This is a genomic window from Romboutsia sp. LXY-2 (genome assembly GCF_056171995.1).
The window spans coordinates 1-57,671 of the sequence record NZ_JBKFGI010000012.1 but is presented as its reverse complement, the minus strand read 5'-3'; the positions used below and the strand labels follow the sequence as shown (position 1 = coordinate 57,671).

Here is a 57,671-nt window from a genome sequence, read left to right as displayed (position 1 = left end):
TTAGGTAGTATGGCTAAAATATATACAAAGTTAATTGTAAGAGAAGATGATATGAGTCTTTGTGGCTTTTCAACTAGAGAAGAATTACAAATGTTTGAGCTACTTACATCAGTATCAAAAATAGGACCAAAGGTAGGTCTAGGTATATTATCTTTTGCATCACCAGGACAATTAGGAGCTTATATCTTAAGTGAAGATGTAGTTAAACTTTCTAAAGCACCTGGAGTAGGAAAAAAGACTGCAGAGAGAATAGTTCTTGAGCTAAAAGATAAGGTTGATAAAAATAATGTAGAGTTTGAGCCAACATTACTGTCACACGCTCCTATAGCAGTTTCTAAAGATGAGGCTGTAGATGCCTTAGTTGCACTTGGATATTCAAGTACAGAAGCCAAAGAAGCTGTAGAAGCATGTAAAAAAGATGGACTAAATACTGAAGATATAATAAAGAAATCATTAACTTATATAATGAGTAGATCATTAAGATAAATTTAATACAGTGAGCAAATTGTTAAAAAGATTTAATATAAGGGGGGAACATAAATGTTTGACTTTGAAGATGAAAACAGGATAATAACATCTACAATGCAAAATGAAGATGTTGATATAGAAAATAGTCTAAGACCTAAATCATTAGATGACTATTTAGGACAAGAAAAAGCAAAAGAACAGCTAAGTATATTTATAGAAGCGGCAAAAAGTAGAAATGAGCAGTTAGACCATGTATTATTATATGGACCACCAGGTTTAGGTAAAACTACTTTATCAAGTATAATTGCCAATGAAATGGGTGTTAACTTAAGAATAACTTCAGGTCCTGCGATAGAGAGAGCTGGAGATTTAGCTGCAATACTTACTAACTTAAATGAAAATGATGTTTTATTTATAGATGAAATACACAGAATAAATAGAAGTGTAGAAGAAGTTTTATATCCAGCTATGGAAGATTTTTGTTTGGATATAATAATAGGTAAAGGACCTTCTGCTAGAAGTATAAGACTTGATTTACCTAAATTTACTTTAATAGGAGCAACAACTAGAGCTGGAATGCTGACTAACCCTCTTAGAGATAGATTTGGTGTTATATGTAAGCTTGATTATTATACAGAAGAAGAACTTGCACAAATAGTAATGAGATCTGCTGTTATATTAGGAACTGAAATACAAGCAGGTGGAGCATTACAAATAGCTAAGCGTTCAAGAGGAACACCAAGAATAGCAAATAGACTATTAAAAAGAGTAAGAGACTATGCTCAAGTTAGAGCAGATGGAAATATTACTGATCAGGTAGCAAGTGATGCACTAGAACTTTTAGGTGTAGATAGCTTGGGACTAGATGATGTAGATGAAAAATTATTACGTACTATAATTGAGAAGTTTAGAGGTGGCCCTGTAGGATTAGATACTATAGCTGCATCTACTGGTGAAGATAGAAATACAATAGAAGATGTTTATGAGCCATACTTACTTCAATTAGGTTTTATCAATAGAGGTCCTAGAGGAAGAAGTGCAATGCCTCGTGCATATGAACATTTAAACATACCTTATCCACAAAAATAGACAAATATACACGAAATATGCAACAAGAAATATACTTTTTATAGAAAAGTTGTGTGTTTTTTGCTATTATGGTAGTTGTATAATTTTTGCAGAAAGGAAGTTCCAACATTGAAGACAAGCGACTTTTACTTTGATTTACCAGAAGAATTAATCGCTCAAGTTCCCGTATTAGATAGATCTAGCTCTAAGCTAATGGTTCTTGATAGAGAAACAGGAAATATTGAGCACAAAATATTTAAAAATGTAATTGATTACTTAAATCCAGGAGACTGTTTAGTCCTAAATAATACTAGAGTAATACCTGCTAGATTAATAGGAGAAAAGGTTGATACTGGAGGTAAAATAGAGTTCTTATTACTTAAAAGAACAGAAGAAGATACTTGGCAAGCTTTAGTTAAGCCAGGAAAGAGAGCAAAAATAGGAACCAAATTCTCTTTTGGAAATGGAAAACTTATAGGAGAAGTAGTAGGGTTAGCAGAAGAAGGTTCTAGACTGATCAAATTCCACTATGAAGGAATATTTGAAGAAGTATTAGATGAACTAGGAAATATGCCACTACCTCCATATATAACAGAAAGATTAGAGGAAAGAGAAAGATATCAAACTGTTTACTCTAAACATAGTGGTTCTGCGGCTGCACCTACAGCAGGATTACACTTTACTGAAGAATTACTGAAAGCTATAAAAGATAAAGGTGTAGACATTGCCTTTGTAACTTTACATGTAGGTCTTGGAACATTTAGACCAGTTAAAGTAGATGATGTATTAGAACATGAGATGCATTCAGAATATTATATGGTTAGTAAAGAAGCAGCTGAGAAGATAAACAAAGCTAAGGAAAATGGAAATAGAGTAATATGTGTTGGAACTACAAGTTGTAGAACTGTAGAATCTGCTAGTGATGAAGATGGAAAAATAAAAGAAACTAGTGGATGGACAAATATATTTATATATCCAGGATATAAGTTTAAAATAGTAGATAGACTTATAACTAACTTCCATTTACCAGAATCAACATTAATAATGTTAGTAAGTGCTCTTTCATCAAAAGAAAGTGTACTAAACGCATATAATACAGCGGTAAAAGAGAAATATAGATTCTTCAGTTTTGGAGATGCGATGATAATTAAATAGGGGGGCGTATGAAAAATATAGATAAAAATAACCTATCATTGAGAATTGCTTATGTATTTGAATATATATTAGCGATGGTTGTTTTACTTGCAGTTTTTTTAGGAACAATAGATGTTTTAAGGATGATATGGAGTGCATATATAGTAGACTTCCAAAATCCAGTTCAATATAGTCAATTAAATGATATGTTAGGTCAAATACTACTTTTAGTTATAGGAGTAGAGCTTGTAGTAATGCTTTCGCTTCATATACCAGGAGCATTATTAGAGGTATTACTTTATGCTATAGCTAGAAAAATGTTATTATTACCTAAGAGTGAAGGTATGGGAGATGTGTTACTAGGTGTAATTGCAATAGCAGGATTATTTGCAATAAGAAAATATCTATTAACTAATGATAATAGTAATTTAAATGTAACAAGTATACATTATGATGATTCGGAAGAAATCGAAGAAACATCTAAGATAGAAGAAGAAACAAGTGCGACTAAACATTAAAACTAAGGAGAAATAAAAATGCATGCAGTTAGATATGAACTTATAAAAACTTGTAAGCAAAGTGGTGCTAGATTAGGTAGACTTCATACTCCACATGGAGTTATAGAAACACCTATATTCATGCCTGTTGGAACTCAAGCAACAGTTAAATCTATGACACCAGAAGAGTTAAAAGAAATAGGATCTCAAATAATATTAAGTAATACTTATCACTTATATATGAGACCAGGACATGACCTTGTAAAAGAAGCTGGTGGATTACACAAGTTCATGAATTGGGATAAGCCAATACTTACAGATAGTGGTGGATTCCAAGTGTTCAGTCTTGGACCACTTAGAAAGATAACAGAAGAAGGAGTTCATTTTAGATCTCATATAGATGGTTCTAAGCATTTTATAAGCCCGGAAAAAGCTATGGAAATACAAAATGCTCTAGGTTCAGATATAATGATGGCATTTGATGAATGTGCTCCATACCCAGCAGATAGAGAATACGTTAAAAATTCTTTAGAAAGAACTACAAGATGGTTAAAGAGATGTAAAGAAGCTCACAAAAATACAGAAAACCAAGCATTATTCGGAATAATACAAGGTGGAATGTACAAAGACTTAAGAGAGCAATCTGCTAAAGAAATCCTAGAATTAGATTTACCAGGATATGCAGTAGGTGGACTTAGCGTTGGTGAACCAAAAGACTTAATGTATGAAGTATTAGATTATACAGTACCTTTAATGCCTGAAGATAAGCCAAGATACTTAATGGGTGTTGGTAGCCCTGATGATTTATTAGAAGGTGTTATAAGAGGAATAGATATGTTTGACTGTGTTCTTCCAACTCGTATAGCTAGAAATGGTACAGCTATGACAAGTGTTGGTAAGGTAGTTGTTAGAAATGCAAAATATGCAAGAGATTTTACACCACTTGATCCTGAGTGTGATTGCTACTGCTGTAAGAACTACACAAGAGCATATATAAGACATTTAGTTAAAGCTAATGAAATATTAGCATCAAGACTTATAACTACACATAACTTACATTTCTTATTAAAATTAATGGAACAAGTAAGGGAAGCTATAATGGAAGATAGATTATTAGACTTCAAAGATGAATTCTTTACAAAGTATGGATATAAATTATAGGATTGTACTATTAATTACATTTATTTTAATATATAATAATTGGTGTAAAGAAATTTATTATTAAATTTAACAAAGGAGTGAATAAAATGCCAGGAGGAACATCATTAATAACAGTAATAATAATGTATGCTGCTATATTTGCTGTATTCTATTTCTTATTCATAAGACCACAAAAGAAGAAAGAGCAAAAGCTAAAAGATATGAGAGAATCATTAACAGTTGGTGATAAAGTAACTACTGTTGGTGGAATAATAGCAAATGTTGCTAAAATAGAAGAAGACTTCGTAGTATTAGAGTTAGGTCCTAACAGAACTAAAGTGCCATTTGAAAAGTGGGCTATAGCTACAGTTGAATCTAAAACTGAAGATGTTGAATAATTAGGAATTTTAATACCCCCTTCGGAATATAATTATTTTGAGAGGGGGTATTTTTATGGAAAAAACAAATCATGTTTTAAAAGGTTTAGGATATGCTTACATAATCACATTGGCTATTTTGCTAATCTACAATTTACTACTTACTTTTACGAGTGTTTCGGGACAATCAATCGCAATGGCTACTGCATTTATAACTACACTATCGTCTGCTTTTGGAGGTTTTTATGCAGCGAAGCACATAAAAGAAAAAGGTCTTTTATATGGTCTTTTAGTTGGATTTATTTACATAGTATGCCTTATATTAGTAGTATTTTTAGCAAAGGACACATTCAATTTCGAAGTTGGTGTACTATATAAGGTACTGTTAACATGCCTATCTGGTGGTATCGGTGGAGTGCTAGGTGTGAACTTTAAATAAAGTTCCAAATATGGTAAATATGTGATATAATCAATAGGTATTAATTAGAAATAGGAGGTAGTCAAAATGGAAAAAAAGCATGTAAAAACTTTATCTAAAGCTACTTTAAAAGAGAGTGCTGCTAAAGGTGGATGTGGAGAATGTCAAACATCTTGCCAATCAGCTTGTAAAACTTCTTGCACAGTTGCAAACCAAGAGTGCGAAAGATAGTAAGATACAATTAAGCTTTAACGGCGGCTTCGCTGGGGGTGTGGCTCCGGGAATATATTAAATTGCATATAGACCCATGCAAGCCAAGTTCGGGCTTGCGAATGGGTTCTATATTGCAATTTATTTCGTTCCCTCCGCCTACACCCTGGGCTAAGCCTATCCGTTAGGCTTTAATTTGGACTTACTTTAGAAATGATATATGGGAGATGACACTTTGTGTCATCTCTTTTTGTTTTAGAAATATTTTGATAAGAAAAGATTTATATAATAATGATTAAAGGATTATATAAACAAGATACAGAAGTATATATCTTTGGATTTAGAAATATGTTATATGTGTAGGAGTATAGCTTTGATAAATTCTAGGTATTTTAGTAAGTGAATTTATCAAAGCTATATTTAATAAGAATATAAGAATTGGGGGATTGTATTGGATAGTGTAGGTGTTGATAAGAAAAATAAGCTTTGGAATAAGAATTTTTTCTTGTTATGGCAAGGTCAGTTAGTTTCTTGCTTGGGGGATGCTTTTTATTCTATTGCATTAGGGTTTTGGGTTTTAGATAAGACTGGATCATCTACTGTAATGGGGATATTGATGGCTGCAGTTAGCATTCCGAGGCTTGTTATTGGTCCTTTTGCAGGTGTTATTGTAGATAGGTTTGATAGGAAAAAGCTTATACTTTTAGGGGATTTTATTAGAGGTATAGGGATGTTGTTTGTTGGATATGCCGCATTCAATAATTTCTTAAAAGTGTGGATGGTAATAGTAGTTGGTATTATTTGTGGAGTGTGTTCTGCTTTTTTTAACCCTGCGATGAGTTCGGTTATACCCGATTTGGTTTCTAGTGATAATATTGTAAGGGCTAATTCAGCACAGCAAATATCAACTTCAACAACTAGTATGATAGGAACTATGGGTGGCGGTTTTATTTATTCTGCTATTGGTGCAGGGGCTATGTTTTTATTTAATGGAATAAGTTATATATTATCTACTATAAGTGAGGTATTTATTGATGTACCTAAGGTAGAGAGAAAAAATACAGAGATAACTTTAAGAGAAGATTTTAAAGAAGGGCTAAAATTTACTTTTAGATTTAGAGGATTGGTAATATTATTAGGTATTGCCCTTGGTTTAAACTTTTTCTTTGCTATATTTTCTATTTTGATGAAACCTTGGTTTAATATGGATCCAAACTTAGGTGTAGCTAAGTTTGGTGTTATAACAGCTTTTGAAAGTGTTGGAATAATATTAGCGAGTATTATTCTTACAAATATAAAGATAAAACCAGAAAATAGAGCAAAAACAATGTTATCAGCTCTACTTTTACAAAGTATATTTTTCTTTTTAGGAGTAGTTATTAATAGATTTTATATTATGTGTATATGCTTCTTCATAGCATGCTTCTTTAATACTGTATCTAATACTGTGAGTACATCAGCTATTATGCTTACTGTACCTCAGGATATGAGAGGAAAGGTTATGTCGATAACCATGACATGTTGTATGGCAATACACCCTATAGGAACTTTAATTGGTGGAGTTTTAGGTGATGTATTTTATCCAAGAACTGTCATGATTATATGTTTCGTTATTTGTATTTTAGGTACGATACCTATATTCTTTAGTAGTAGTACCAAAAAGGTTTTAAATTACAATCCCAAAACCCAAAATCTAGAGGATATAATGAGATAATTAAATCGCTGTTAGTATGTTTGATGAGGTTAAGGCATAAAAATCTAGTTATTTAGAGGATTGTATAGCATATATGTATAAATTAGTATGATGTGCATTTGTGAGTTATACTAAGCAAACAAGGGGGATAAAAAGCTTATGATTCATGGAAAGAATATTGTAATTAGGCAGCTTGAGTTAGGTGATGAGGAATATTTATATAAATGGTGGAATAATGAAATTTTGATGGAACATGCTACTCATGTTTTTGGAGTTCTTCAGAGTCAAGATGCTATAAAGATTAATATACTGAAGGATGTTGAAGATACTACCATGTTTCCATCTAGTAAAAGATTTATTATCTGTAAAAAAGATGGATTAAGGCCAGTTGGTGAGATAAATTATAGTGATTGGGATAAGAGGAACCAAAAGGCTGAGTTAGGAATAAAGATATGTGAGCTTGATGATCAAGGGAAGGGATACGGGTTAGATTCACTGTATCATTTTATAGATTTTATGTTTAGATTTTTAAATTTAAATAAAATCGAATTAACTACAATGATTGATAATAAAAGAGCTAAAGAATTGTATAAAAAACTTGGGTTTAAAGAAATAGGTAAAATAAGAGATGCTTATTATGACAGTAGGTATGGTGAATTTTCTGATGCTGTTTATATGGATTTATTAAGAAGAGAATGGGAAGCAGAAAAGCTGAAAATTAACCTGTAAAACTAAATATAAGTATTAAAAATATAAAAGGATATCCTAACATTTTTGTTAAGATATCCTTTTATATTTTTTAGATTGTTATAAGTGTTAAAGAAATCACTATGATATAATTGTTAATTGAGGCATTAAAGGTTTATAATATAAAATTGAGTAATAAAATTAGGAGGGATATTATTGAATAGACAGAGTAATATAGTAATTGCTCTTTGTATTATATTATTTTTTAGTTTTTTAAGAATAGAAAGTCTTTCAAGTGAAATAAGTGATTTAAAAAATGATTTGAATGAAATAAAATCTAATGTAGAGGGAATATATAGCAAAATATCGGAGGAAGAAGAATCTAACAAATTAGTAAGTGCAAGTAGCTTTAGCATAGGAAATATTGATAATTTAAAATTTACAACTACGCTTGATATAAAAATAGAGTTAAACAGATTAGATAAAAATAGCTACCCTGTGCTTGCTTATAAAGATACTAATGCAAAAGAGTGGATAGAGGTAGAACTAGAAGCCAAAGATGGATTGTCATATGAAGGTAGTATGGTACTAGAACAAGCTAAGAGCTATGAGTATAAAATACTAACTAAGGGAGACGTTCAAGAAAGTTCTAATATACAGGTTATAGATGAATTTGAATACACTGGTGCACTTGATAATTGGAGCTGTGAATTTTCTAATGGAGAAGGTTATGCTGTTAGTGTATATGATCCTTATACAAATAATTTTGTTAAAAGTGATGACTTTTTAATAAAAAACTTGTACGTAGAAGTACAATATGAAAATAGTACTAAGAAATATGAGCTAGAAAAAGACTCAAGATTAAATTCTTACAATTTGGAATTGAAGAAAAAAGATTTAATCTTTGATAAATATAAAATACATTTAGTTGCAGAATATAATAATGGATTAGTAAAAAAATACACTATTGATGAAAAAATGTAAATCAGGTGTAGGAAGATAGGTACATTATTATGAGTTTAGAAATTGTGGAATATGTTAATAAATCTATAGATAATAAAAAAGATTTTACAGTTAGGGAAAATAGTGATGGAAAGTTATTTGTACCTACAAGTGGTTATGTGGTAAGTATAACACCATTAATAAATATAGGTATGGATGAAACCCAGATGCTTAAATTTATACTAGAGACTAAGTACATTAAAATCGAAGGGAAAGACTATTATCTATATTTAGGTGGATGGTTTGAAAAAGATAAAGATAAGCTAAATTATGATATATCAGTAGTAATAGAAAGCAAAAAAGAAGCTATAGAAGTAGGGAGATACTGCAATCAAATAGCTATTTATGATTTATTACATAAACAAACTATATTTATATAAAAATTAAGGGGGAAATCATGAGAGTAGATGTATGTCCACTATGTGGAAGTAATGAAATAGGAGAAGGAAAGCAAATGGGTCATGGAAGAGTATATCCAGCAGACAATTTATTAATGACATTTGGTTCAAATGTTATTCACTATATTTGTACAGATTGTGGATATATTATTGCATCAAGAGTAGAAAAACCTGAGAAGTTTAAGTAAATATGTTGATAACTTATAGAGGTATTTTAAGGATAAAATCTTAAAATATCTCTTTTTGTATGTAATGAAATTTTGACGACATGAATTGATATGCAGACATAGTTGCTCAGGCGAATCGAATTTTTAATTTTGTAATTGTAAGAAAATCGTAAGAATTAGATTAATATTTTGTAATAATTGTATTTTATTATATGAGTAAATAAGTAATTAGCTAGATGACAAGTGGTAGATTATGAAAAATCGAGGAGGTATTGTATAATGATTTAGTGCTAAATGATAGGGGAGAGAGGGAACGTAAAAAATGTATAATATATTAGTAGTTGATGATGACAAAGAGATAGTAGAATCTATAGATATATTTCTTAGAAATGAAGGACTTAAGGTTTACAAGGCTTACAATGGTATGGAAGCTTTGGAGGTATTAGTTAAAAATGAAATACACTTAATCTTAATGGACATTATGATGCCAAAACTAGATGGAATAAAAGCAACTATAAAAATTAGGGAAGAAAAAAATATACCGATTATTTTGGTTTCAGCTAAAAGTGAGGACACAGACAAAATAATAGGTTTAAATGTTGGGGCGGATGATTATATTACAAAGCCATTTAATTTATTAGAGCTTATTGCAAGGGTAAAGTCAAACCTTAGAAGATATGTAGATTTAGGTAATTATAAAAATCATGATAATGAAAGTAATAATATTTTAAAAAGTGGGGGACTATCCCTTAACTTATCAACAAAAGAAGTATATGTCGATGGAGAGATTGTGAAAGTAACGCCTATAGAATTTAAAATTCTTAATTTGTTATTAGCAAATAGGGGAAGAGTTTTCTCAATAGATGAAATTTATGAAAAAGTTTGGAAAGAAGATAGCTTTAATGCTGAAAATACAGTGGCAGTACATATAAGAAGAAGAAGAGAGAAAATTGAAATAAATCCAAAGGAACCTAGATACTTGAAGGTGGTATGGGGAATTGGATATAAGATTGAAAAATTATAGGTAGCAAAAGATTATATAAGAGGTGAATATATTTGAAAAATAATAAGGGAATTAAGTTTGTATTTTTAATACTAGCAATAATGAGTTTATCAATAATAATAGCAAGTATCCCAGCCACATTTGGGATGGCAAACCAAAGTAATGGTGTAGTAAGTAGTTATATGCATGAAGATAAAAAGATAATAGAAGATGATTTTTATAAAAGTAAGGCATTTGATGAAGCAACTATAAGACCATTGGTATTTCAATTAACTAAATCAGTTCAAAGTACTGAAGGCTTAGATGAAGAAACTAAAAAAGGTTTTGAAGAAGAAATTGAGACTGTAAAAAGAGATCTTAGCGATTATAAGAATATGAAGTTTATGGTAATAAATAATGAAACTGGAGTATATTACACAAACACTGAAAATAAAGATAAAAATGAGTTCATTAAAAAGGATAAAGGATATTATTTTTTACAAATAAAATCAAAAGATTATTATACTGAGTATACAAAAACAATAAATGATAAGGTTTATGAAAACACTAATGTAAATTCTAATATAGGGGATTTAGTGCAAGTTGGAGATTGTGAAATATACATATCAATACCTTACAAGTTAGTTGGTGGTGATAATATTTATTGGAATAGCAATCAATTTAATAGAGATGTGCAAAAGTTTAAGGCAATAGCTTTATTAGATATTGTTTCTCTAATTGTTTTTGTGATTTCTGTGGTTATATTTAAAAAAATTAATGTTAATTTACTAGATAAAGACAGTAAAATTATGAATCTGTATAACAAAATACCTATAGAAATAGTTTTAGGTTTATTGCTACCAGTAATATATATATATATAATAAGTTTTAGTATTTATTGGTTTGATTTCGAATTGTTAGCTGTAAACTCTATGGCAACATTTATACTAATTTTTATGGCTTATATAATTATAAAACAAATAAAAAACATGGATAAAGGATCAGGCTTAGTAAAAATAATAATAGGATTATGGATAATATGCTTATTATTAAATGTTTTGGTGTTACTATTAGGTATAAATATAATGGCAATATTCATATTAACTATATTTACATTAATTATAATTGCATACCTGATTATAAAACATATGGAAAGCATGGATAAAGCTTCAGATTTAATAAAGTTAAGCATAACTGTAAGATTAATAAAGTTACTTAGTAATGGGATTTTCAAATTAAGAAAATCAACTAAAAAAATTCCTTTAATTAAAAGAATAATATATTTATTAATAATTTGCGTAGGGATAAATTTTGTAGCTTTATTTGGATTGTATATGTATGCTAGAGATTATTGGGGATGGTATTTTAGCCCTGGCTGGGTAATATTTATAGGTGCTGTTTTTACAATTATTTTAACATTATTTGCATATTACATAATAAAAAAATTAGTATACCTAAATGAGATAATGGAAGGTACAAAGCGTATTAAAGATGGAGAACTAGACTATAAAATAGGGATTAAGGGCAATGATAATTTTACAATCTTAGCTGAAGATATCAACAATATAGGTGAAGGTCTTGATAACTCTATAGAAAATCAGTTAAGAAGTGAGAGAATGAAGTCAGAGCTTATTACAAATGTTTCTCACGATTTAAAGACGCCTCTAACTTCTATAATAAATTATGTAGAGCTAATAAAAAAAGAAGACAATATAGAGCCAGAACATGTAAAAGACTATGTAAATGTTCTTGATGCTAAGTCAAAAAGGTTGAAAGTCTTAATAGAAGATTTATTTGAGGCAAGTAAAGTAAGTAGTGGTACTATGGAGTTAAATATGGAAAAAATAGATTTGGGCCAATTAATTAGACAAAGTATTGGAGAGATAGAAGAGAAAATATCAGCATCAAAATTAGACATTAGGCTAAGTTTACCAGAAGAAAAAGTATTCATTAAAGCAGATGGTAAAAGACTATATAGGGTATTAGAAAATGTAATTTCTAATGTTGTTAAGTACTCTTTGGAAAATACAAGGGTATATATTGATTTAATAGTTGAAAATGACAAGGTTAAGCTAACTACTAAAAATATATCATCATATGAGCTAAACTTTAATCCTGAGGAGATTATGGAGAGGTTTAAAAGAGGGGATGAAGCTAGAAATACGGAAGGCAGTGGATTAGGATTAGCTATAGCTAGAGATTTAGTTAGAATTCAAGGCGGTGACTTTAATATTGAAATTGATGGAGATTTATTCAAGTCAATTGTAGAATTTAATATAGAAAAGTAGCCATTACTAAAAATTAAAAAAAACAGGTTATATCGTAACAGCGAATATAGCCTGTTTTTTTACGTGTAAGGAAACTACTATAGCTTAGATAATTATATTTTACACATGTATAAAATTAAAAATATATATTAATTTATTTATACTATGACACTTTTGGAGGAATGTGGATACTATATAGATATACGATATATCGATAGACGATAGATTGTTATTCGATAGATTGTATGGCGATAGAACGCAAGGTGATATAAATAGTATTTAATATAAAAATATTGAAGGAGATTAAAAATGAGTGAAAAGATGATACAAAAATATATACCACTGACAGAGGCAACCTACTATATCCTACTATCTATGATTGAGCCAATTCATGGATATAAGATAATGCAAAATGTAGATGAAATGACGTCGGGAAAGGTTAAGTTAGGACCAGGAACTTTATATGGTGCAACTAGCAAGTTAGTGAAAGATGGGCTAATAGAACAGGTAGTGACAGAAGATGAAAGAAGAAAGAGTTATAAGTTAACGCAATTAGGAAAAGAAATATTGAAGCTAGAATACGAAAGATTAAAGCTGCAAGTTAGAGATGGAAAGTCAATTCTAGAAAATTTGGAGGATTAATATATGAGTGGATATAAGAAGATATTTAAATTTTTCTTAGCAGGTCAAGAAGAGAATGAAACTAATTGGTTATCACAAATGTCTAAGGATGGATATCATTTAGTTAATGTTAAATTTTGTATGTATTATATATTTAAAAAAGGTGATCCGAAAAACTACACTTATTGTATTGATATGAAAGAAGATAGCAATATAGATGAAGAATATAAGTTAATGTACTCGGATGTTGGATTAGAGTATGTAGATACCTCTAATGGATATTATTATTTTAGAGGAGAAGAAGGAGTAGATACCTTAGCTATAATAAGTAATGAACAAGGTAGAACAATGGGAAGATTAGGTGTTCAAAAGCGATTACTAACTATTGTTGGTATTATGAACTTGATAATATTTGGCATAAATTACGCACAGTTTTTACGAATGCATTATCCGTATGCTTGGACCTCATATGTAAACTTAGCTTGTAGTTTATTAACCTTAGGATTAGCTGTTAAGATTCAATTAAAAATTAAAGATATGAGGAAGTCGGGCGTAAAAGAACATTATAAAAGTAAAATTAAAGACTATAGTAGATTTTATACATTGTCAGCAATGTGCGTTATATTAATAGTTTTATACAGTATAATAAGCTTTTTTGATATATTTATGCACTAAAAATATAAATGAAGGAGGCATTGGTTATGAAAAAATTAAAAAATAATAAGTTATTTATGTTGGGGTTAGGTAGTTTTGTAGTAGGTAATGCTTTTAAACATATGAACAGCGCTGTATTAGATCATGTGTCTTGCTTTATGGTAGGTTTTTCTTTTTCTATAATAATTGTAGCAATAATTAAGGAGTATACACTAAAAGAATCAATGTAAAATTTTAGTAGCAAGGACTAGAGTATTAAAAGTAAAGATTATAAATTTAAAAAGTATAAATGAAATACTTGGAAATAATATTGAATATAAATTCATAAATATCAAACAATAAGATAAGTGTATAAAAATAATATTGACCTAGGTGTAGCACACAGGTTTATCATTATTATAAGAATAAAAATATTAATTTAAGAGACTTTCAGATAAATAATTGAATATATAACAATTGTTAAATTTTAAAACAACAGAAGAATAAGAAAGAGAGGCTGCTCAATATGGGTAGAAGAAGACCATTAAAAATGAAAAATGTTGGGTTGGAGCATCTTGAGCAATATAACCAACTATTAAGATATGTTTTTCAAGTGACTGACCAAGAATTACAAGAGGTTGGTTGGGAAGAGAAAGAAATAATTAGGGCGAAACTACCAACCTTAGAACAAGCAGATGTTTGGGGATGGTTTGATGGTGATAAATTAATATCTCAAGTCGCTGTATATCCTATGAAAGTTCGTATATTCAATAAAACATATGATATGGGTGGACTTACTGGAGTGGGTACTTATCCAGAGTATGCAAACCAAGGACTTATGCATAAGCTATTATATCAATCCTTAAAGAATATGAAAGAAAAAGAACAAACTATATCTTATTTATATCCATACTCTATTCCTTATTATCGTAGAAAAGGTTGGGAAATTGTATCTGACAAAATTACATTTGAAATTAATGACTATCAATTGCCTAAGAATAAACGAGTATCTGGAGAAGTAGAGAGAGTAGATGTAGAAAGTGAAGAAGTAAAAAAAGCTTATGAGCGCTTTGCTATTAAAACTCATGGAGCCTTATTACGTGATGAATTAGCCTGGAATGAATATTTACTTTGGGATTCAGATGATTTAATGGCTGCTGTTTACTATAGTGAAGATAATGAGCCGGATGGTTATGTACTTTATGGTATAAAAGATGAGGTTTTTCATATTAAAGACATGATTTTTGTTAATGAAGAAGCTCGTAGTGGTCTATGGAATTTTATAAGTGCTCATTTTTCAATGATAACAAAGGTTATAGGTAATACTTATACTGATGAACCTCTTGCATTTTTATTAGAGGATGCAGACATTAAAGAAACAATTTCTCCTTACTTTATGGCTAGAATTGTTGATTTGGAGAAATTTATAGAGCAATATCCTTTTAAGCCAGATACTATAGATAGAGAATGGACTTTTATAATGGATGATCCTATTCTTTCTTGGAACCAAGGAACTTTTACACTACGCATTTCAAATGAAGGAAAGGGAGAAATTATTCGTGCATCAAGTAAAACTGATGATAAAGTAGATATTCAGACGATGACTACAATGTTGTTAGGGTACAAGCGCCCTGATTATCTTCATAAAATAGGACGTCTTACTTGTAGCCATCAAACTTTAGATATGTTAGAAGATGCAATAGAGCAACAAACTCCGTATTTTTCGGATTATTTTTAGAATTGACCACAGAAAAGAATTCTATCATACTTAATAAGTATAAAAGTTAAATAAAATCCTCACAAATAGATACGACTATTTCTATTTGTGAGGATTTTTTATGCTGAAGGATATTATACATGAGCGAAGCAAATTTTTTATGAAATTTATAAATTTATGATAGGAAATGGTAATTATAATTGTATTTATTAGTGTGAAGGCTTCACAATGAGGAGGAAAAAAATTGAGGGATAAGTTACTTATAAAATATATACGAAAGAAAAAAGAAAAGGGAATTGAGATGCTAGTAGATGATTATGGTGAGTTTATAGCAGCTATCACTAGAAAATATTTAGGAGAGCTTAGAAGTTATGAAGGAGAGTGTATCAATGACGTTTTGTTAGCTATATGGGATAATATTGACAAATTTGATGAAAGTAAAGGTACACTAAGAAACTGGATTGGATGTATATCAAAGTATAAAGCTATAAACTACAAGAAAAAGTACATAAGAGAAAAACAAAACTGTGAAATAGATGAAAATACTGTCGTGTATTTAGATAATAATTTAGTACTTAGAGAGCTAGAAGAAGAAGTTGAGGATTTATTAAGCAATTTAGGGGAACGTGATAAAAAAATCTTTAAACAATATTATATAGATGATATTAGCTTAGAAAATATAGCAAAAGAAGAAAATACAAGCGTAAATAATTTATATAATCGTATATCTCGAGGTAGGAAAAAATTGAGAAATTTATACAAGTCATAAGGAGGTTGGAAGATGAAAGATAAATTTGATATGTTCAATGATATGAGAATAGATGAAGATAAATTTGATGAAGTAATACTAACAAAAGAAGAAAAAGATAATATAAAGTCTAGGATGAGAAAATCAGTTAGTAAGAAAAAAGTAGCTAATAAGAAGCTTGTAGCAATAGCAAGTGTTGGTATTATAGTACTTGGTGGTATAGTATTTAGTAGTGAGACTACTTGGGCATATATAGAGAATATTGGTAGGCAAATCGAAATGTTTTTAAGAAAGGATACTGAAGAATTTAAAGGTTTCAAGGTGTCGGTGAACCAAGACGTAATGAATGGAGGTATGAAACTTACCTTAAAAGAATTAATGCTTGATGATGGACAGATGATTTTAAGTTTAAACCTAGATACAAAGGACTTTGATTATAGCAAATTAGGGAAAGGATTTAATAATAAGAATACAAGTATTGACTTGAATACACCTACAATAATTATAAATAATATGGTGTATCCAGGTACAACAAGTTCATTTGATTATATAAATAATAAAGATGGAAGCCAAGATATATTAATAAAGTCAGCTTTAGACATGATAGATACAAATAATGATGGTCATCCAGATAAAGAACATCCTATTTTAGATAATATAAATACAGAATTAGACTATGACGTGAGAATAATATTTAATGATTTCACATATAGAAAAGTAGGAATTGGGGATAAGGAATTAGTAGGTGATACAAACATAACAAGTCAAGGTATTCAGCTTGAAGAAGATTCTAAGGTATTAGAAGAAAATTTAAATGAAAATAGTAGCAATAAAGACTCCATAATGTGGGAGTTTAGAGCGAATATAAATGGTGCTAAAATAATGGAAAATATAGATGTATATACTCTAAATAAAGAAATCATAGTTGATTATAAAGGCTACGATGGTACTTTAATTATTGAAAGTGTTAGAGTTTCTCCTGTATCTGCAAAAATAAAGTACAGATACAACTCTAATGTGAATATGTATGAAAAAGGACATCAGTCACCTCCAACATTAGAGGTATTTGATGAGAATGGTAACTTTATTGGTGGATCAGGAAGTGGAAGTGGTGATGGCTATAGTATGCAATTTATAAAGGAAGCAGACTTACAGGGAAATGAAAAAGCTATAGTAATGAAGATATCCGTAGATGATAAAGATAAAACAAAGTATATAGAACATAGTGATGTGAGAATAGAATTAAATAGATAAAATATTTTAGTTAAATATATAAAAAGACCTAAGAGTGGTTAGAAATTAATCGTCTCTTAGGTTTTTTAATATATTATAATTTCGGGTTAAAAGTGGTGATGTAATTTAAAAGCAAAGATTAATATTTTATAAGTTTCAATTTCATAATTTATGGTATATAGAACCTAGATAGTAGATATGTTATTAAGCTCTATACAAAAATAATAGCTAAAGATAAAGAAGGCAAAGTATTAGATAAGTCTAAAGATATTGCCTATATTTAGCATAGGAGATATAATGAAGGGTAGAGTTTTAATAAAAATCGGTCAATTGTTCATATAGAAATAATACAAAAACACTAGGAGGTCGGAAAAATATGGGTATGATACATAAGTTTTCAATGAATGGTTATAATATAGCTTTAGACGTTAACGGAGGCGCTGTTCACGTTGTTGATGAAGTTGCATACAGAGTATTAGACTTTTATAAAGAAAATACTAAAGAAGAAATAATAGAAATATTAAAAGATCAATATAGCAAAGAACAAGTAGAAGAAGCATATGAAGAGATGGCATCTTTAGAAAAAGAAGGGTTATTATACTCGCCTGATACTTATCAATTCCATCCAAGCTTTGTAGATAGAAAGCCAGTTGTAAAAGCTTTATGTTTACATGTTGCTCATGACTGTAACTTAAAGTGTAAGTACTGTTTTGCAGCTCAAGGAGATTTTGGTGGAGCTAAAGAAATGATGAGTTATGAAGTAGGTAAGGCAGGGATAGATTACTTAATAGCTAACTCTGGAAGCAGAAGAAACTTAGAAATAGATTTCTTCGGTGGAGAGCCACTAATGAACTTTGATGTAGTTAAGCAATTAGTAGAATACGGAAGAAGTGTAGAAAAAGAAAACAATAAGGTTATAAGATTTACTATAACTACAAATGGAGTTCTATTAGATGATGAAACTATAGAATACATAAATGAAAATATGCACAATGTAGTATTAAGTTTAGATGGTAGAAAAGAAGTAAATGATAATATGAGACCAACTTTAAACGATAAAGGAAGTCATGACATAATATTACCTAAGTTTAAAAAGCTTATAGAAAGCAGACCTAAAGACAAGTACTATTATATAAGAGGTACTTTCACTAGAGATAACTTAGATTTCTCTAAAGACGTTATGCATTTTGCAAATGAAGGATTCAAACTTACTTCTGTTGAGCCAGTTGTAGGAGATGAAAGCAATCCATACGCACTTAGAGAAGAAGATATGGAGCAAGTATTTGCAGAGTACGAAAAGTTAGCTGTAGAATACGCTGATATGAAGGTTAAAGGAGATGACTTTAAGTTCTTCCACTTCATGATAGATTTAAACCAAGGTCCATGTGTAATAAAGAGAATCACAGGATGTGGAGCAGGAAATGAATACCTTGCAATAACGCCAACTGGAGATATTTATCCATGTCACCAATTCGTTGGAAATGAAGAATTCAAAATGGCTAACATATTAGATGAAGAAATAGTACTTCCAGCTGAATTAAGAGCAAGCTTCAAAAATGCTCATGTTTATAGCAAAGAAGATTGTAAAAAATGTTGGAATAAATTCTACTGTTCAGGTGGATGTCATGCAAATGCAATGAACTTTAATAATGATGTAAGCAAGCCATATGAGCTTGGATGCGAAATGCAAAAGAAACGTACTGAATGTTCAATAATGATACAAGCAAAAACAATGTTAGAAGGAGAGTAAAGTCATGATAAAGGGTCATAATGGTATTGAACCTAAAATAGACGATACAGCTTTTATAGCAGAAAGTGCAGATGTTATAGGGAACATAACTATAGGAAGAAATTCAAGTGTATGGTATAGATCAGTACTTAGAGGAGACGATCAACCTATAACTGTTGGTGAAAACACAAACATACAAGATGGTAGTGTTGTACATACAGGATGGGATATACCTACAATAATAGGGAATAATGTTACTATAGGGCACAAAGCGCTGATACATGGATGTAAAATAGCAGATAATACTTTAATAGGTATGGGATCCATAATACTAGATGGCGCAGAAGTAGGCGAATTTACAATAATAGGTGCAGGTAGTTTAGTACCTCCAGGTAAGAAGATACCATCTGGAGTATTAGCACTAGGCTCACCAGCAAAAGTAATAAGAGAGCTTACACAAGAAGAAAAAGACAGCATACAAAAATCAGCAGTGGATTACGTTGAAACTGCTAATCATCATAAATACTAATCTTTAAGAAGCTGTATCAAGTTATTTGATACAGCCTCTTTTCACACTATTGGAGAGTGTATTAATATGAGAATTAGTTACAAAAACCTAAAAAGATACAGACAAATAGCTCAAGTACTAATCAAGTACGGATTTAGTTATGTAGTAGAAAAGCTAAACATAGAAGGTGTAGCCTATAAAATACAGATAACTAATCCTCCTGAAGAAATTAAAAACATGTCAACAGGAGAGCGTATTAGAAAGGCCTTTGAAGAGCTAGGACCTACATATGTAAAGTTAGGTCAAATACTTAGTACGAGAAAAGATTTATTTGACCAAGATATTATTGATGAACTTACAAAACTTAGAGATAATGTGGAAGTTTTTGATACAACAGTAGCAAAAGAAATATTCTTATCAGAAGTAGGATTATCAGTAGATAAAGTATTTAGAGACTTTAATGACAAACCAATGGCAGCAGCATCAATAGGGCAAGTCTATGAGGCTACTTTAAAAAGTGGCGAAGATGTAATAGTGAAGATACAAAGACCTAATATTGAAAATACTATAAAGTCAGATATAGAAATATTACAAAGTATAGCTTCCGTAATAAAAGATTTCAAAAAGGATATAGATGTAGACTTATCCCCAATAATTGAAGAATTCCAAACTCAATTAATTAGAGAGTTAGACTATAATTTTGAAGCTATAAATGCTGCAAAGTTTAAAAGAATGTTTGAAGACAGTGAAAATGTTTATATTCCACAGGTATACTCTGAGTACACTACGACAAAAGTCCTAGTTATGGAAAAGATTATTGGAGTAAAACTTAGTGATACAGAGTATATAAAAGAGCTTGGTTGGGATGTTGAGAGAATAAGTGAAATAGGTGTTCAATCTTTATTTAAGCAAATTTTTGAACATGGATTTTTCCATGCAGACCCACATCCAGGTAATATATTTGTTGTAAGTAGTAATTGTATATCATATATAGATTTTGGAATGGTAGGAATTATAGATAAAAAAACATTAACTTTATTAAATGAAATTGCACTAGCAGCAGTAGAAAAAAATGTAGATAGAATAATATATTTACTAATAGAAATTGATGCAATAGACAGTGATGTTGATACAAGTGGTCTTAGACAAGATTTATTATATTTAATTCACTATTATTATGATGTGCCTGTAGATAAATTAAGTATAGGAGATATACTTAATGAGGTGTTTAGATTCTTTAGAAAGTACAAAGTAACTATGCCATCTCAACTTACTACACTGGCAAAAACAGTAATAACTCTAGAGGGTACAGGTAGAGGTTTAAGTCCTAATTTCTCGGTAAGCTCTATTGGGTCTGAGTTTTTAAAGCATTATTATTTAAGTAAATTTAGTCCGGAAAGAATACTTATAAACTCAAAGCAAAGTCTTGATGAAATCCTTGTAGATGTTAGAACTATTCCAAAACAATTAAAAGTAATATTAAGAAATTTAGAAAAAAACAATATAAAAGTTCAGATAGAAGATGTAAAAATATCTAGATTAGAAGCTTGTATATCAGATTTAGCTACTCAACTTTCTCTGAGTTTAGTGCTAGCATCAATAGTAGTAGGATCTTCTTTAATAATTGCATCGCCTAATATAGAAAATAATATATGGATAAAGCTTATGGCATTTGCTGGCTTTTTCGTATCATTTATAATAGGACTTCTATTAGTGATAAAGATTATTAGATCTAGATACAAGAAGGGGTGATGAGTTTGATATTAAGCAAAAAATGGACATTAAAATACACTGGAAATATAGAAGAGACAGAATTAAGCAAGAATCTTAATATTTCCCCGGAAATAAGTCAGATTTTGAAAAATAGAGGAATAAACAGCGAAAAAGAGTCTGAGATATTTATGAATCCTTCATTAGAATATCTTAGGGACCCATTTTTAATGAAAGATATGGGGAAGGCTGTAGAAAGAATAAAAAAAGCTATAGATAATAATCAAAGAATATGGATTTATGGAGATTATGATGTAGATGGAGTTTCATCTACATCTGTATTGTGTTTATACTTTAAATCTATAGGATATCCTGCTAAATTTTATATACCTAACAGATTAGAAGAAGGATATGGAATAAATGAGGATGCAATAAAAATAATACATGATCAAGGTTGTGACTTACTTATTAGTGTTGACTGTGGTATTACTTCAGTAAAAGAAGTGGGCTTAGCTAATGAGTTAGGTATAGATGTAATAGTAACTGACCATCATGAATGCCAAAGTGAAATACCAAATGCATATGCAGTTATTAATACGAAGCAAGAAGATTGTACATATCCATTTGAAGAACTTTGTGGATGTGGAATTGCATTTAAATTGGTACAAGCCCTAACTCCGCCAGAAGTTTTTAAGACTTCTATGTATGATTATTTAGAAATAGTAACCGTAGCTACTATATGTGATATTGTTCCTTTAGTAGATGAAAATAGAATAATCGTAAAGAATGGTTTAAAATTAATGAAAGAAGGAAAAAATCTAGGATTAAGAGAGCTAATAAAAGTATGTGGTGTGGAAACAGATAAAATTGGTTCTTCACATATTGGATTTTCAATAGGCCCTAGAATAAATGCTTCTGGAAGACTTGGATATTCATATCTTGGTGTAGAGCTATTTACTACTGATTCAAAGGAAGAAGCTATAGAAATAGCAAATATTTTAGAAGAAAAAAACAATGAAAGACAAATGATAGAAGCTAAAATGTATCATGAAGCAGAAGAAATAATTAAGGCTAATGATAGATACATAGATGACAAGGTAATGGTAATAGCTAAAGAAGGTTGGCAACATGGAATAATAGGTATAGTAGCATCTAAGCTTACTGAAAAATATTATAAGCCAACTATACTATTGACAATAGAAGATGGAGAAGCTACAGGCTCAGCGAGATCTATAAAGGGTCTTAGCATATTTGAAGCTCTTGTTAATAGTAAGCATCTTTTAAATAAGTTTGGTGGACATGATCAGGCAGCAGGGCTTGCATTAGATGCTGATAATGTAGAATCACTAGCTAATGAAGTGAATGAATTTGCTAAAGATAATTTAAATGAAGATGATATGATAGAAAATGTTAATGTAGAGTTTGAATTAGAAGAAAACATGATAACTCTAGATTTAGTAGAAGAGCTTCATAAGTTAGAACCTTATGGAATGAAAAACCCAAATCCAAGATTTATTGTTAGGGATGGATTACTTACAGACATACGTAAGATGGGTAAAAATCAAAATCATTTAAAGTTTACTATAGAAAAAGAGAGACCTTACGAGTGTGTAGGATTTAATATGGCATATTTAAAAGATGGCTACACAGTAGGGGATAAAATAGATGTATTATTCCAATTAGATGAAAATAATTATATGGGAAATAGAAAGGTACAGTTTTTACTTAAGGATATGAGATTAGCTCATCCTAAAAATGCAGGTAATGATAAAACATCGCTAGAACTATTTTCACATATAATACCTAAGGATAAAGATAGTTTATATGAAATAAACACTATTAATGAAGAACAAGCATCTAAATACAAAAGTCTTATGGATGGTAACTCAGATATAAATATATTTGATTATTTTGATAATAACACTTTAGTAATAGCAAATACTATAAATGGATTTTATAGAGCAATGAGTGATATTTCACTTATAGATGGAGAGTTTGATGTGAATTATAATATTGTAGAGAAAAATATTGACAAATTACAACTTATATTTTCACCTAATATTGATAAAATAGACTTAAAAAGATATAATAATATTATTCTTTATGATTATTTATATAATACGGGTCAATATTCGTATCTATATGAAAATAAAAATAGCAATGCTAGCGTAATTAACTATTATAGTGAACTAGACTTGTTATATTTAAAAAATACTGTAAACAACTTGGTTCCGGAAAGAGAAGAATTTATTACAGTTTATAAAATGGCACTAACAAAAAAAGAAATTGAAATAGATATGAAGGAAATTAGAAAGGTATTTAATATAATACCTATAAAGCTGTTTACAATATTAAATGTATTTAAGGAATTATCATTACTTGATTTTAACTTAAATAATGAAAAAAATTCGATTTTTATAAGTTTACTACCAAAGCCAGACAAAAAATTAGACTTAAACGAGAGCTTGATATTAAACAACCTAAAAAGGTTAGCTCAAGAATACTCAAATAGCTATTAGGAGGAGTCCAAATGGATTTAAAAAAAGTAATAAGAGAAGTAAAAGATTTCCCACAACCAGGTATAGGATTTAAAGATATCACAACTTTAATGCAAGATGGAGAAGCATTTAAGTACACAATAGACCAATTTATAAAAGATTTAAAAGATAAAGAGGTTGATGTTATAGTAGGACCAGAGGCAAGAGGATTCTTAATGGGTACACCAGTTGCTTATGGACTAGGAATAGGATTTGTTCCAGTTAGAAAACCAGGAAAGTTACCTCATGAAACTGAGAGATATGAGTATGGATTAGAGTACGGAACTGATGTATTAGAAATACATAAAGATGCTATAAAACCAGGTCAAAGAGTAGCAATAGTTGATGATTTACTAGCTACTGGAGGTACTATGGAAGCAGCAGCCAAGCTTATAGAAAAATTAGGCGGAGAAGTAGTTTCTATGCAATTTTTAATAGAGCTAGAGTTCTTAAAGGGAAGAGAAAAATTATCACAATATGATATAAATTCTCTTATAAAATACTAGTCATTTTTCAATAGTTGGTATATTGCCAACTATTTTAATATATATAACCGCTTTTAACTTGAGCAACGGGATGCGAGCTTGCCGAGCAGACGTTGGCGACATGAAGTGACTCGCAGACATAGTCGCTCAAGCGAAGCGAATTTCATACTTAAAAATAGGTGGTATTATGCATGATAAGGAATTACAAGAACTAATAGATAAAATAAAAGGTTATGCTCAAAATGCAGATTTGAGCACAATAGAGAAAGCTTATTACTTTGGGAAAAAAGCACATGAGGGTCAGTATAGAAAGTCTGGTGAGCCATACTTTATTCATCCAATAGCAGTTGCTAATCTTTTAGCTGAAATGGAGCTAGATATAGAAACCATAGCAGCAGGGTTACTTCATGACGTGGTTGAAGATACTGAATATACTTATGAAGATATTCAAAAAGAATTTGGAACAGAAATAGCTGATTTGGTAGATGGAGTAACAAAATTAGGACAAATAAAGTATCAATCAAAGGAAGAAACACAAGCAGAGAACTTAAGAAAAATGTTTCTTGCAATGGCCAAGGATATAAGAGTAATACTTATAAAGCTTGCAGATAGATTACATAATATGAGAACACTGAAGTATATGTCTCCTGAAAAGGCAAAATCTAAGGCTAAGGAAACACTAGAAATATATGGTGGAATAGCTCATAGACTAGGAATTTCCATGATTAAATGGGAACTTGAAGACTTAGCTTTAAGATATATAGATCCAGATGGATACTATGACTTAGTAGACAAGGTATCTATGAAAAGAAGTCAGAGAGAAGCATATATTGAGAAAATAGTGCAATTATTAAATGAAAAGTTTGAAGAAGTAAAGATACCTTGTGAGGTATATGGTAGACCAAAACACTTCTATAGTATATATAGTAAGATGCAAAATAAGCATAAAGGCTTTGATGAAATATTCGATTTAACAGCTGTAAGAATACTTGTAGATAATGTTAAAGATTGTTATGCAGTTCTTGGTATGGTACATACATTATGGACACCAATACCAGGTCGTTTTAAAGACTATATAGCAATGCCAAAGCCAAACTTATATCAATCTCTTCATACGACAGTTATAGGTCCTGATGGAGAGCCTGTAGAAATACAAATAAGAACAAAAGAGATGCATAATATTGCAGAATACGGAATTGCAGCTCACTGGAAATATAAAGAAGGTAAGAGCAGTGTTAAAGGTAATATTGAAGAAAAACTTCAATGGCTAAGACAAATGATGGAGTGGGAAAAAGATTTAAAAGACCCACAAGAATTTATGGATGCTCTTAAGGATGATGTATTTAACAGTCAGGTTTATGTATTTACGCCAAAAGGAGATGTAGTTGAACTTCCAGCAGGTTCTACACCTATAGACTTTGCATATAGAGTACACACGAATGTAGGGAATAAATGTGTAGGTGCAAAAATAGATGGGAGAATAGTACCTATTGATTACAAACTTCAAAATGGAACTATAGTAGAAATCTTAACTTCAACAAATTCACAAGGTCCAAGTAGAGACTGGTTAAACATTGTTAAAACTCCAAACGCAAAGAGTAGAATTAGACAGTGGTTTAGAAAAGAAAGAAGAGAAGAAAATCTAGATAGAGGTAATGAATTATTAGAAAAAGAATTTAAAAAATATAATTTGCCTCAAAAAGATCCAGCGATAGATAAATACATGGTACAAATGGCTAAGAAATTTAACCAACCTTCAGTTGAAGATTTAGTTGCAACTATTGGTTATGGTGGAATAATGGTATCGCAGGTTGTTCCTAAGGTAAGAGATTACTATGAAAAAGAAGTTAAAAAGGTTCAAAAAGATAAACATGAATTAGAAGAGCTTAGCAAGCATAATGTTAGTGATACTGAATACAGTAAAAAGAGAAAGAAAAATGCACCACAAGGTATTATTGTAAAAGGTCTAGATAATATACTAGTCAGATTCGCAAAATGTTGTAATCCACTACCTGGAGATGAGATAGTAGGATATATAACTAAGGGAAGAGGAGTTGCTGTTCATAGAACGGATTGCCCAAATGCAAATGTTGATGGGGACTTTTTCCAAAATAGATTAGTAGAAGTATCATGGGCGGCAACATCAAAATCAAAATTTGAAGCTGAAGTTCAAGTAAAGTGCAATGATAGAAAAGGCATAATAAATGATATAACACATATTGTAGCTATGGAGAAGGTCAGTTTAAATGGTATAAATGCTAGAAAAGGTAAAGAAAGCGTAGTAACGGTAAATTTACTTTTAGAAGTTGATGATATACAAGAGCTAAACTTAGTTATGAAAAAAATTAGAGCAATACCGGGTGTTGAAGATATTTATAGAGTTGTAAACTAGGAGGAATTATGAGAGCAGTAGTACAAAGAGTATCTTCTTCTAAAGTTACTGTAGATGAGGCTGTGACAGGTCAAATTAACAAGGGATTACTTGTTTTATTAGGGGTAACTCATGAAGACAACAGTAGTGATGTTGATTATATGATAGATAAAGTATTAAATCTAAGAATCTTCGAAGATGAAAATGATAAGATGAACTTATCTTTAAAAGATGTAGGAGGAGAACTTTTAGTAGTTTCTCAATTTACACTATATGGAGATTGTAGAAAAGGAAGAAGACCAAGTTTCTCAAATGCAGCTAAACCTGATATGGCAAATCAATTATACGAAGAATTTGTTAGAAGGGTAAAAGCAGAAGGTATAACTGTAGGAACTGGACAATTTGGAGCACATATGATGGTAGACTTAACTAATGACGGTCCTGTAACTATGTTATTAGATTCTAGCAAGATATTATAAGGGGGATAAATTTATGATATTAGAAAAAGTAGTTGAACCATACTTCGGAGTGAATACTTATATAGTTGGTGATGAAAAAACTAAAAAGTGTGCAGTTATAGATCCAGGTGGAGACTATAAAGATATTTTAAGAGTTTTAGAAAAAAACTCATTAGAAATAGAGTATATATTATTAACTCATGGTCATGGAGACCATATTGGTGGAGTTAAAGAGCTTAAAGCTAAGACTGGTGCAAAGGTAGTTGCTCATACTGACGAAGCTGAATTACTAATGGATCATAAGAAAAATTTAAGTTCAAGTATGCGTTGCGGAGCACAACAGTTTGAAGCCGATATGTACGTTAATGATAAAGATAGATTAGAAGTTGGAGATTTAAAGGTTAGATTTATCCACACACCAGGACATACTAAAGGTGGTATGTGTATAAGAATTGGTGATGATATGTTTACTGGAGATACTTTATTTAAAGGAAGTATGGGTAGAACAGATCTTTATGGAGGAGACTATAAGCAGATAGATAAATCTCTTAAAAAACTAGCCAAATTTGAAGATAATGTGAGGGTATACCCAGGTCATGGTCCTAGTACTACACTAGGGATAGAAAAGGCTACTAACCCTTATATGTAGGTTTACCCTAACGGGGGCTTCGTGGCACTCGAGATAAATCAAAGTTCGACCTCAATCATAGCTGAAAAGCGCTCTGAAAATGAGGCTTAACTTTGATTTATCTCTTCGTGCCACTTCGCCGTTAGGCTATGCTACATGAAGGGCGTAGCTTTTATACCTTGTGTACTTGGGACATGATGGGTATTCTTCTTACTAGATAGAAGGAGTAGTGTAGATGATAAGTGTAGTTTTAAATGGACATGATTTTAAGTACGAGGTTGCTGAGTTATTAAAATTATTTACTACTCAATTTGAGTTTGTTACTGAGAAAAATTTTGCAAGATGTTTGGAGAATACTGTTATTTCGCATAAAAATATTATAATTTCAAAGACTCAGTGCTTTGAGAATTTTAATGTGAGATATGAGCATAAAGAACATGTAGATATTAGTAATTTATCGGAACAAGAAGTTAAGAAGGTTACTAAGGAAGTTATTAAAAGAAGTATGTACCATGTGCTTATGAAGCTTTATAATTCATATGTGCCATGGGGAATTCTTACTGGAATAAGACCTGTTAAGATTGTTCATACTTTACTTGATAAGGGTATGGATGAAGAGTCTATAAGAGAAAATTTAAAGTCAAATTATTTAATTAGAGATGAGAAGATAGATTTAGCTCTTGATATAGCGAAAAGAGAAAGGCTGTTTATTTATCCAATAGATAAAAATAAAATTTCTTTATATGTAAGTATACCGTTTTGTCCAACAAGATGCTATTACTGTTCATTCCCTGCAAATCCACTAAAGCAATTTGGACATTTAAGAAGAGAATATGTTTATAAGTTAATTGAAGAAATTAAAGGTCTAGCTAAATTACTTGAGGAAACTAATAAAGAGATAGAAACACTTTATATAGGTGGAGGTACTCCGACTGCTCTAGAAGCGGAAGAATTAGATATTCTTATAACAGCTTTATATAAAGAGTTAGACTTAAGTAAGATTAAAGAATTTACAGTGGAAGCTGGTAGACCAGATTCTATTACTAGAGAAAAGTTAGAGACTTTAAAGAAACATGACGTAAGCAGAATTAGTATAAATCCTCAAACTATGAATGATGAAACTTTAGTAAAGATTGGTAGAGATCACAAGGTATCTGATATTATAGACTGCTTTAATATGGCAAGAGAATTAGGCTTTGATAATATTAATATGGATTTAATACTAGGCCTAGAAGGTGAAGATTTAGACATGGTTAGAAATACTCTTGAAGAAATCAAGAAGCTTTCTCCAGAAAGTTTAACTGTTCATACTTTAGCTATAAAAAGAGCTTCTAAGCTAAAGGAAAATCTTGATAAGTATGAGCTTACAAGATATGAAGAAATGATAAAGATGATAGATTTATCAATGGAATATGCAAAGGATATGGGACTTAATCCATATTATATGTATCGTCAAAAGCACATGTTAGGTAACTTAGAAAACATAGGATATGCTAAAGAAGGATACGAGTGTATATACAATATACAAATCATGGAAGAAAAGCAAAGTAACTATGCATTAGGTGCTGGAGCTATTTCTAAATTTGTATATGTTGATGAAGATAGAATCGAAAGAGTAGAAAATGTAAAAAACGTCGAGCAATATATAGATAGAGTAGACGAAATGATAGATAGAAAGAAAGAGGAGGTATACAAAAATGTTAACTAAAGCTCCTAGAGGAACAAAAGACATAACTCCAAAAGATGCATACAAATGGAATTATGTAGAGAACAAATTTAGAGAAATATGTTCATTATTTGGATACGAAGAAATGAGAACTCCAGTATTTGAACATACGGAACTTTTCAAAAGAAGTGTTGGAGATACAACAGATATAGTTCAAAAGGAAATGTATTCATTTACAGATAAAGGTGATAGAGATATAACTTTAAAGCCTGAAGGAACTGCTGGCGTAGTTAGAGCATTTATAGAAAATAAATTATATGCAGACACTCAACCAACAAAGTTATTTTACATAACACCATGCTTTAGATACGAAAGACCTCAAGCTGGTAGACAAAGACAATTCCATCAATTTGGTATAGAAGCATTAGGAAGTGATAATCCATCACTAGATGCTGAAGTAATAGCATTAGCTTACCAATTCTTTAATGAAGTTGGATTAAAAGATTTAGCAGTAAGTATAAACTCTGTTGGATGTCCAACTTGTAGAGCTGAGTACAACGCTAAATTAAAAGAATATCTTGATGCAAAAGTAGATGTTTTATGTGAGACATGCTTAGACAGAAAAGATAAAAATCCAATGAGAGTTATAGATTGTAAAAACCCTAAGTGTCAAGAAAACTTAACAGATATACCTTTCATGATAGATCATATATGTGAAGATTGTAAAACTCACTTTGATAAATTACAAGAATATCTAAGAGAAATGGATATAAACTTCGTAGTTGATAAAACTATAGTTAGAGGACTGGACTACTACAAGAAAACTGCATTTGAAATAATATCTAACGATATAGGATCTCAAAGTACAGTTTGTGGTGGAGGAAGATACGACGGACTAGTAGAACAACTAGGAGGACCTAAAGGCGTAAGCGGAATAGGATTTGGACTTGGAGCAGAAAGACTATTACTAACGTTAGAAAATAACAACATAGAAATAGAAAATCCAAAGTCAACAGATATATTCATAGCAACATTAGGAGACGCAGCAAAAATAAAGAGTTTTAAATTACTTAAAGATTTAAGATATAATCATATAAGTGCAGACAACGACCACTTAGACAGAAGTATGAAAGCGCAATTTAAATACTCAGACAAAATAAACGCTAAATTTACAGTAGTAATAGGTGATACAGAGTTAGAAAATGACAGTGTAACTTTAAAGAACATGTCAACTTCAGAACAAACTACAGTAAAATTAAGCGAGCTTGTTGAAGAGTTAAAGCAAAGATTATAAAGGACCGTAGGAGGGAGAATATAGATGGAAACTCTAAATGGATTAAAGAGAACTCACTATTGTGGAGATCTTAGAGCAAACAACATAGATGAAGAAGTTGTACTTATGGGATGGGTGCAAAAGAAAAGAAACTTAGGTGGACTAGTATTCGTTGACTTAAGAGATAGAAGTGGATTATGCCAAATAATATTCGATACTGAAGTAAATGCAGAAGCTTTTGCTAAAGCAGAAAAATTAGGATCAGAATTTGTAATAGCTGTAAAAGGAAAGGTAGCTGAGAGATCTTCTAAAAACCCTAACATGCCAACAGGGGATATAGAAATATTCGCTACAGAATTAAGATTATTAAATTCATCAGAAACACCACCAATATACATAAAAGATAATGACAATGTTTCTGAAGAATTAAGATTAAAGTATAGATACTTAGACTTAAGAAAGCCTTCTATGCAAAAGACATTAATGTTAAGAAGTAGAGTAGCAAACATAGTTAGAAACTACTTATCTGAAAACAACTTCTTTGAAATAGAAACACCTTTCTTAATAAAACCTACTCCAGAAGGAGCTAGAGACTACTTAGTACCAAGTAGAGTTAATGAAGGTAAATTCTATGCTTTACCACAATCACCACAATTATTTAAGCAATTATTAATGGTAAGTGGTATGGATAGATACTTCCAAATAGTTAAGTGTTTCAGAGATGAAGACTTAAGAGCTGACAGACAACCAGAGTTTACTCAAATAGACTGTGAGATGTCATTTGTTGAGCAACAAGATGTTATGAACATAATGGAAAAAATGGTTCAAAGAGTATTCAAAGAAACTTTAAACGTTGAGGTTCAATTACCACTGCCAGTTATGACTTATGCTGAAGCTATGGAAAGATACGGATCAGATAAGCCTGATACTAGATTTGGATTTGAGTTAACTAACATATCTGATTTAGTTAAAGACTGTGGATTCGGAGTATTTGCTAATGCTACTGTAGATGGTATGAGTGTTAGAGGTATAAACGTTAAAGGTCAATCTGAAGCAATAAGCAAAAAGCAATTAAGTAAGATAGAAGATCATGCTAAGACTTACAAGGCTAAAGGTCTTGCTTGGATGAGAATAGGTGAAAACAGAGAAGTTACTTCTCCTATAGCTAAGTTCTTCAGTGAAGAAGAAATGACTGCTATATTAGATAGAATGAACGCTGAAGCTGGCGACTTATTATTATTCGTTGCTGATAAGAATACTGTAGTATTTGATGCCTTAGGACAAGTTAGACTTGAGGTTGCTAGAAGACTTGATATGTTAGATAACAGTGTTTATAACATGTTATGGGTAACTGAATTCCCTGTATTTGAAGAAGATGAAGAAACAGGAAGAAAGGTTGCTAAACATCACCCATTCACATCACCACTTGATGAAGACATAGACAAGCTTGAAGGAGATGACAAAGCATCTTTAAGAGCTAAGGCTTATGATATAGTAATAAACGGATATGAAGTTGGTGGAGGAAGTGTTAGAATATTTAACGCAGACGTACAACAAAAAATGTTCAAGGCTCTAGGATTCTCTGAAGAAGAAGCTAGGGAGAAATTTGGATTCTTATTAGATGCATTTAAATATGGAACACCACCACATGCAGGTATAGCATTTGGTCTTGATAGACTTGTAATGATACTTGCTGGAACTACGAACATCAAAGATGTTATAGCATTCCCTAAAAACCAAAGTGCTGTTTGTCCTATGACAAATGCACCAGCTGTAGCTGAAGAAGGTCAATTAGACGAGTTAAGTATAAAAGTAAACATAGCTGATAAAGAGTAGATAAAGAGGCTGTATCAAAGTATTTTGATACAGCCCTTTTTTATATTTTAATGAATTATATATTTGAAGTATATTAATAAAAATATAAAAAGTGAGTAGTATTTGGTATTTATGAAATACTAGTTGGTATAAATAAAATAGCGGAACAATTAGGATTATTTAATATATATCTAGTTTAGAAGAAATACGTTAAAATATTATTGTGGATAGGAGTGTTAAATATAAATGGAAAATTTAATAAAAAATCAAAAAACATTAATAATAAGCTCACTAAATAAAAATAAATTCCCAGAATCAAGCTATGCACCTTTTGTTATTGTTGAAAATTATATATATGTATACTTAAGTAAAGCAGCGAATCACTATTATAATTTAAGTGAAAATAAAGATTGCTCAGTAATGATTATAGAAGATGAAAAAGATGCAAAAACTATATTTGCAAGGGAAAGAGTAACTTTTGAAGGCGAAGCTTTTAAATTAGAAAATGTAGAAGAAAAAATATTTGATAAATTTAATGAAGTACATGACCCTTCTATGGTATCAGTATTAAGAACTATGGACTTTAATATGTTTAAGATAGTGCCTAAAAAGGGAAGATATGTAAAAGGTTTTGGGCAAGCCTTTGATGTAAGAATAGAAAATGGTAAATATGAGCTATCACATGTAAGTGATGTAGGACATAAATCTAAATAACATTAAAATAGCTATTGAAAACTAAGTTAGTTATCGATAGCTATTTTAGTATATAAAAACAATATAATGTATTAAACAATTAAATAATACCTTAAATAATTGATTAATATAAATAAATCTCTTGGATTTATTTATAAAGTATAGATTAAGAGCGATTTATTAAATTATTTTTAGCATATAGCTCTATAAGGGCTTCTTCACCTCTAGAAACAAGGTTTTTAGTCATTTGACCTCCAACTTGCTCACCTGCAAGTACATTTTTAGCAGCGCCTTCAAGAGTGCCTTGAGGAGCATTACTTTCGATTTTATCGCTTACAGGGTTATAATTATATCCAAGCTCATTTGCTATTTCCATCTTAAGCATATTTAATGCTGCTTTTGCATTTGGGTTTACTACTTGATTAGTCATATATAACATCCTTTTCTATTTAAGATTTTAGTATTATAATTTACCTAATGTAAAAAAATATAACAAATAGTCTTATTAAAATTAACATACATATATATGAAGGAGGTGTATTATGTATTTATTATTAAGTGGGATTTGTGTTTTATATTACATATATTTAAAGGTTGTGTATGGAGGACTAGCTTTTAGCGGTTCATTTTTAGTAATTGCAGCTGTTTTAGCAGTATTTCAGTTTACAAAAAATAATATTAAAGAAAATAAAAATATATATAAGGCTTTAAAAATAGTTATGATTATAGTGGGTATAATTTTTATTATTATTGAAAGTTTGATAGTTTTATATCCAAAACATAATTATAAGGAACAAAGTGAGTATATGATAATATTAGGAGCATCGGTCAAACAAAATACACCAAGTTTGACTCTAAGGGGTAGATTGGATACAGCTATTGAATATATAGATAGAACTAATGATGATTTATACATAGTAGTATCAGGAGGAAAGGGAAGCGGAGAAAATATATCAGAAGCTTTGGCTATGAAAAATTATTTAATAGAAGATGGTGTAAGTGAAGATAAAATAATAATGGAAGATAAATCTACAAATACATATGAAAACTTTAAATACTCTAGAGAAAAAATAGAAGAGCATAGTGGTAAAAGTATAGAAGATCTAAATATAAAAGTTGTGACTACTGATTTTCATGCTTATAGAAGTAGTATTCTTGCCAAAAGAAATGGATTTGAGGAGGTAACATTCTATACAAGCAATTCATTAACTCAATTTAAGCCAGTTTATTATTTGAGAGAATGTTTTGCCTTAACTAAGTCAATAATATTAGATAGATAGCAGATATTTTAAATATTTTAGATACATATATAGTTACTAAGTTAGATTACTATTATTACAAAATCTAAAATTATAAAAGTATATAGAGATAAATAATTATATATAATCTGAATATTTAGAAAAATATCTTGATAATATTATGATATATTGTTACAATGATATTATTAAATTATGAGAGGAGTGGATCAATATGATGAAAATGAATATAACAAAGAAAACTCAAACTTTATATTGTGCTACTCCAAAATACGGATTTTAAATGTAATTCAATATTTACTATGTAAATTATTTCCTTGGAGTAGTTAGCTGTAATCTATTCTAGGGCTATTTTTATGCCCAAAATTAAAAATGTGGAGGCATAACTTGATGAGAGAAGAAAAACAAGAACTAAAAGAATTAATAAAAAAAGCAAGAATAATTGAAAGTAAAGAATTAAGAAGAGAAGTAAAAGTAAGAAAAGGTGAAGAAGTAATAAAATATGAAAAAGATGATAAGGAATTAGAATATAAAAAAGAAAATGAAAAATTAATAGAAGATAAATATATTATAGAAAATAAAAATATAAATGTTGATATTCTCTATAGGTTAGGGCTAAGTAAAGAACAGGAAGAGTATTGGAAAGAAAATTACAGTAAATGCGATTTGGGAAGAATTAGTTCTCAGCATAGGGATTTGTATAAAATAATAACAATTAAAGGTGAATTATTAGGAAACATTAGCGGAAGTTTAAGACATAGTCTAGAAGAAAAAAATGAGTATCCAGCTGTTGGTGATTGGGTTGCGATAGAAAGTATTGATGTTGATAGGGTAATAATTAAAGGTATATTACCAAGAAAGACTACAATTGCAAGAAAAGTGGCAGGATTTAAGATGGAAGACCAAATTATTGCTACCAATATAGATAAAATATTTATAACAATGTCCTTAAATAATGATTTTAATTTGAGAAGAATTGAAAGATATATAAATATAGCTTGGGATAGTGGTGCAACTCCAATAATAATATTAACTAAAATTGATGTATGTAAGGATATAAAGGCTAGGTTAAAAGAGTTAGAAGAAGTTTCAATTGGAATTAATATTTTACTAGTTAGTTCACTAACTGGAGAGGGAATAGAAAATGTAAAAAATAATATAAGTAACAATGATAGTGTGGTATTCATTGGTTCATCAGGTGTTGGAAAATCAACATTGATTAATAAGTTAATGGGTATGGAAATACAGGATACTAGTGAAATAGGAAATAATGATAAAGGAAGACACACTACTACTTATAGAGAACTTATGATATTACCTGAAGGAGGAGTAATAATAGATACTCCAGGTATGAGAGAAATTCAATTAAGCCAAGGTGATATAGAGAGTACTTTTTCGGATATAGAAGAGATAGCAAAAGAATGTTATTTTTCAGATTGTAAACATAACACAGAGCCCAAGTGTGCAATAAAAGATGCTATAAAAAAAGGAATTATATCTATAGAAAGGCTTAAAAGCTATGAAAAACAAAAAAGAGAATTGTATTATGCAAATGAAAGAAGAAAGAGTAAAGAAAGAAGTAGGTTAAAGAAAATTTATGGGAAAAATAATTAGGAGGAAATGATAATTAAAGGTCTTAGATATGTTAATAAAGATAACTTTTAGAAGGTGTTTAATTATAAAAGGATGTATTATGGAATTTATTTATAAAAAGAATGTATTATGATATTTGATTATTAAAGATAGTTTATTAACGATAGTTTAAGAAATATACAAAATAGGTTATAATGGACATATAGAACTTAGTATGAGGTGCGATATGGAAGAAAAAAAGCTAGCAGAAACTAATAATAAAGATGCTCTTCAAAAAAGATTAAAGCGTATAGAAGGGCAAGTTAAAGGAATACAAAAGATGGTAGATGAAGATCGTTACTGTGTAGATATATTAGTTCAAATATCTGCTATAAGATCTGCCATAAATAAAGTAGGTACTATTATTTTAGAAAATCATGTAAAAGGTTGTGTATCAAATAGTATAAGAAATGATGATGAAGATGTAGAAAGTACTATCAATGAGATGATGGACATTATAAATAAATTTACTAAATAAGGGGGAGCTTTTGTGAATCAACAGGGATATATTATTGAGATAGTTGATGAAAAAACAGCAAAATTAAAAATGCAACGCCACTCGGCTTGTGCATCGTGTGGTAAGTGTGTGACTAGTTCTGAAAAGAAAGATATTATAGTGGAAGTAGATAACTCTATTGGGGCAAAAATTGGAGATCATGTAGAAGTAAATATGGAAACTGTAAATGTACTAAAGGCTACAGCAATAGCATATCTTGTACCTTTAGTGGCACTTCTTGTAGGAACAATAGGAACATATTATGCATTAGATGCTATGGGGATAGGTGCAAACATTGAAGCAATAAGTGGTGCAGTTGGTATATCATTAACATTAATAACATTCTTTATGTTAAAGAAAAATGATAAAAAGTTTAGAGACAGTAAGGAGTATATACCAATAGTAACAAAAGTAATAGGGAAAGAAATAATTTTATAAATGGTATAGATTAAAAATAGTCAGTTATACAATTGGTATATGCCTGTTAAATAAAGACATACAGATCAATAAGTATACCAATATAAAAGGTTATTATATTAAGAACATAATATATAAAAGAATAGAGTTATAAAGACATGAATTTACTATTAGATTCATGTCTTTTTTGTTGGAAAAACATATATTTAAGGGTTATATGATAAATAATACCCATGTAACCTATAAGAATTGTATAGAAATCTATAAAGTATATAGAAATATAGAAATCTACAAATAATAATAATAAATTTATAAAACTGAAAAATAATAGTAACAAAATACTTGAAATTGGTATATACCTATATTATAATTGGTATATACCAAAAAATAATAAAGGTATGGTGAATAAATGGAAAAAGTAAATAAGGATAGTAGCATACCTTTACACACTCAACTTAGCTCAATACTTAGGAAAATGATTGAAAGTGGAGAGTTAAAAGAAGGAGATTCAATAATACCAGAAAGAGAGCTTTGTTCTCAGCAAGATGTAAGTCGTATGACTGTTAATAAAGCCATAATGGGATTAGTATCAGAAGGACTTCTTTATAGAGTACAAGGAAAAGGAACTTTTGTAGCTAAGAATAAACAAAAATACCAATTTTCTAGTGTAAAAGGATTTACTGATGTTATGAAGGCAAAAGGTTTCAACATAAGAACAGATATACTTTCTTTCGAAATGGAGATACCTAGTGAGTTAATAAAAAGAAAATTGCATATTAATAATGATGAAACAAATGTTTATAAAGTAATAAGAATTAGATATATAGATGGTGAACCCTTTGGTATAGAGACTGTGTATCTTTCAGAAGATATGTGCAAAGGTTTTACCAAAAGAATGTTAGATAATAACTCTTTGTATAGAATGCTAAGAGAAAATTATAATTACACTATAGAAAAGGCAGAGCAAAGTTTTGAGCCAATAATGTTATCTGAAGATGATTGTAAAATCTTAGATGCAGAGGAAGGTACTTTAGCTCTTAAACTTCAGAGAAATTCATACGACACTGAAGGTCAACCTATAGAGTTTACTATATCCATATTTAGATGCGACAAGTATCAATATGAGTTAATACTAAAGCAATAGGAGGGGATAAATATGAAATGCATAATAAATGGAAAGATACTACTAGAAAATCAAATAATTGAAAATAAAATATTAGTATTTGATAAGAAAATAGTAGATATTACTGATACACTACCTACGGATTGTGAAGTAATAGATGCAGAAGGTAGATTTGTTTGTCCTGGCTTAATAGATATACACATACATGGTAACATGGGAAAAGATACTATGGATGGTACAGAAGAAGCTGTAACAACAATAGCTGAGTCTATTAAAAGACATGGAGTAACATCTTTCTTACCTACTACTATGACAATGGGAGAAGAAGAGATATACAAGGCTTTAGATGTAATAGAAAGCTTAATGAATAAAGAGTTAGATGGAGCAGAAGTTCTAGGAGCTCATTTAGAAGGACCTTTTATAAACGAAAGCTACAAAGGTGCTCAAAATGGAAAGTTCATAATAGAACCAAGCTATGATTTTATAGAAAAATATAAGGACGTAATAAAAGTAATAACTTACGCTCCAGAAAAAGATAAAAACTTAGAGTTTACTAAAAAAGTAAAAGCTAATACTGATATAGCTCTTTCAATAGGTCATAGTAAGGCTAAATTTGAAGAAGCAATAGATGCTATAAACATGGGAGCTCAAAATATAACTCATACTTTTAATGGTATGACAGGATTAAATCATAGAGATCCAGGTGTTGTAGGAGCAGCTTTAACAAGTAATGCATTTTGTGAGATAATAGCTGACGAAATACATATTACAAAAGGCTTATTCCAATTTATCTTAGACAACAAAGGCGAAGATAAAATAATTCTAGTTACAGATTCTATAGAAGCTGGAGGATTAGAAGATGGTGAATACTCACTTGGAGGACAAAAGGTTATAGTTAAGGATAACCAAGCAAGACTTGAAAGTGGCAACTTAGCAGGAAGTGTAATGCCAATGAACAAGATGGTATTTAACTTTATGAACAGCACAAACTTAGATATAAATAAAGCTATTAAACTTGCATCTTTAAATCCTGCAAAATCATTAAAAATTGATGATAAAAAGGGAAGTATAGAAATAGGAAAAGATGCTGACATAGCTATATTTGATGAAAGCTTAAACTGCTACATGACAATAAATAATGGAAATATAATTTATAAAAAGTAATTAAGTAATTAAATAAAATAAGCAATTACTTAAATAAAAAAAGAGTAAAAGAGTTTAATAGGAAGAATAGAAACTAATTGTTTTTAAAAATATTACAAAAAATAATGACGGGGGTCGTAAAAATGAGAATAATAATATGCAAAAACTACGAAGAAATGAGCCAAAAAGCTGCTCAAATGATAGCTGGACAAATAAACTTAAAGCCTAATTCAATATTAGGATTAGCTACTGGAAGTACTCCAGAAGGAATGTACAAAGAATTAAGAGATATGTATGATAGAAACTTAGTTGATTTCTCTCAAGTATCAAGCTTTAACTTAGATGAATACTATCAATTACCAAAAGAAAATGATCAAAGTTATGATTACTTCATGAGACAACACTTATTTGATCATGTAAATATAAAAAGAGAAAATGTAAACTTACCAAACGGAATGGCTACAAATGTAGAAGAAGAATGTGCTAACTACGATAAGAGAATAGCTCAAGCTGGAGGTATAGATATACAAGTATTAGGTATAGGACACAATGCTCATATAGGATTTAATGAGCCATCTTCAAACTTCGAAGCAGGAACTAACTTAGTAGACTTAAAGGAAAGTACAATAGAAGCAAACTCTAGATACTTTGCAAGTGCAGAAGAAGTACCTAAAAAAGCTTTAACAATGGGAATAGGATCAATAATGAAATCTAAGAAAATATTATTATTAGCTTCTGGGGAAGGTAAAGCAGATGCTATATACAAAACAGTTTGTGGAGAAGTTACACCAGAAGTACCAGGTTCAATATTACAATTCCACAGCGATGTAGTATTAATAATAGATGAAGCTGCAGCTAGCAAGCTAAAAAATGGAGAATGTAAAGCAGTTTAAGAATGTACAAAATCAGTAAAATAAAATAGATAACCAACCTATAAAGAAATAACACCTTAATTTAAGGTGTTATTTTTTTATATAGAAGATAAGCACTTATATATAAGTGGATCTGATATATGCATAATAAGAGACTATATAGTGTGATGATTTATAGATAAAAGAAGATTAGAGATTGGAAAAGTGAAATTAAATTGAAATTTTGTATTTTTGGAAAATGAAGTTATAAAAGATAAAAATTAAAATAAAAGACAAAATGAAAATTTATATCATAAAAATGAAATAAAGTTTCCTTATGTGTGGATTTTGAACTGATAAAACCTAATTTAAAGGTTGAAAATGAAATTAAATAAAAAAATAAAAAAAAATTTTGAAAATATATTGCAAGGAAATTGATTTCATGATAATATACAAATATAGCAAAAAGAAAACAAATTTCAAAAATGAAATGACAAAAGTAATAAATATAATATTTAAGAAATAATAAAGAAGAAAAGTAAAAGGCGGGGGAAATACATGCTAGATATAGTAAAAGGAAAACTAATAGTATCTTGCCAAGCACTTGAGGATGAACCGCTACACAGCTCTTTCATAATGGGCAGAATGGCAAAAGCTGCTAAAGAAGGTGGGGCTACAGCTATTAGAGCTCAAGGGGTAGATGATATTATTGAAATTAAAAAGGTTACAAACTTACCAGTAATAGGAATAATCAAAAGAAATTATGATGATTCAGATATATATATTACACCAACTAAAAAAGAAGTAGATGAACTTTTAACTACTGGTTGTGAAATGATAGCACTAGATGCTACAAAGAGAACAAGACCAAATGGTGAGAGCTTAGAAGAAATAATAAAGTATATAAAAGAAAATAATGTACTAGTTATGGCAGATATATCGAACTATGAAGAGGCTGTAGTCGCTTGTGAATATGGCGCAGATTGTATCTCAACAACATTAGCAGGATATACTCCGTATACTGAATGTTATGATGGTCCAGATTTTGAATTAACTGAAAGGCTAGTAAAAAATCTTGAAATACCAGTAATAGCAGAAGGAAAGATTAATACACCTCAGGATTTAGAAGATGTGTTAAAATTAGGTGTACACTCAGCAGTAGTTGGGTCAGCGATAACAAGACCACAACTTATAACAGAAAAATTTGCAAAAGTAGCAAATATGTAAATCATTCGCTTAAATAAAAATATTTTTTTTACTATCGGGCAAGCGTTAGCAATGATAAAGATTGATAACATAAATTGCTTAAAACAAGCGAATTTTAATAAATATTTAATCAAAAAATTACTTATGTAGGGGGACGCGAAAATGAAAGGAATTTACTCAGCATTATTAGTATCATTTGATAAGGAAGGTAACATAAACGAAAAAGGATTAAGACAAATAGTAAGACATAATATAGATGTAAATAAAGTAGATGGATTATACGTTGGTGGAAGTACAGGAGAAAACTTCATGCTATCAACTGACGAAAAGAAAAGAATTTTTGAAATAGCTAAAGATGAAGCTAAAGATGAAATAAAGTTAATAGCTCAAGTTGGATCAGTTAATTTAAAAGAAGCTTGCGAGTTAGCTAAGTTTGCAACAGATTTAGGATACGATGCATTAAGTGCAGTAACACCATTCTACTACAAGTTTGATTTCGCTGAAATAAAGCATTACTATGAAACAATAATAAATGCAGCAGATAACAAGATGATAATATACTCTATACCATTCTTAACAGGTGTAAATATGAGTTTAGATCAATTTGCTGAGTTATTCGAAAATGAAAAGATAATAGGTGTTAAGTTTACAGCTGCAGACTTCTACTTATTAGAAAGAATGAGAAAGAGATTCCCAGATAAGTTAATATACGCAGGATTTGATGAAATGATGTTACCAGCTACTGTTTTAGGAGTAGATGGAGCTATAGGTTCAACATTCAACGTAAACGGTGTAAGAGCTAAGCAAATATTTGAATTAGCAAAAGCAAATAAAATAGAAGAAGCTAGAGAAGTACAACATATAACAAATGATTTAATAACTGATATATTAAACAACGGATTATATCAATCAATCAAGTTAATACTTGAAGAGCAAGGTGTAGAAGCAGGATACTGCAGAAAACCAATGAAAGAAGCTACAGAAGAAATGAGAGTTAAAGCTAAAGAAATGAATGAAAAATACTTTAAGTAAGTAGAAACAGTATTAGCATAGTTTATACTAAGAACTAATAATACTTATGCAATCTCTTAAAAATAGAGATTGCATAAGTGAATTTTAAGGAAATAATATTTGGGGTTTTAAATTAAAAAAATTAGCATCTTAGAGAAATGTTTTGACAAACGTTTTTTTAGGCATTTTAGGAGGAGCATAAATGGGATTTACGATGATTGACTTTGCAGTCTTAGTAGTTTATTTATTAGCAGTATTAGTTGCAGGATTAATGTTCTCTAAAAAAGAAATGAAAGGTAAAGAGTTCTTCAAAGGTGATGGAACTATACCATGGTGGGTTACTTCAGTTTCAATATTTGCTACACTTTTAAGTCCGATATCATTCTTATCATTAGCTGGTAACTCATATGGTGGAACTTGGGTTTTATGGTTTGCACAACTTGGTATGTTTATAGCAATACCTTTAACAATAAGATTCTTCTTACCTTTATATAGTAGATTAAAATTAGATACAGCATATGAATATTTACAAATAAGATATGATAGTAAGGGCCTTAGAATACTTGGAGCTTTAATGTTTATCGTATATCAAATAGGACGTATGTCTATAATAATGTACTTACCGTCAGTAGTATTAGCAAATTTAACAGGAATATCAGTAAATGTATTAATAGTAGTAATGGGTGTAATAGCAATAATTTACTCTTATACAGGTGGTTTAAAATCAGTATTATGGACAGATTTTATACAAGGGGTAGTATTAATAGTAGGAGTTACTGGAACATTATTCTTCTTATTAACTAAGATAAATGGTGGATTTGGAGAAGTAATGAGTAGCCTTACAGAAGGTGGAAAGTTCTTAGCTTCAAATGAGGTAATATTTGATTCAAATATATTAAAGTCAAGCGTATTTATAATAGTAGTTGGGGCTGGACTTAATACATTCTCATCTTATGTATCAAGTCAAGATATAGTACAAAGATTTACTACTACAACAGACATGAAACAATTAAAGAAGATGACTTACGGAAACGGAGTTTTATCAATAGGATTAGCAACAGTATTCTACTTAATAGGAACTTGTTTATTCGTATTCTACGGACAAAATCCAGAGCTTGCTCAAACTGTACAACAAGACCAAATATTTGCTTCATATATAGCATATGAATTACCAGTAGGTATATCAGGATTATTACTAGCAGCAATATATGCAGCATCTCAATCAACTTTATCAACTGGACTTAACTCAGTTGCAACAAGCTGGACATTAGATATACAAAACTTTATAACTAAGGATTTAAGTTTTGAAAAGCAAACAAAAATAGCTCAATATATATCATTAGGTGTTGGTATAGTTGCTATAGGAGTTTCTATAGTATTAGCTAACGGAGAAATAAAATCAGCTTACGAATGGTTTAACAGCTTCATGGGATTAGTTTTAGGAGTTCTTGCAGGTATATTCGTACTTGGAGCATTCAGTAAGAGAGCTACTAAGTTAGGAGCTTACTGTGGATTCTTTGTATCAGCTGCACTAGTTGTATTCTTAAAATATAAAATGCCACAAGTTACATCTTGGGCTTACTCACTAATAACAATAGTTACTTCAGTAACAGTTGGACAAATAGTAAGTACAATAGAGTTAAAAGTAGCTGGTAAGAAAAATAACATAAATCCAGAATCAACAGTTCACTTTGAAACAACTAACGTATAGGGGGAGTTTTAGAATGATATTTGGAAATATAAAGCATGAAAAAACATATTCTAACCTTGATAAAGATATATTAAAATGCTTAGAATATGCTAAAGAAAATTCTTTAATGGATCTTGAAAAAGGAAGTTATGAAATAGATGGACAAGATATATTTGTAAATATAGTTGGATATGAGACTTGTGAAAAAGAAGATAGATTCTGGGAAGCTCATAGAAAATATATAGATGTTCATCTTATGTTAGATGGGTGTGAAAGAATAGATGTTAACTTTATAGAAAATTTAGAGCAAAAAGAATATGAAGAAGAAGGTGATTTCCTTCCTCTTGATGGAGAAGCTAATGGATATGTTGAGTTAAGAAAAGGTGATTTCTTAGTTTGTTATCCTGAGGATGCTCATATGACTGCTATAAAAGTTAATGATAAAGAGGAAATAAAGAAAGCAATTTTCAAAGTAATAGTAAGATAATAAAAGCTGTCTCGATATGGTATTTTAGTGGTAACCGCTCGGTCAGAATATATAAGTTTTCTTCCATGCAGGCTAAAGAGCGTGCCTGCAAATGTCAGGGAAACTTATATATTCTGTCCATCGCTTAGGTGAACCGCAAAATACTATATATTGAGACAGCTATTTGCGTATCCAGGAGTGGAAAACAAAAGAACAAAAAATAAGAAATTAATAAATTTAGGTGTTTAGTATACGGAAATAATTGACTATATGTGAGGGTGATTAGTATGGATAAGATGGATGTGTTTTTATTAATTGGTCAGAGTAATGCTAGAGGTGTTGGAAATGTGGCTGAGAGTGTTATTCCTAATGAGAATTGTTTTGAGTATTTAAGTAGTGGAGAGATTATTAATATGAGGACTGTCCTTGAGACTTCTGAGGGTGATGGTACTATTGCTCCTAGTTTTGCTAATGGGTGGAATGAGCTTAGTGGTAATAAGGTTTGTTTTATTCATGAGGCTAAGGATGGTTCTAGAATAAAAAATTGGAATCATGATGCTAATAAGTTTTTAGATGATGCTATAGATAAATTTAATAATGGATGTCTGGAGATAGAAAAGAAGTACGAAATAGGAAATAAGTATGTGATTTGGATTCAAGGTGAAAGTGATGCAAAGTACGGAAGCGATGTTATATATTATAAGGAAAATTTAAAATCTATTGCTTATAGACTTAAAGAAGAATGTAATATAGATAAGATGTTTGTAAGTATGACAGGATACTGGTTAGGTGAAGATGAGTATTTTGTTAGAACTAGGAGAATAGCTTCAGCTCAAGAGATTGCTTGTAATGAGTGTGAAGTTTTATCCTTAGGAAGTAAGAGGGCTATGACTTTCCATGATGAAAAACTTACTATAGATGATGTTCATTATTCTCAAGAAGGTCTTAATATATTAGGTAAGGATTTATGTAATAATATATATAAATATCATACTACAGGAAAAGACTTACAATTAGAAGATACTGTAAATTTAGATAAAGAAAGAAATTATGTTAATGAATTAATTAAAATGCAAGAAATATATGCATAGGGGGAGAGGATAAATAATATGAGAAATTTTATTTGTATAGATGTAGGCGGAACTTCAATAAAATATTCTGTTGCTAAGGAAAATGGAGAGATAATAGAAAAATCTAGTATGGATACTGAAGCTCTAGAAAAAGGTGGCTCTGGGATATTAGAAAAGATAAAACTAATTACAAGAAATTATTTAGAAAAATATAAGGCAAGTGGTGTTTGTATATCTACTGCTGGTATGGTTGACCCTGTAGAAGGGAAGATTATATTTTCACTAGAACATTTAATACCTGGATACATAGGTATGGAAATAAAAAAGGAAGTAGAAAAAGAATTTAACATAAGATGTGAAGTAGAGAATGATGTAAACTGTGCTGGTTTAGGTGAAATGTGGCTGGGAGCAGGTAAAGGAGCTAGTTCATCTGTGTGTATGACTATAGGTACTGGAATTGGTGGATGTGTAATAATTGATAATAAGTTATTGCCAGGTTTTGGTAACAGTGCGGGAGAAATAGGTTACTTACATGTAAATGGAGAAAGCTTCCAAGACTTAGCTTCTACTACTAGTTTAGTTAAGAGAGTTGCAAAAAGAAAAGGCAAGTCTGAAAATGAGATTAATGGTAAAATTATATTTGATTTAGCTAAAAACAATGATATAGATTGTTTAACAGAAATTGATAATATGATAAAATCATTATCAATAGGTATTGCAAATGTTTGTTATGTTGTAAATCCAGAGGTTGTTATTCTTGGTGGAGGAATAATGGCGCAAGAGGAATTTTTAAAACCTAGAATAGAAGAAGAACTTAAAAATACATTAATAGAAAGTGTATATAAAAATACGAGGGTAGAATTTGCGAAAAGACAAAATGATGCAGGTATGTTAGGTGCTTTATTTAATTATCTGCAAAAAAATAATTAAGTAAGAAGGTTATATTATGAGTATTTTAGGAAAATTAGAAATACCTGATTTTAAGGCTACAAAATCAGATAAAGTGCTTATTGAATATATAAAGAAAAATCTAAAGGATATTGCTTATAAGCCTATTTCTCAAATAGCAAAGGAAAGTAATATTGGAGAAGCTACTATTACTAGATTTGCTAGAAAAATGGGATTCTCAAGTCTTCAAGATTTTAAGGTTACATTGGCACAAGAGGTTTCATTAAGCAACACAAACAATATTATAAATAGTAATATTGAAAATAACGAGTCAGCTACAGAAACAGCAAGAAAGCTTTTAAATAGTAATATTAATATATTAAAAAATACTGTGGACTTAATAAATGATGAAGATGTTAGAAGATGTGCAGATATGATAATGAATGCAAGAAGAATATACTTTATTGGTATAGGTTATTCAGGAATAATTGCACAAGACTCTAATTATAAGTTTATGCGTATAGGGCTTAATACTACAAGTTTTGATAGCAGTCATAACATGATAATGATGGCTTCTATAATGGAAAAAGATGATTTGATTGTGGCTATTTCTCATACTGGAGAGACTAAGGAAATTATAAAGACTGTTCAGGTGGCTAAGGAGAATGATGTTAAGGTTATTACTATAACTGAAAATGTGGAATCTAGTTTAGCTGAGATGGCTGATGTTAGTTTGGGATATGTATCTGGTGAGACTATTTTAGAATCTGGATCTATTTCTTCTAAGGTTGCTCAGTTCTTTATTATTGATTTGGTTTATACTCAGGTGGTTAAAGAGAAGTTTAATGAATCTATTGAAAGAAAAGTAAAAACAACCAACGCGATAAAGTTGTTTGAGACAAAGTAGTTGTTGGCGGGTAAAATTTAGGACTAGACGTCGCTCCGGGAATGAAGCTATGTTCTCCTCCATGCAGACCAAGGGCGGGTCTGCAAATGTCGGGGGAACATAGCATTCATTCACTTCGCTAGCCCAGTCCTAAATTTTTTTACCCGCTAGCAACTTTTTTTATTTCAAGGGGATAAAGAAGAGTATAGCTAAATGAGCTGATATGATGATTAATTTTTTTGATTCGTAGAATTTTTGTTTTAGGGTAAGGGAATGCGGAGGATAAAATAAATTGTTATGGTGATATATAAAATATGAATGATAAAGTTATTGGTATTTAAGGTAAAATTAAGGTATTAGGATAAACTATTTTATATACTAAGGGATTATAACTTATCTGGTTTGTGGATAAGTTATAATCCCCACCGCTTTTCAACTTGAGCAACGGGATGTGAGCTTGCCGAGCAGACGTTGGCGATATGAGCGAAGCGAATTTTTTATAAGGAGGTGTTTTTATGAGGGTTCTTGTTGTTGAGGATAATGTGGTTTTGGCTAAGACTATTGAGGAGGGGCTTTCTGAGCATTTTCAGGTTAGTGTTTGTGGAAATGGTGAGGAGGCTATTTTTAATATAGAGAAAAGTATTTATGATGTTATTATACTTGATATTATGTTGCCGGATATTAGTGGTGTTGAGGTTTTAAAAAATATTAGAGGGCGTCATATTAAGACTCCTGTTATTATGCTTACTGCTAAGGAAGCTTTAGACGATAAGGTTGGAGCATTTTCTTTGGGGGCTAATGATTATATTACTAAACCTTTTTATATGGAGGAACTTGTAGCTAGGATTTATGCTATTCTTAGGACTAATGGATCTATTTCAGAGGAAAATTTGATTACGTTCAAGGATTTGAAATTAAACCTTGATACTAGAGAGGTATTTATTAACGATGAAAAGATTGAGCTTGTTAATAAGGAGTTTAATATTTTAGAGTATTTTTTAATCAATAAGGATTTGGTCTTAATGAAGGAACAAATTTATGATAGGATTTGGGGAATTGATTCTGATATTCCTCTTGAGATAGTGGAGGTACACATTAGTAATCTTAGGAAGAAGCTTTCAGGTTATGGTTATAATAAGTACATAAAAACTAAAAGAGGGATAGGGTATACTTTTGATGATAAATAAAAATATATTATCTAAAACAAAAAATAAACTAATTGTATTTAATACTGTAGTAGTAGGCGTTCTTTTTTTAGTATTTTCAGTGTTTATTTATATGTACTTTAGCGATTTGACATATAAAAATATTGATGATAGTTTATCTTATCAGTACGAACATTTAAGAAGTGGAAATAGTGGAAATAGTAATGGTATGGGTGGACTTGGTGGTAAAAACAGACATAAGTCTATGGATAAAGGGTTCATAATGTATGTATGGCAGAATGGTGAAGTAATAAAATCCTATCGTAATGATATGTTAGATTATATAAGACCTTATGATTATATGCCTAAAGTTGAAGAAGGAATATCTTCTTATAGCTATGATGGATATAATTTTAGAGAATACAAAATAACAGAAGAAGAATACGTTGTAGAAATAATTAAAGTGATAGATACAGAATTAGTAATGTTAAGCCAGTTAAAAGAGGTACTTATTATATCTGTGTTAATGGCTTTGATAACAACATATTTTGTAAGTCAATTTATTACTAAAAAGTCCATGGAGCCTGTTGAAGCATCTTGGAAAAATCAAATACAATTTGTACAAGATGCATCTCATGAACTTAGAACTCCTTTAACTATAATCTCATCAAAACTGGAAGGCATTATGAAAAAGCCTAGCCATAGTGTAGAAGAAGAGATGACAAATATAACTATAGCAATGAAGGAAGTAAGAAGACTTAGAAAGCTGGTATCTGATTTGTTGAGACTTACAAAGGAAGATGCAATAGTTCAAATTAATAATGAACAGTTCAATCTGGGGGTTCTTTTAGAAGAGATTTTGATTTCCTATAAGGATATTTGTGAGTTACAAGGTAAGGAACTTATTTATAATAATAAGCTTAAAAATAATGCTATTTATAATGACAAAGAAAAAATAAAGCAAGTAATTATAATACTTTTAGATAATGCAATAAAATACACCAAAGAAAAAGATATTATAGAAATAGATATAAAAGAAGAAAACCAAAATATTAATATAGAAATAAAAGACAGTGGAATAGGTATAAAAGAAGAGGACTTAGCATTTATATTCAATAGGTTTTATAGAAGTGGTAATGTAAGAGAACAAAATATTGATGGATCAGGTGTAGGATTAGCTATAGCAAAGACTATATTATCTAACATAAATGGAGAAATATACGTTAGCTCTAAATTTAAAGAAGGCTCAAAATTTAATATAATAATTCCTAAAAAATAATTATAAGCATTTAAGGTTTATTTAAGGTAAAAATACGATTATATGTTTAACAGGAGAAATCCTTGTTAAAAAATCAAGGGATTATAATTATTAGGAGGTAAATTATGAAATTAAAAGGAAAGTTAATGAGTACAATAGCTTTAGTAGCAGCAATAGGAATGGGAAGTTTAGGAGTAGTAAGCGCAGATGATTCATCTACAGTAGTAACAGACACAAAAGAAACAACAGCAATAGAATGTCCACAAGATGGAACAGGTCCTAAAGATGGTACTGGAATAGGTGCTCAAAATAAACAAGGACAAAAAAATGGTCAAGGTAAAGGTCAAGGACAACATAAAGGTGAAGGAAGACAAGGTAGAGGTGGAATCTTCATGAAAAGTGTAGAAGAACTACAACAAAATGGAGTTCTAAGTGAAGATGACGTGAAAAACATACAAGATTACCATGTAAAGAATAGAGAAGAAAGACAAAAAAGAATGTACAATGAAACATGTACTAAAATAGATGAAATGGTAGAACAAAAAATAATAACTGCAGAGCAAGGTCAAAAACTTAAAGAAGCAGTAGAAAAGAACATGAATAACATCAAGGAGCAACAATAGATATATAAAGTCTGTGATAAATTATAAAAAAAATTAACTAAAAGTGCTAAAAGCTCTTAATCGCTTTACACCAACCAAAAAAAGATGGGTCACACTTAAAATAAACATTAGAGATTAAACTAGCGTAGGGGTTGATATATGATTTCACTCGACATTTGCAGGCACGCTCTTGGACTGCATGGAGACGAAATCATATATCAATCCCGGAACGGATCTAATCCCTAATAAATTTTAAGGAAACCCATCTTATTTTAATAATACATCTTATTTTGCTGCATTTCTTATTTTTATTAAACTAAAAGTTCTTGATAGAGATGTCATTACAAGTACCCCTAATGAAATGGCAACTCCAACAAACATTGTATCTACACCAGTAGATATTCCAAGCTCAAAATCCTTTTGAACCATATATAACATAGTATTATACATACCAAGCCCTGGAACTAAAGGTATAATGCCAGGAATTACAAATAATATAGCAGGATGCTTCAATCTTCTAGCTAAAATCTCACTAATCATTGAAACTACAGCTGCGGCAACAAAGTTAGCAACAATAGAGTTAGCAGAAAATGAGAATATATATACATAAATAGCCCAACCGATTCCACCTGTTAAACCTGAAGGAATTAATGCATTAACTGGTACATTTAAAAATACAGAAAACCCTACAGTAGTTATCGTAGCAAGTATAAAGTGCATAAAAATAGGCATATCACTCATTAGAAAACACCTCCCACTCTAAACCAAACATCAAGTACAAATCCAACACCAGCAGCAATTGTAATAGCAGTAAGACCGGCATCAAAGGCACGTGCAACACCAGACAACAAGTCTCCGGAAATTAAATCTCTTATACCTTTGATAAAGGATACCCCTGGAAGTAGCGGCATAATAGAACCTACAATTAGCATCTTAGGTGTTTGAAGTATTCCTATTTCAGTAAGTAAAACTCCAGCAATTGCAATAAAGAATGATGCAACCAATGTTGAAAAAGCAGGGGTTGAACTAAGTTTCATTATTTTATCAAAGACTATTACAGCACATATAGTTGTGAAGAAAGTAAAAATAAAGTTAATTATTTGAGTTCCACCAAGTAAGCATGCAAATGTGGCAGAACCAAGTGCAGTACTTAAGTATACAACTTTTTTAGTATAAGGCTTAACATTTGACAATTCTTTAAGCTCTATCATAGCCTCTTTTATAGACATTTCTTCATTATTAACAAATTCTCTAGAGAAATTATTAAGTAAAGAAATTTTATTTAAGTTTATTGACCTACATTTGATGGTCTTCATAAAAGATAAACCGTCAAATCTTTCGTCTGAAATTATTATTACAGTTGGTGACGTAAAAACATTTATATGCTTAAATCCCCTAGAACGACAGATTCTGAGAACGCTATCTTCTACCCTATAAGTTTCGGCACCGTTTGTAAGCATAAGCTCACCGATGAATAAAGCAAGTCTTAGAATATCTTTTTTATATTCCTGATCCATAGAGCACCTCCAATTAAAATTAATATAACGATTATACCAAAAATTTACTATGTATGTTGCGTATATATGATAAATTTTACAAAGATATAAATAAATATTTTCTATAATTATAAATAAATATTATTATAAAGCTTGCACCAAATATTATATATGTATAGAAACATAATATAAATATAAAATATTTATTATATAAACAGGAATTTACCGATTATTGGTCAAATATAATAGTAAGGTACAAGTTGGATACTTTAAATATTAAGCAAGCTATTTAAAAATATTTAATATGCTTGTATTTTTCAAGTTATTAAATTCTTATACCTTAGTTTGCCTAAATATTAAACTTTTATTATTGAAAGGGGATTGCTATGTTTGAAAATTTAAAAAAAGCTGACCCAGAAATTTACATCAGTATGCAAAGAGAATTAAAAAGACAACAAAGGAATATTGAGTTAATAGCATCAGAAAATATTGTTTCAGTACCAGTCATGGAGACTATGGGAAGTCACTTGACTAACAAATATGCAGAAGGATATTCAGGAAGAAGATACTATGGTGGTTGTGAGTACATAGACGAAATAGAAACATTAGCAATAGAAAGAGTTAAGAAAATATTTAATGCAGAACACGCAAATGTTCAACCTCACTCAGGTGCTAATGCTAACATGGGTGTATATTTTGCAATGATAAAGCCAGGGGACACCGTAATGGGGATGAATTTATCTCAAGGTGGTCACTTAACACATGGTTCTCCAGTAAATATATCAGGTCAATACTTTGATTTCCATGAATATGGAGTAACTAAAGATGATGGATTAATAGATTATGATAATGTAAGAAAAATTGCACACGAAGTAAAGCCTAAGCTAATAGTAGCAGGAGCAAGTGCATATCCAAGAGAAATAGATTTTAGAAAGTTTAGAGAAATAGCAGATGAAGTAGGTGCTTTATTAATGGTAGATATGGCACATATAGCAGGTTTAGTTGCTGCAGGACTTCATCAAAATCCATGTGAAGTAGCAGACTTTGTAACAAGTACTACTCACAAAACATTAAGAGGGCCTCGTGGAGGAATAATCTTATGTAAAAAAGAATATGCAGCTAAAATAGACAAAGCAATATTCCCTGGAACACAAGGTGGACCATTAGAGCACATAATAGCATCTAAAGCAGTTTGTTTTAAAGAAGCTTTAAGTGAAGAATTTAAAGAATATCAACAACAAGTAGTAAAAAATAGCAAAGCATTAGCAGAAGAGTTATTAAATAGAGATTTTAAACTAGTAAGTGGAGGAAGCGACAACCACCTAATATTACTAGACTTAACAAATAAAAACGTAACAGGAAAAGAAGCAGAAAAAAGACTAGATGAAGCATATCTAACAGCAAACAAAAACACAATACCATTTGATCCAAACGGAGCACTAATAACAAGTGGAATAAGAATAGGAACTCCAGCAGTAACAACAAGAGGTATGAAAGAAGAAGACATGAAAGTAATAGCAGAAGCTATAGATCTATGCTTAACACACAACAACGAAGAAAAAGCAAGAGAACTAGTAACAAGTCTTACTGAAAAATATCCATTATATCAAGAATACAACCTAATGGATGAAGAATTAGTAACTATATAAATTAAAGAAATTTGATTTAAAGAAGTTAAACAAAAATATTGAACTAAGTTTGAAGTAAATTTGAACTAAAAAGGTTTGAGCCAAAATGTTTTAAGTACTCAAAAAGGTTTTAAAATTCTCAAACCCACATATGTTAATGACAAAACTATCCTTATGTCTTTTGCGGAAAAACCAGCGAAGGTGAGATAGTTAGTTTCCAACGACATTTGCAGTCCCGATTTTGGACTGCATGGAGTAGAAACTAACTACCTCACCAAAGCGGCGTTTACCCACAAAACAAACATAGGGATAGTTTTTTAAGTAACCATATATCCTGTCCCTCATATAATGTTATTATCTTATTTTAAAGGGGTAGATGCATATGGTACTGACAGGAGCGCACTACATTTATATTATTTTCATGGTTTTAATTTTAATAACTATGATTATGAAAAAAGAAAGTGTAATACCATGTGTAATAGGAATATTTTTATTAGGACTATATTACACAAAGAGTTTATCAGGAGCACTAGGGGGCATATTTGATTCACTGATAGTATCATTAAATGAACTTGGACCAGTAATATTAATAATAGGAATAATGGTAGCCTTATGCAAAGCACTAGAAGAAAATCATGCAATTGACTTTATGGTTAGGCCATTTGCAAGATATATTAAAAACTCAACTACAGCATTTTTTGTAGCTGGTTTAGCAATGTTTATTATGTCTTCGTTTTTCTGGCCATCACCAGCATCTGCATTAGTAGGAGCTGTATTTTTACCAATAGCTCTTCAGGCAGGTCTTCCGGCTATGGGTTTAGCAGTAGCTATGAACTTATTTGGTCATGGTTTAGCTTTATCAACAGATTTTATTATACAAGGAGCTCCAGCAATAACTGCAGGTGCAGCTGGAATACCTATAGCAGATGTTATGCATGAAGGTATGATTTTGTATTTTGTAATGGGGATAGTAACAATAAGTACAGCATTTTATATGCTAAAGAGAGATTTAAAAAAAGGTATGTTTGCTGAGGAGTTAGCAACTACAAGAGATTACGAAGTTAAGGAAGTAAGTAAAACAGCTAAGATATCAGTTTTTTTGGTAGCAATAGCATTTGCACTAGACATAGTAGCTATGTACAAGTTTGATCTTAGAGGTGGAGAGGCATCAGCACTATTAGGAGGAACAGCTATAGCATTACTTATGATAATTAATACTATGGAAAATCCTAAAACAACTTTAGATAAGGTTGCAGAGCACATTATAGAAGGATTTACATTTGCAATAAAAGTATTTGCGGTAATTATACCAATAGCAGCATTTTTCTATTTAGGAGATATGGCAATAACAAAAGTGTTTGGTGAAGTTTTACAACAGGGCTCACAAGGCTTATTATCTGATATAGGCTTGGCCTTATCAAATGCAGTTCCTTTTAATAAATTCGCTGCAGCTAGTATAGAAACAGTAGTTGGAGCAATTACAGGTCTTGATGGATCTGGTTTTTCAGGTATGTCACTTGCAGGTTCTTTAGCGGCTGTATTTGGAAGTGCAGTAGGAGCAAATGTAGGTGCATTAGGTGCTCTTGGCCAAATTGCAGCAATATGGGTAGGTGGAGGGTGTTTAGTACCATGGTCACTTATTGCAGCAGCAGCTATATGTGGAGTAAACCCTATAGAATTAGGAAAAAGAAATGCAATTCCAGTTATTACAGGGTTGGTAGTTACCACAATAGTAGCAATGTTTATTATTTAATTTATGTTAGTAATTAGTATTTAATATATATTATTGAGAGATTATTAAGAGCTACTTTATTACTTTTGTTATAGCAGAAGTATAAGTGGCTCTTTTTACATATGGCTTTAATATAATTTGCACAAATAGTATTTTTCTAAAAAATATAATGCAAAAGTACGCACTTGATTAATTTACTTAAGACTGATAAACTTGCTTAACATAAGATGGAGGATTTGATACAATTAAATCCATGAGGAGGTTTGAGTAATGAGCAATATAAAAGTAATAAGTGACAGTTTATCAGATATACCAAAAGAATTAATTGAAAAATATGATATAGGAATAGTTCCTTTAACTATAAGATTAGATGAAGTAGATTATAAAGATGGGGTAGATATAACTACTGGAGAATTTTATAAGAAGTTAAGAAGCTCTAAAGAAATGCCAAAAACATCTCAAGCAACTTATATTCAATTTAAGGAGACCTTTGAAAAATATATTGGAGAAGGCAAAAGTATACTTTATATCTCAGGATCATCAAAAGCTACAGGTACATACCAATCTGCTTTGATGGCTAAAAATGAGATAGAAGGAGATATTACTTTATTTGATAGTTTAAATTTATGTTATGGATGTGGGGCTCAAGTTATAAAAGCTTGTGAAATGTTAGAAGAGGGAAGTTCGATAGAAGATATTATAAAACAATTAGAAGTGATGAGAGAAAGTTTATATGTAGTATTTGCAGTAGATACTTTGGAATATTTAAGAAAAGGTGGAAGGATTTCAACTACTAAGGCTGTAGTTGGAAGTGTATTAAGTATAAAACCTTTGATTCATATAAAAGATGGAGCTTTAGATAATGTAGCTCAAGTAAGAGGTAAGAAACATGTAATAGCAAAGATTATTGAAATGATAAAAGAAAATTGTGGGGACGATTTATCTAATAAGAGATTTGCTATTGCGGATGGAGATAATAAAGTTGATGTGGTTAAATTAAGGGAAGCTATACAAAAAGAGTTTAATCCGAGAGAGATTGTTGAGATTGAAGTTGGACCAACAATCGGCTCACACGCCGGCCCTGGAACAATAGGTGTTGGAGTATATGATGCTTAAGTGCTGAAAATTTTTGCGAGTGATTGGCGCTCCGGTGTGGATATAATAGTTCTATGTCATGCAGGCTAAGGGCGTGCCTGCAAATGACATTGGAACTATTATATCCACACCTTCGCTAAATCACCCCAAAAAATTTTTTGATTTATTTCCTCATAAAGGGGAGAAATAAATAAGGTTATAATAAACTTTGATAGCATGCACGTAGATTAATAGTAGGTATATAGTTTGACTAGATGTATAGATTAAATGATTGTAGAGGTTTTCTACTGATATAGATTCTATTAAAGCTAAGAATTTTTATTATACAATGTAATGTGACATATTCTTATATTAAAATAAAGGATTTTAAGTTAAAAATAACAGAGATATGCACTGATAATAAATTGGTAAAAAGAATTTTATAATAATAAATATGCAATTCTTATAAATTGTGAATCTTTGTTACTTTTGAAATTTATAAATAAATATTACTGACACAGGAGAGCAAAAATGAAAACTTATACACACAAAAGAAATGATGGAAGTATTGTAGTAACAAGGTTTGAAAAAAATAGAAGCTATACAAAAGAATATGCAAATATTAACGAATATAACAAAACTATAATGAGAGATGCGGGTTCTATAGGGAAAGTACTGTTAGCTCCAATATATTATCCAGTAAAGTTTGTATTTAAAATATTATATATCTTAATAAAGGGAATTTATTGGGATCTACCTAGATTTATATATGCAAAAATAAAAGGATAAGTTAGATTCATGACCGAAATACACAATTATTAAAATTGAGAATATAAATATTTACACTTTTAATATAATACGAACAAAAGGTAGGAGTTATATCAATTAGATATACCCCCTACCTTTTTATTATTAAAATTGTTTCTAAAATTAACAATGTATTAAAACATAGCAAAAAAAATAAATAAGAAATATAAAAAGAAAAATGTTGAAATTCAAATGGATGTATGGAAATTATTGTGTTGGAAAAAGTATGTTTATATATAAAAATATAATAAAACAAGAAAAAAATGTTTAAAAAAGTGTTGACCGGATAAAATATAGGTGTTAAGATTATACATGTGCCAAAGAGCACAGCAAAAACAAAAAATGAACTTTGAAAATTAAACAGTAGGTTAATTTATAGAATTTGAAACAACCAAACAAAGCCAGATATATAACAGTATCTGAGCCCGTTAAACTTTTATTTCAGCAACGGGACGTGAGCG

Annotated in this window: 57 protein-coding genes (1 of these 57 running past the window's edge); 54 read left to right on the top strand and 3 right to left on the bottom strand. The window is 30.2% G+C overall.

All coding sequences use genetic code 11. The features are described from left to right. The 33 genes from ruvA to ACI48P_RS17220 all read left to right on the top strand — a co-directional run. Positions 1–486, top strand: partial view of a Holliday junction branch migration protein RuvA gene (gene ruvA, locus ACI48P_RS17380; RefSeq protein WP_475218078.1) — the 3' portion only. It extends 117 nt beyond the left edge of the window; 486 of the gene's 603 nt are visible here — the last part of the coding sequence; the start codon falls outside the window, past its left edge; the stop codon is at positions 484–486. Between the two features lie 54 nt (positions 487–540). Beyond that, positions 541–1,557 (top strand): Holliday junction branch migration DNA helicase RuvB, encoded by a 1,017-nt coding sequence (gene ruvB, locus ACI48P_RS17375; protein ID WP_475218076.1) that lies wholly within the window; start codon positions 541–543, stop codon positions 1,555–1,557. 108 nt (positions 1,558–1,665) lie between these two features. Then, positions 1,666–2,691: a tRNA preQ1(34) S-adenosylmethionine ribosyltransferase-isomerase QueA gene (queA, locus tag ACI48P_RS17370; protein WP_475218074.1), complete on the top strand. Its 1,026-nt coding sequence runs from the start codon at positions 1,666–1,668 to the stop codon at positions 2,689–2,691. Between the two features lie 8 nt (positions 2,692–2,699). Further along, complete coding sequence (locus ACI48P_RS17365) at positions 2,700–3,188, top strand: phosphate-starvation-inducible PsiE family protein (protein ID WP_475218072.1); 489 nt, start codon at positions 2,700–2,702, stop codon at positions 3,186–3,188. 18 nt (positions 3,189–3,206) lie between these two features. Continuing rightward, entirely contained in the window at positions 3,207–4,328 is a 1,122-nt protein-coding gene (gene tgt, locus ACI48P_RS17360) for a tRNA guanosine(34) transglycosylase Tgt (RefSeq protein WP_475218070.1), read from the top strand. Positions 4,329–4,414: 86 nt separating this feature from the next. Beyond that, positions 4,415–4,705, top strand: coding sequence for a preprotein translocase subunit YajC (gene yajC / locus ACI48P_RS17355; protein ID WP_475218068.1), 291 nt, complete (start codon positions 4,415–4,417; stop codon positions 4,703–4,705). Between the two features lie 55 nt (positions 4,706–4,760). Further along, positions 4,761–5,123, top strand: coding sequence for a TIGR04086 family membrane protein (locus ACI48P_RS17350; RefSeq protein WP_475218066.1), 363 nt, complete (start codon positions 4,761–4,763; stop codon positions 5,121–5,123). Between the two features lie 66 nt (positions 5,124–5,189). Further along, positions 5,190–5,333: a six-cysteine ranthipeptide SCIFF gene (gene scfA, locus ACI48P_RS17345; protein ID WP_007789995.1), complete on the top strand. Its 144-nt coding sequence runs from the start codon at positions 5,190–5,192 to the stop codon at positions 5,331–5,333. A gap of 430 nt (positions 5,334–5,763) precedes the next feature. Beyond that, on the top strand, positions 5,764–7,026 hold the full coding sequence (locus ACI48P_RS17340) for an MFS transporter (protein ID WP_475218063.1): 1,263 nt from the start codon (positions 5,764–5,766) through the stop codon (positions 7,024–7,026). Positions 7,027–7,164: 138 nt separating this feature from the next. Beyond that, the gene (locus tag ACI48P_RS17335) at positions 7,165–7,734 is read left to right on the top strand and encodes a GNAT family N-acetyltransferase (protein ID WP_475218061.1); all 570 of its coding nucleotides are present in this window, start codon (positions 7,165–7,167) and stop codon (positions 7,732–7,734) included. 174 nt (positions 7,735–7,908) lie between these two features. Further along, the gene (locus ACI48P_RS17330) at positions 7,909–8,676 is read left to right on the top strand and encodes a hypothetical protein (protein ID WP_475218060.1); all 768 of its coding nucleotides are present in this window, start codon (positions 7,909–7,911) and stop codon (positions 8,674–8,676) included. Between the two features lie 29 nt (positions 8,677–8,705). Further along, entirely contained in the window at positions 8,706–9,074 is a 369-nt protein-coding gene (locus ACI48P_RS17325; RefSeq protein ID WP_475218058.1) for a hypothetical protein, read from the top strand. Positions 9,075–9,091: 17 nt separating this feature from the next. After that, positions 9,092–9,280: a hypothetical protein gene (locus ACI48P_RS17320; RefSeq protein ID WP_475218056.1), complete on the top strand. Its 189-nt coding sequence runs from the start codon at positions 9,092–9,094 to the stop codon at positions 9,278–9,280. Positions 9,281–9,581: 301 nt separating this feature from the next. Beyond that, positions 9,582–10,283: a response regulator transcription factor gene (locus tag ACI48P_RS17315; RefSeq protein ID WP_475218054.1), complete on the top strand. Its 702-nt coding sequence runs from the start codon at positions 9,582–9,584 to the stop codon at positions 10,281–10,283. Positions 10,284–10,315: 32 nt separating this feature from the next. After that, a complete protein-coding gene (locus ACI48P_RS17310) occupies positions 10,316–12,529 on the top strand; it encodes a sensor histidine kinase (RefSeq protein ID WP_475218052.1) in 2,214 nt (737 codons plus the stop codon). Positions 12,530–12,817: 288 nt separating this feature from the next. Then, entirely contained in the window at positions 12,818–13,150 is a 333-nt protein-coding gene (locus tag ACI48P_RS17305) for a PadR family transcriptional regulator (RefSeq protein WP_475218050.1), read from the top strand. 3 nt (positions 13,151–13,153) lie between these two features. After that, positions 13,154–13,804 (top strand): DUF2812 domain-containing protein, encoded by a 651-nt coding sequence (locus tag ACI48P_RS17300; protein WP_475218048.1) that lies wholly within the window; start codon positions 13,154–13,156, stop codon positions 13,802–13,804. Between the two features lie 26 nt (positions 13,805–13,830). Further along, entirely contained in the window at positions 13,831–14,013 is a 183-nt protein-coding gene (locus tag ACI48P_RS17295) for a hypothetical protein (protein WP_475218046.1), read from the top strand. Between the two features lie 275 nt (positions 14,014–14,288). Beyond that, positions 14,289–15,500, top strand: a complete 1,212-nt coding sequence (locus ACI48P_RS17290; protein WP_475218044.1) for a GNAT family N-acetyltransferase — start codon at positions 14,289–14,291, stop codon at positions 15,498–15,500. A gap of 223 nt (positions 15,501–15,723) precedes the next feature. After that, positions 15,724–16,248, top strand: a complete 525-nt coding sequence (locus ACI48P_RS17285) for a sigma-70 family RNA polymerase sigma factor (protein WP_475218042.1) — start codon at positions 15,724–15,726, stop codon at positions 16,246–16,248. 12 nt (positions 16,249–16,260) lie between these two features. Next, complete coding sequence (locus ACI48P_RS17280; RefSeq protein ID WP_475218040.1) at positions 16,261–17,481, top strand: DUF4179 domain-containing protein; 1,221 nt, start codon at positions 16,261–16,263, stop codon at positions 17,479–17,481. Positions 17,482–17,836: 355 nt separating this feature from the next. Further along, positions 17,837–19,210: a thioether cross-link-forming SCIFF peptide maturase gene (gene scfB / locus ACI48P_RS17275; protein ID WP_475218038.1), complete on the top strand. Its 1,374-nt coding sequence runs from the start codon at positions 17,837–17,839 to the stop codon at positions 19,208–19,210. A 4-nt stretch (positions 19,211–19,214) separates the two neighbouring features. Further along, positions 19,215–19,718 carry a gamma carbonic anhydrase family protein gene (locus ACI48P_RS17270; protein ID WP_475218036.1) on the top strand — a complete coding sequence of 168 codons (504 nt, stop codon included), beginning with the start codon at positions 19,215–19,217 and terminating at the stop codon, positions 19,716–19,718. A gap of 66 nt (positions 19,719–19,784) precedes the next feature. Beyond that, complete coding sequence (locus ACI48P_RS17265) at positions 19,785–21,449, top strand: ABC1 kinase family protein (RefSeq protein WP_475218035.1); 1,665 nt, start codon at positions 19,785–19,787, stop codon at positions 21,447–21,449. A gap of 5 nt (positions 21,450–21,454) precedes the next feature. Continuing rightward, the gene (gene recJ, locus ACI48P_RS17260) at positions 21,455–23,926 is read left to right on the top strand and encodes a single-stranded-DNA-specific exonuclease RecJ (protein ID WP_475218033.1); all 2,472 of its coding nucleotides are present in this window, start codon (positions 21,455–21,457) and stop codon (positions 23,924–23,926) included. 11 nt (positions 23,927–23,937) lie between these two features. Continuing rightward, the gene (locus tag ACI48P_RS17255) at positions 23,938–24,450 is read left to right on the top strand and encodes an adenine phosphoribosyltransferase (protein ID WP_475218031.1); all 513 of its coding nucleotides are present in this window, start codon (positions 23,938–23,940) and stop codon (positions 24,448–24,450) included. Between the two features lie 166 nt (positions 24,451–24,616). Then, positions 24,617–26,821 carry a RelA/SpoT family protein gene (locus ACI48P_RS17250; RefSeq protein WP_475218029.1) on the top strand — a complete coding sequence of 735 codons (2,205 nt, stop codon included), beginning with the start codon at positions 24,617–24,619 and terminating at the stop codon, positions 26,819–26,821. A gap of 8 nt (positions 26,822–26,829) precedes the next feature. Continuing rightward, positions 26,830–27,279, top strand: a complete 450-nt coding sequence (gene dtd / locus ACI48P_RS17245) for a D-aminoacyl-tRNA deacylase (protein ID WP_475218027.1) — start codon at positions 26,830–26,832, stop codon at positions 27,277–27,279. 13 nt (positions 27,280–27,292) lie between these two features. Next, positions 27,293–27,907 carry an MBL fold metallo-hydrolase gene (locus ACI48P_RS17240; RefSeq protein ID WP_475218025.1) on the top strand — a complete coding sequence of 205 codons (615 nt, stop codon included), beginning with the start codon at positions 27,293–27,295 and terminating at the stop codon, positions 27,905–27,907. A gap of 214 nt (positions 27,908–28,121) precedes the next feature. Next, positions 28,122–29,594, top strand: coding sequence for a coproporphyrinogen dehydrogenase HemZ (hemZ, locus tag ACI48P_RS17235; protein ID WP_475218024.1), 1,473 nt, complete (start codon positions 28,122–28,124; stop codon positions 29,592–29,594). Next, entirely contained in the window at positions 29,584–30,846 is a 1,263-nt protein-coding gene (hisS, locus tag ACI48P_RS17230) for a histidine--tRNA ligase (RefSeq protein ID WP_475218023.1), read from the top strand. Before hemZ ends, hisS begins: the two co-directional genes overlap by 11 nt. Before the next feature lie 24 nt (positions 30,847–30,870). Beyond that, positions 30,871–32,661 carry an aspartate--tRNA ligase gene (gene aspS / locus ACI48P_RS17225; protein WP_475218021.1) on the top strand — a complete coding sequence of 597 codons (1,791 nt, stop codon included), beginning with the start codon at positions 30,871–30,873 and terminating at the stop codon, positions 32,659–32,661. Positions 32,662–32,886: 225 nt separating this feature from the next. Beyond that, positions 32,887–33,354 (top strand): HugZ family pyridoxamine 5'-phosphate oxidase, encoded by a 468-nt coding sequence (locus tag ACI48P_RS17220; RefSeq protein WP_475218019.1) that lies wholly within the window; start codon positions 32,887–32,889, stop codon positions 33,352–33,354. Positions 33,355–33,499: 145 nt separating this feature from the next. On the opposite strand, the gene ACI48P_RS17215 is transcribed toward ACI48P_RS17220, so the two are convergent. Continuing rightward, positions 33,500–33,763: a small, acid-soluble spore protein, alpha/beta type gene (locus tag ACI48P_RS17215; RefSeq protein ID WP_475218017.1), complete on the bottom strand. Its 264-nt coding sequence runs from the start codon at positions 33,761–33,763 to the stop codon at positions 33,500–33,502. Positions 33,764–33,875: 112 nt separating this feature from the next. Here ACI48P_RS17215 and ACI48P_RS17210 point away from each other — a divergent pair, with 112 nt between their 5' ends. The 17 genes from ACI48P_RS17210 (at position 33,876) to ACI48P_RS17130 (ending at position 50,494) form a co-directional block, all read left to right on the top strand. Further along, entirely contained in the window at positions 33,876–34,613 is a 738-nt protein-coding gene (locus ACI48P_RS17210) for a YdcF family protein (RefSeq protein ID WP_475218015.1), read from the top strand. 366 nt (positions 34,614–34,979) lie between these two features. Further along, on the top strand, positions 34,980–36,203 hold the full coding sequence (gene rsgA / locus ACI48P_RS17205) for a ribosome small subunit-dependent GTPase A (RefSeq protein ID WP_475218013.1): 1,224 nt from the start codon (positions 34,980–34,982) through the stop codon (positions 36,201–36,203). A gap of 205 nt (positions 36,204–36,408) precedes the next feature. Then, positions 36,409–36,699, top strand: a complete 291-nt coding sequence (locus ACI48P_RS17200; protein WP_475218011.1) for a metal-sensitive transcriptional regulator — start codon at positions 36,409–36,411, stop codon at positions 36,697–36,699. 12 nt (positions 36,700–36,711) lie between these two features. Beyond that, positions 36,712–37,155, top strand: coding sequence for a SoxR reducing system RseC family protein (locus ACI48P_RS17195; protein ID WP_475218009.1), 444 nt, complete (start codon positions 36,712–36,714; stop codon positions 37,153–37,155). Between the two features lie 388 nt (positions 37,156–37,543). After that, positions 37,544–38,278, top strand: a complete 735-nt coding sequence (locus ACI48P_RS17190; protein ID WP_475218007.1) for a GntR family transcriptional regulator — start codon at positions 37,544–37,546, stop codon at positions 38,276–38,278. A gap of 12 nt (positions 38,279–38,290) precedes the next feature. Further along, positions 38,291–39,421, top strand: coding sequence for an N-acetylglucosamine-6-phosphate deacetylase (nagA, locus tag ACI48P_RS17185; protein WP_475218005.1), 1,131 nt, complete (start codon positions 38,291–38,293; stop codon positions 39,419–39,421). Positions 39,422–39,543: 122 nt separating this feature from the next. Then, positions 39,544–40,293 (top strand): glucosamine-6-phosphate deaminase, encoded by a 750-nt coding sequence (gene nagB, locus ACI48P_RS17180; RefSeq protein WP_475218003.1) that lies wholly within the window; start codon positions 39,544–39,546, stop codon positions 40,291–40,293. A 516-nt stretch (positions 40,294–40,809) separates the two neighbouring features. After that, positions 40,810–41,478 carry an N-acetylmannosamine-6-phosphate 2-epimerase gene (locus tag ACI48P_RS17175; RefSeq protein WP_475218002.1) on the top strand — a complete coding sequence of 223 codons (669 nt, stop codon included), beginning with the start codon at positions 40,810–40,812 and terminating at the stop codon, positions 41,476–41,478. Between the two features lie 141 nt (positions 41,479–41,619). Next, complete coding sequence (locus ACI48P_RS17170) at positions 41,620–42,489, top strand: N-acetylneuraminate lyase (RefSeq protein WP_475218001.1); 870 nt, start codon at positions 41,620–41,622, stop codon at positions 42,487–42,489. A 181-nt stretch (positions 42,490–42,670) separates the two neighbouring features. Continuing rightward, the gene (locus tag ACI48P_RS17165; protein WP_475217999.1) at positions 42,671–44,179 is read left to right on the top strand and encodes a sodium:solute symporter family protein; all 1,509 of its coding nucleotides are present in this window, start codon (positions 42,671–42,673) and stop codon (positions 44,177–44,179) included. A gap of 13 nt (positions 44,180–44,192) precedes the next feature. Next, positions 44,193–44,645: a NanQ anomerase/TabA/YiaL family protein gene (locus ACI48P_RS17160; RefSeq protein ID WP_475217997.1), complete on the top strand. Its 453-nt coding sequence runs from the start codon at positions 44,193–44,195 to the stop codon at positions 44,643–44,645. 266 nt (positions 44,646–44,911) lie between these two features. Further along, entirely contained in the window at positions 44,912–45,715 is an 804-nt protein-coding gene (locus ACI48P_RS17155) for a sialate O-acetylesterase (RefSeq protein ID WP_475217996.1), read from the top strand. Positions 45,716–45,733: 18 nt separating this feature from the next. Beyond that, a complete protein-coding gene (locus tag ACI48P_RS17150) occupies positions 45,734–46,624 on the top strand; it encodes an ROK family protein (RefSeq protein WP_475217995.1) in 891 nt (296 codons plus the stop codon). 16 nt (positions 46,625–46,640) lie between these two features. Further along, positions 46,641–47,489, top strand: coding sequence for a MurR/RpiR family transcriptional regulator (locus tag ACI48P_RS17145; protein WP_475217993.1), 849 nt, complete (start codon positions 46,641–46,643; stop codon positions 47,487–47,489). A 494-nt stretch (positions 47,490–47,983) separates the two neighbouring features. Further along, on the top strand, positions 47,984–48,655 hold the full coding sequence (locus ACI48P_RS17140; RefSeq protein WP_475217991.1) for a response regulator transcription factor: 672 nt from the start codon (positions 47,984–47,986) through the stop codon (positions 48,653–48,655). Next, entirely contained in the window at positions 48,645–49,892 is a 1,248-nt protein-coding gene (locus ACI48P_RS17135) for a sensor histidine kinase (protein ID WP_475217989.1), read from the top strand. Before ACI48P_RS17140 ends, ACI48P_RS17135 begins: the two co-directional genes overlap by 11 nt. Before the next feature lie 104 nt (positions 49,893–49,996). After that, complete coding sequence (locus tag ACI48P_RS17130; protein ID WP_475217988.1) at positions 49,997–50,494, top strand: hypothetical protein; 498 nt, start codon at positions 49,997–49,999, stop codon at positions 50,492–50,494. Between the two features lie 264 nt (positions 50,495–50,758). On the opposite strand, the gene ACI48P_RS17125 is transcribed toward ACI48P_RS17130, so the two are convergent. Further along, positions 50,759–51,214 carry a threonine/serine exporter family protein gene (locus ACI48P_RS17125; RefSeq protein WP_475217986.1) on the bottom strand — a complete coding sequence of 152 codons (456 nt, stop codon included), beginning with the start codon at positions 51,212–51,214 and terminating at the stop codon, positions 50,759–50,761. Next, complete coding sequence (locus ACI48P_RS17120) at positions 51,214–51,990, bottom strand: threonine/serine exporter family protein (RefSeq protein WP_475217985.1); 777 nt, start codon at positions 51,988–51,990, stop codon at positions 51,214–51,216. Before ACI48P_RS17120 ends, ACI48P_RS17125 begins: the two co-directional genes overlap by 1 nt. A gap of 365 nt (positions 51,991–52,355) precedes the next feature. Between ACI48P_RS17120 and ACI48P_RS17115 the strand changes: the two genes are divergently transcribed. From ACI48P_RS17115 to ACI48P_RS17100, 4 genes are all read left to right on the top strand, one after another. After that, positions 52,356–53,618 carry a serine hydroxymethyltransferase gene (locus tag ACI48P_RS17115; RefSeq protein ID WP_475217983.1) on the top strand — a complete coding sequence of 421 codons (1,263 nt, stop codon included), beginning with the start codon at positions 52,356–52,358 and terminating at the stop codon, positions 53,616–53,618. 361 nt (positions 53,619–53,979) lie between these two features. Next, on the top strand, positions 53,980–55,350 hold the full coding sequence (locus ACI48P_RS17110) for a hypothetical protein (RefSeq protein WP_475217981.1): 1,371 nt from the start codon (positions 53,980–53,982) through the stop codon (positions 55,348–55,350). A gap of 249 nt (positions 55,351–55,599) precedes the next feature. Further along, complete coding sequence (locus ACI48P_RS17105) at positions 55,600–56,445, top strand: DegV family protein (RefSeq protein ID WP_475217979.1); 846 nt, start codon at positions 55,600–55,602, stop codon at positions 56,443–56,445. Between the two features lie 489 nt (positions 56,446–56,934). Then, a complete protein-coding gene (locus tag ACI48P_RS17100; RefSeq protein ID WP_475217977.1) occupies positions 56,935–57,192 on the top strand; it encodes a hypothetical protein in 258 nt (85 codons plus the stop codon). Positions 57,193–57,671: the final 479 nt, after the last annotated feature.

Coding starts and splice junctions, on each gene's coding strand:
- ruvB (WP_475218076.1), top strand. CDS start 541: ATGTTTGACTTTGAAGATGAAAACAGGATAATAACATCTACAATGCAA.
- ACI48P_RS17365 (WP_475218072.1), top strand. CDS start 2,700: ATGAAAAATATAGATAAAAATAACCTATCATTGAGAATTGCTTATGTA.
- tgt (WP_475218070.1), top strand. CDS start 3,207: ATGCATGCAGTTAGATATGAACTTATAAAAACTTGTAAGCAAAGTGGT.
- yajC (WP_475218068.1), top strand. CDS start 4,415: ATGCCAGGAGGAACATCATTAATAACAGTAATAATAATGTATGCTGCT.
- ACI48P_RS17350 (WP_475218066.1), top strand. CDS start 4,761: ATGGAAAAAACAAATCATGTTTTAAAAGGTTTAGGATATGCTTACATA.
- scfA (WP_007789995.1), top strand. CDS start 5,190: ATGGAAAAAAAGCATGTAAAAACTTTATCTAAAGCTACTTTAAAAGAG.
- ACI48P_RS17335 (WP_475218061.1), top strand. CDS start 7,165: ATGATTCATGGAAAGAATATTGTAATTAGGCAGCTTGAGTTAGGTGAT.
- ACI48P_RS17325 (WP_475218058.1), top strand. CDS start 8,706: ATGAGTTTAGAAATTGTGGAATATGTTAATAAATCTATAGATAATAAA.
- ACI48P_RS17320 (WP_475218056.1), top strand. CDS start 9,092: ATGAGAGTAGATGTATGTCCACTATGTGGAAGTAATGAAATAGGAGAA.
- ACI48P_RS17315 (WP_475218054.1), top strand. CDS start 9,582: ATGTATAATATATTAGTAGTTGATGATGACAAAGAGATAGTAGAATCT.
- ACI48P_RS17305 (WP_475218050.1), top strand. CDS start 12,818: ATGAGTGAAAAGATGATACAAAAATATATACCACTGACAGAGGCAACC.
- ACI48P_RS17300 (WP_475218048.1), top strand. CDS start 13,154: ATGAGTGGATATAAGAAGATATTTAAATTTTTCTTAGCAGGTCAAGAA.
- ACI48P_RS17295 (WP_475218046.1), top strand. CDS start 13,831: ATGAAAAAATTAAAAAATAATAAGTTATTTATGTTGGGGTTAGGTAGT.
- ACI48P_RS17290 (WP_475218044.1), top strand. CDS start 14,289: ATGGGTAGAAGAAGACCATTAAAAATGAAAAATGTTGGGTTGGAGCAT.
- ACI48P_RS17280 (WP_475218040.1), top strand. CDS start 16,261: ATGAAAGATAAATTTGATATGTTCAATGATATGAGAATAGATGAAGAT.
- scfB (WP_475218038.1), top strand. CDS start 17,837: ATGGGTATGATACATAAGTTTTCAATGAATGGTTATAATATAGCTTTA.
- ACI48P_RS17270 (WP_475218036.1), top strand. CDS start 19,215: ATGATAAAGGGTCATAATGGTATTGAACCTAAAATAGACGATACAGCT.
- ACI48P_RS17265 (WP_475218035.1), top strand. CDS start 19,785: ATGAGAATTAGTTACAAAAACCTAAAAAGATACAGACAAATAGCTCAA.
- ACI48P_RS17255 (WP_475218031.1), top strand. CDS start 23,938: ATGGATTTAAAAAAAGTAATAAGAGAAGTAAAAGATTTCCCACAACCA.
- ACI48P_RS17250 (WP_475218029.1), top strand. CDS start 24,617: ATGCATGATAAGGAATTACAAGAACTAATAGATAAAATAAAAGGTTAT.
- dtd (WP_475218027.1), top strand. CDS start 26,830: ATGAGAGCAGTAGTACAAAGAGTATCTTCTTCTAAAGTTACTGTAGAT.
- ACI48P_RS17240 (WP_475218025.1), top strand. CDS start 27,293: ATGATATTAGAAAAAGTAGTTGAACCATACTTCGGAGTGAATACTTAT.
- hemZ (WP_475218024.1), top strand. CDS start 28,122: ATGATAAGTGTAGTTTTAAATGGACATGATTTTAAGTACGAGGTTGCT.
- hisS (WP_475218023.1), top strand. CDS start 29,584: ATGTTAACTAAAGCTCCTAGAGGAACAAAAGACATAACTCCAAAAGAT.
- aspS (WP_475218021.1), top strand. CDS start 30,871: ATGGAAACTCTAAATGGATTAAAGAGAACTCACTATTGTGGAGATCTT.
- ACI48P_RS17220 (WP_475218019.1), top strand. CDS start 32,887: ATGGAAAATTTAATAAAAAATCAAAAAACATTAATAATAAGCTCACTA.
- ACI48P_RS17215 (WP_475218017.1), bottom strand. CDS start 33,763: ATGACTAATCAAGTAGTAAACCCAAATGCAAAAGCAGCATTAAATATG.
- ACI48P_RS17210 (WP_475218015.1), top strand. CDS start 33,876: ATGTATTTATTATTAAGTGGGATTTGTGTTTTATATTACATATATTTA.
- rsgA (WP_475218013.1), top strand. CDS start 34,980: ATGAGAGAAGAAAAACAAGAACTAAAAGAATTAATAAAAAAAGCAAGA.
- ACI48P_RS17200 (WP_475218011.1), top strand. CDS start 36,409: ATGGAAGAAAAAAAGCTAGCAGAAACTAATAATAAAGATGCTCTTCAA.
- ACI48P_RS17190 (WP_475218007.1), top strand. CDS start 37,544: ATGGAAAAAGTAAATAAGGATAGTAGCATACCTTTACACACTCAACTT.
- nagA (WP_475218005.1), top strand. CDS start 38,291: ATGAAATGCATAATAAATGGAAAGATACTACTAGAAAATCAAATAATT.
- nagB (WP_475218003.1), top strand. CDS start 39,544: ATGAGAATAATAATATGCAAAAACTACGAAGAAATGAGCCAAAAAGCT.
- ACI48P_RS17175 (WP_475218002.1), top strand. CDS start 40,810: ATGCTAGATATAGTAAAAGGAAAACTAATAGTATCTTGCCAAGCACTT.
- ACI48P_RS17170 (WP_475218001.1), top strand. CDS start 41,620: ATGAAAGGAATTTACTCAGCATTATTAGTATCATTTGATAAGGAAGGT.
- ACI48P_RS17165 (WP_475217999.1), top strand. CDS start 42,671: ATGGGATTTACGATGATTGACTTTGCAGTCTTAGTAGTTTATTTATTA.
- ACI48P_RS17160 (WP_475217997.1), top strand. CDS start 44,193: ATGATATTTGGAAATATAAAGCATGAAAAAACATATTCTAACCTTGAT.
- ACI48P_RS17155 (WP_475217996.1), top strand. CDS start 44,912: ATGGATAAGATGGATGTGTTTTTATTAATTGGTCAGAGTAATGCTAGA.
- ACI48P_RS17150 (WP_475217995.1), top strand. CDS start 45,734: ATGAGAAATTTTATTTGTATAGATGTAGGCGGAACTTCAATAAAATAT.
- ACI48P_RS17145 (WP_475217993.1), top strand. CDS start 46,641: ATGAGTATTTTAGGAAAATTAGAAATACCTGATTTTAAGGCTACAAAA.
- ACI48P_RS17140 (WP_475217991.1), top strand. CDS start 47,984: ATGAGGGTTCTTGTTGTTGAGGATAATGTGGTTTTGGCTAAGACTATT.
- ACI48P_RS17135 (WP_475217989.1), top strand. CDS start 48,645: ATGATAAATAAAAATATATTATCTAAAACAAAAAATAAACTAATTGTA.
- ACI48P_RS17130 (WP_475217988.1), top strand. CDS start 49,997: ATGAAATTAAAAGGAAAGTTAATGAGTACAATAGCTTTAGTAGCAGCA.
- ACI48P_RS17125 (WP_475217986.1), bottom strand. CDS start 51,214: ATGAGTGATATGCCTATTTTTATGCACTTTATACTTGCTACGATAACT.
- ACI48P_RS17120 (WP_475217985.1), bottom strand. CDS start 51,990: ATGGATCAGGAATATAAAAAAGATATTCTAAGACTTGCTTTATTCATC.
- ACI48P_RS17115 (WP_475217983.1), top strand. CDS start 52,356: ATGTTTGAAAATTTAAAAAAAGCTGACCCAGAAATTTACATCAGTATG.
- ACI48P_RS17110 (WP_475217981.1), top strand. CDS start 53,980: ATGGTACTGACAGGAGCGCACTACATTTATATTATTTTCATGGTTTTA.
- ACI48P_RS17105 (WP_475217979.1), top strand. CDS start 55,600: ATGAGCAATATAAAAGTAATAAGTGACAGTTTATCAGATATACCAAAA.
- ACI48P_RS17100 (WP_475217977.1), top strand. CDS start 56,935: ATGAAAACTTATACACACAAAAGAAATGATGGAAGTATTGTAGTAACA.